The organism is Streptomyces triculaminicus, from assembly GCF_017349075.1.
In the GTDB taxonomy this organism is placed as follows: domain Bacteria; phylum Actinomycetota; class Actinomycetes; order Streptomycetales; family Streptomycetaceae; genus Streptomyces; species Streptomyces triculaminicus.
On sequence record NZ_JAFMOF010000004.1, the window covers coordinates 571,580 to 628,846 of the forward strand.

The 57,267-nt window shown below is 73.9% G+C and carries 49 protein-coding genes, 1 tRNA gene and 1 pseudogene (2 of these 51 only partly in view); 37 read left to right on the forward strand and 14 right to left on the reverse strand.

Translation table 11 applies throughout. The annotated features are described in order from the left end of the window. The 4 genes from J1792_RS26175 to J1792_RS26190 all read right to left on the reverse strand — a co-directional run. Positions 1 to 418: the beginning of an LLM class flavin-dependent oxidoreductase gene (locus tag J1792_RS26175; RefSeq protein WP_207248330.1), read on the reverse strand. 569 nt of this gene lie to the left of the window's left edge; the window shows 418 of its 987 coding nt (coding positions 1–418); the start codon lies at positions 416 to 418; the stop codon falls past the left edge of the window. Positions 419 to 458: 40 nt separating this feature from the next. Beyond that, the gene (locus tag J1792_RS26180) at positions 459 to 2,024 is read right to left on the reverse strand and encodes a long-chain-fatty-acid--CoA ligase (protein WP_207248331.1); all 1,566 of its coding nucleotides are present in this window, start codon (positions 2,022 to 2,024) and stop codon (positions 459 to 461) included. Between the two features lie 125 nt (positions 2,025 to 2,149). Beyond that, positions 2,150 to 7,954: a type I polyketide synthase gene (locus J1792_RS26185; RefSeq protein WP_207248332.1), complete on the reverse strand. Its 5,805-nt coding sequence runs from the start codon at positions 7,952 to 7,954 to the stop codon at positions 2,150 to 2,152. Between the two features lie 75 nt (positions 7,955 to 8,029). Beyond that, complete coding sequence (locus tag J1792_RS26190) at positions 8,030 to 8,338, reverse strand: acyl carrier protein (RefSeq protein WP_086573578.1); 309 nt, start codon at positions 8,336 to 8,338, stop codon at positions 8,030 to 8,032. A 389-nt stretch (positions 8,339 to 8,727) separates the two neighbouring features. Here J1792_RS26190 and J1792_RS26195 point away from each other — a divergent pair, with 389 nt between their 5' ends. The 10 genes from J1792_RS26195 (at position 8,728) to J1792_RS26240 (ending at position 18,140) form a co-directional block, all read left to right on the forward strand. After that, positions 8,728 to 10,398, forward strand: coding sequence for an aldehyde dehydrogenase family protein (locus J1792_RS26195; RefSeq protein WP_086573577.1), 1,671 nt, complete (start codon positions 8,728 to 8,730; stop codon positions 10,396 to 10,398). 33 nt (positions 10,399 to 10,431) lie between these two features. Further along, the gene (locus tag J1792_RS26200; RefSeq protein WP_086573575.1) at positions 10,432 to 11,571 is read left to right on the forward strand and encodes an acyl-CoA dehydrogenase family protein; all 1,140 of its coding nucleotides are present in this window, start codon (positions 10,432 to 10,434) and stop codon (positions 11,569 to 11,571) included. Between the two features lie 55 nt (positions 11,572 to 11,626). After that, entirely contained in the window at positions 11,627 to 12,910 is a 1,284-nt protein-coding gene (locus tag J1792_RS26205; protein ID WP_086573574.1) for an aspartate aminotransferase family protein, read from the forward strand. 2 nt (positions 12,911 to 12,912) lie between these two features. After that, positions 12,913 to 13,401, forward strand: coding sequence for a type II toxin-antitoxin system RatA family toxin (locus J1792_RS26210; RefSeq protein ID WP_086573572.1), 489 nt, complete (start codon positions 12,913 to 12,915; stop codon positions 13,399 to 13,401). Positions 13,402 to 13,427: 26 nt separating this feature from the next. Next, entirely contained in the window at positions 13,428 to 13,985 is a 558-nt protein-coding gene (locus J1792_RS26215; RefSeq protein ID WP_207248333.1) for a hypothetical protein, read from the forward strand. Next, positions 13,982 to 14,542: a flavin reductase family protein gene (locus tag J1792_RS26220; protein ID WP_086573571.1), complete on the forward strand. Its 561-nt coding sequence runs from the start codon at positions 13,982 to 13,984 to the stop codon at positions 14,540 to 14,542. The genes J1792_RS26215 and J1792_RS26220 overlap by 4 nt, the downstream gene beginning before the upstream one ends. 37 nt (positions 14,543 to 14,579) lie before the next feature. Then, a complete protein-coding gene (locus J1792_RS26225) occupies positions 14,580 to 15,566 on the forward strand; it encodes a ferritin family protein (protein ID WP_086573569.1) in 987 nt (328 codons plus the stop codon). Continuing rightward, positions 15,563 to 16,585, forward strand: coding sequence for a beta-ketoacyl-ACP synthase III (locus tag J1792_RS26230; protein ID WP_086573567.1), 1,023 nt, complete (start codon positions 15,563 to 15,565; stop codon positions 16,583 to 16,585). Before J1792_RS26225 ends, J1792_RS26230 begins: the two co-directional genes overlap by 4 nt. Before the next feature lie 104 nt (positions 16,586 to 16,689). Beyond that, positions 16,690 to 16,920 (forward strand): acyl carrier protein, encoded by a 231-nt coding sequence (locus tag J1792_RS26235; RefSeq protein ID WP_207248475.1) that lies wholly within the window; start codon positions 16,690 to 16,692, stop codon positions 16,918 to 16,920. Then, complete coding sequence (locus J1792_RS26240) at positions 16,920 to 18,140, forward strand: beta-ketoacyl-[acyl-carrier-protein] synthase family protein (RefSeq protein WP_207248334.1); 1,221 nt, start codon at positions 16,920 to 16,922, stop codon at positions 18,138 to 18,140. The genes J1792_RS26235 and J1792_RS26240 overlap by 1 nt, the downstream gene beginning before the upstream one ends. A 246-nt stretch (positions 18,141 to 18,386) precedes the next feature. On the opposite strand, the gene J1792_RS26245 is transcribed toward J1792_RS26240, so the two are convergent. The 3 genes from J1792_RS26245 to J1792_RS26255 all read right to left on the reverse strand — a co-directional run bounded on the left by J1792_RS26245 (position 18,387) and on the right by J1792_RS26255 (position 20,317). Beyond that, complete coding sequence (locus J1792_RS26245; RefSeq protein ID WP_086569096.1) at positions 18,387 to 19,187, reverse strand: AfsR/SARP family transcriptional regulator; 801 nt, start codon at positions 19,185 to 19,187, stop codon at positions 18,387 to 18,389. A 293-nt stretch (positions 19,188 to 19,480) separates the two neighbouring features. After that, entirely contained in the window at positions 19,481 to 19,963 is a 483-nt protein-coding gene (locus tag J1792_RS26250) for a hypothetical protein (protein WP_086569094.1), read from the reverse strand. Positions 19,964 to 20,227: 264 nt separating this feature from the next. Further along, a tRNA-Cys gene (locus tag J1792_RS26255) sits at positions 20,228 to 20,317 on the reverse strand. A gap of 174 nt (positions 20,318 to 20,491) precedes the next feature. Here J1792_RS26255 and J1792_RS26260 point away from each other — a divergent pair. From J1792_RS26260 to J1792_RS26295, 8 genes are all read left to right on the forward strand, one after another. Further along, on the forward strand, positions 20,492 to 21,490 hold the full coding sequence (locus tag J1792_RS26260; RefSeq protein ID WP_307843100.1) for a bifunctional lysylphosphatidylglycerol flippase/synthetase MprF: 999 nt from the start codon (positions 20,492 to 20,494) through the stop codon (positions 21,488 to 21,490). Between the two features lie 40 nt (positions 21,491 to 21,530). Then, positions 21,531 to 21,692, forward strand: a complete 162-nt coding sequence (locus tag J1792_RS26265) for a hypothetical protein (RefSeq protein ID WP_179198860.1) — start codon at positions 21,531 to 21,533, stop codon at positions 21,690 to 21,692. A gap of 226 nt (positions 21,693 to 21,918) precedes the next feature. Next, the gene (locus J1792_RS26270; RefSeq protein ID WP_086569090.1) at positions 21,919 to 23,043 is read left to right on the forward strand and encodes a fatty acid desaturase family protein; all 1,125 of its coding nucleotides are present in this window, start codon (positions 21,919 to 21,921) and stop codon (positions 23,041 to 23,043) included. Positions 23,044 to 23,111: 68 nt separating this feature from the next. Next, a complete protein-coding gene (locus J1792_RS26275) occupies positions 23,112 to 24,533 on the forward strand; it encodes an MFS transporter (protein WP_207248336.1) in 1,422 nt (473 codons plus the stop codon). 54 nt (positions 24,534 to 24,587) lie between these two features. Beyond that, the gene (gene fabI, locus J1792_RS26280; RefSeq protein WP_086569086.1) at positions 24,588 to 25,358 is read left to right on the forward strand and encodes an enoyl-ACP reductase FabI; all 771 of its coding nucleotides are present in this window, start codon (positions 24,588 to 24,590) and stop codon (positions 25,356 to 25,358) included. Between the two features lie 206 nt (positions 25,359 to 25,564). Beyond that, positions 25,565 to 26,242 (forward strand): uracil-DNA glycosylase, encoded by a 678-nt coding sequence (locus tag J1792_RS26285; RefSeq protein ID WP_086569084.1) that lies wholly within the window; start codon positions 25,565 to 25,567, stop codon positions 26,240 to 26,242. A gap of 81 nt (positions 26,243 to 26,323) precedes the next feature. Beyond that, complete coding sequence (locus J1792_RS26290; RefSeq protein WP_307843101.1) at positions 26,324 to 27,310, forward strand: N-acetylglucosamine kinase; 987 nt, start codon at positions 26,324 to 26,326, stop codon at positions 27,308 to 27,310. 107 nt (positions 27,311 to 27,417) lie between these two features. After that, positions 27,418 to 28,353, forward strand: coding sequence for a sirohydrochlorin chelatase (locus J1792_RS26295; protein ID WP_086569082.1), 936 nt, complete (start codon positions 27,418 to 27,420; stop codon positions 28,351 to 28,353). A gap of 187 nt (positions 28,354 to 28,540) precedes the next feature. Here the strand turns inward: J1792_RS26295 and J1792_RS26300 are convergent, their stop codons facing one another. The 3 genes from J1792_RS26300 to J1792_RS26310 form a co-directional block, all read right to left on the reverse strand. Further along, entirely contained in the window at positions 28,541 to 29,596 is a 1,056-nt protein-coding gene (locus J1792_RS26300) for a lactonase family protein (protein ID WP_207248337.1), read from the reverse strand. Positions 29,597 to 29,676: 80 nt separating this feature from the next. Further along, entirely contained in the window at positions 29,677 to 31,182 is a 1,506-nt protein-coding gene (locus J1792_RS26305) for an FUSC family protein (protein WP_242705289.1), read from the reverse strand. Between the two features lie 219 nt (positions 31,183 to 31,401). Beyond that, complete coding sequence (locus J1792_RS26310) at positions 31,402 to 32,409, reverse strand: glycosyltransferase family 9 protein (protein WP_242705290.1); 1,008 nt, start codon at positions 32,407 to 32,409, stop codon at positions 31,402 to 31,404. Between the two features lie 391 nt (positions 32,410 to 32,800). Here J1792_RS26310 and J1792_RS26315 point away from each other — a divergent pair, with 391 nt between their 5' ends. The 10 genes and pseudogenes from J1792_RS26315 to J1792_RS26360 all read left to right on the forward strand — a co-directional run bounded on the left by J1792_RS26315 (position 32,801) and on the right by J1792_RS26360 (position 42,686). Next, positions 32,801 to 33,763, forward strand: a complete 963-nt coding sequence (locus tag J1792_RS26315) for a UDP-glucuronic acid decarboxylase family protein (protein ID WP_086570547.1) — start codon at positions 32,801 to 32,803, stop codon at positions 33,761 to 33,763. A gap of 92 nt (positions 33,764 to 33,855) precedes the next feature. After that, positions 33,856 to 35,511, forward strand: a complete 1,656-nt coding sequence (locus J1792_RS26320) for a carbamoyltransferase family protein (RefSeq protein ID WP_086570549.1) — start codon at positions 33,856 to 33,858, stop codon at positions 35,509 to 35,511. After that, on the forward strand, positions 35,508 to 36,578 hold the full coding sequence (locus J1792_RS26325) for a glycosyltransferase family 2 protein (protein WP_179198921.1): 1,071 nt from the start codon (positions 35,508 to 35,510) through the stop codon (positions 36,576 to 36,578). The genes J1792_RS26320 and J1792_RS26325 overlap by 4 nt, the downstream gene beginning before the upstream one ends. Then, positions 36,575 to 37,132, forward strand: a complete 558-nt coding sequence (locus tag J1792_RS26330; RefSeq protein ID WP_179198922.1) for a D-glycero-alpha-D-manno-heptose-1,7-bisphosphate 7-phosphatase — start codon at positions 36,575 to 36,577, stop codon at positions 37,130 to 37,132. The genes J1792_RS26325 and J1792_RS26330 overlap by 4 nt, the downstream gene beginning before the upstream one ends. Next, positions 37,129 to 38,163, forward strand: coding sequence for a glycosyltransferase family 9 protein (locus J1792_RS26335; RefSeq protein WP_086570551.1), 1,035 nt, complete (start codon positions 37,129 to 37,131; stop codon positions 38,161 to 38,163). Before J1792_RS26330 ends, J1792_RS26335 begins: the two co-directional genes overlap by 4 nt. Then, positions 38,164 to 39,126 (forward strand): glycosyltransferase, encoded by a 963-nt coding sequence (locus J1792_RS26340; RefSeq protein ID WP_207248339.1) that lies wholly within the window; start codon positions 38,164 to 38,166, stop codon positions 39,124 to 39,126. Next, on the forward strand, positions 39,123 to 40,337 hold the full coding sequence (locus J1792_RS26345; protein ID WP_207248340.1) for a glycosyltransferase: 1,215 nt from the start codon (positions 39,123 to 39,125) through the stop codon (positions 40,335 to 40,337). Before J1792_RS26340 ends, J1792_RS26345 begins: the two co-directional genes overlap by 4 nt. Beyond that, positions 40,334 to 40,966: a D-sedoheptulose-7-phosphate isomerase gene (locus tag J1792_RS26350; protein ID WP_207248341.1), complete on the forward strand. Its 633-nt coding sequence runs from the start codon at positions 40,334 to 40,336 to the stop codon at positions 40,964 to 40,966. The genes J1792_RS26345 and J1792_RS26350 overlap by 4 nt, the downstream gene beginning before the upstream one ends. Further along, a pseudogene (locus J1792_RS26355) lies at positions 40,963 to 42,397 on the forward strand (PfkB family carbohydrate kinase). The gene J1792_RS26350 and the pseudogene J1792_RS26355 overlap by 4 nt, the downstream one beginning before the upstream one ends. A gap of 61 nt (positions 42,398 to 42,458) precedes the next feature. Beyond that, a complete protein-coding gene (locus J1792_RS26360; protein WP_086570562.1) occupies positions 42,459 to 42,686 on the forward strand; it encodes a DUF6480 family protein in 228 nt (75 codons plus the stop codon). A 40-nt stretch (positions 42,687 to 42,726) separates the two neighbouring features. On the opposite strand, the gene J1792_RS26365 is transcribed toward J1792_RS26360, so the two are convergent. After that, a complete protein-coding gene (locus tag J1792_RS26365) occupies positions 42,727 to 43,959 on the reverse strand; it encodes an MFS transporter (RefSeq protein ID WP_372446192.1) in 1,233 nt (410 codons plus the stop codon). 550 nt (positions 43,960 to 44,509) lie between these two features. Between J1792_RS26365 and J1792_RS26370 the strand changes: the two genes are divergently transcribed. Then, positions 44,510 to 44,995 carry an Lrp/AsnC family transcriptional regulator gene (locus tag J1792_RS26370; protein WP_086566237.1) on the forward strand — a complete coding sequence of 162 codons (486 nt, stop codon included), beginning with the start codon at positions 44,510 to 44,512 and terminating at the stop codon, positions 44,993 to 44,995. Positions 44,996 to 45,125: 130 nt separating this feature from the next. Continuing rightward, on the forward strand, positions 45,126 to 46,052 hold the full coding sequence (locus J1792_RS26375) for a D-alanyl-D-alanine carboxypeptidase family protein (RefSeq protein ID WP_086566238.1): 927 nt from the start codon (positions 45,126 to 45,128) through the stop codon (positions 46,050 to 46,052). 102 nt (positions 46,053 to 46,154) lie between these two features. Here J1792_RS26375 and J1792_RS26380 read toward each other — a convergent pair whose 3' ends face one another. Then, complete coding sequence (locus J1792_RS26380; RefSeq protein ID WP_086566239.1) at positions 46,155 to 46,577, reverse strand: YjbQ family protein; 423 nt, start codon at positions 46,575 to 46,577, stop codon at positions 46,155 to 46,157. Positions 46,578 to 46,662: 85 nt separating this feature from the next. On the opposite strand from J1792_RS26380, the gene J1792_RS26385 reads away from it, so the two are divergent. From J1792_RS26385 to J1792_RS26410, 6 genes are all read left to right on the forward strand, one after another. After that, positions 46,663 to 47,778 carry an NAD(P)-binding domain-containing protein gene (locus J1792_RS26385; protein WP_086566240.1) on the forward strand — a complete coding sequence of 372 codons (1,116 nt, stop codon included), beginning with the start codon at positions 46,663 to 46,665 and terminating at the stop codon, positions 47,776 to 47,778. A 137-nt stretch (positions 47,779 to 47,915) separates the two neighbouring features. Beyond that, the gene (locus tag J1792_RS26390; protein ID WP_086566241.1) at positions 47,916 to 48,680 is read left to right on the forward strand and encodes a (Fe-S)-binding protein; all 765 of its coding nucleotides are present in this window, start codon (positions 47,916 to 47,918) and stop codon (positions 48,678 to 48,680) included. Beyond that, positions 48,677 to 50,146, forward strand: a complete 1,470-nt coding sequence (locus J1792_RS26395) for a lactate utilization protein B (protein WP_086566242.1) — start codon at positions 48,677 to 48,679, stop codon at positions 50,144 to 50,146. Before J1792_RS26390 ends, J1792_RS26395 begins: the two co-directional genes overlap by 4 nt. Further along, the gene (locus tag J1792_RS26400; RefSeq protein ID WP_207248343.1) at positions 50,143 to 50,823 is read left to right on the forward strand and encodes a LutC/YkgG family protein; all 681 of its coding nucleotides are present in this window, start codon (positions 50,143 to 50,145) and stop codon (positions 50,821 to 50,823) included. The genes J1792_RS26395 and J1792_RS26400 overlap by 4 nt, the downstream gene beginning before the upstream one ends. Further along, entirely contained in the window at positions 50,820 to 51,986 is a 1,167-nt protein-coding gene (locus tag J1792_RS26405) for a CaiB/BaiF CoA transferase family protein (RefSeq protein ID WP_207248344.1), read from the forward strand. The genes J1792_RS26400 and J1792_RS26405 overlap by 4 nt, the downstream gene beginning before the upstream one ends. Before the next feature lie 159 nt (positions 51,987 to 52,145). Further along, positions 52,146 to 53,318 (forward strand): SGNH/GDSL hydrolase family protein, encoded by a 1,173-nt coding sequence (locus tag J1792_RS26410; RefSeq protein WP_086566245.1) that lies wholly within the window; start codon positions 52,146 to 52,148, stop codon positions 53,316 to 53,318. A 59-nt stretch (positions 53,319 to 53,377) separates the two neighbouring features. Here the strand turns inward: J1792_RS26410 and J1792_RS26415 are convergent, their stop codons facing one another. Continuing rightward, positions 53,378 to 55,174, reverse strand: a complete 1,797-nt coding sequence (locus J1792_RS26415; RefSeq protein WP_207248345.1) for an ABC transporter ATP-binding protein — start codon at positions 55,172 to 55,174, stop codon at positions 53,378 to 53,380. A 138-nt stretch (positions 55,175 to 55,312) separates the two neighbouring features. Here J1792_RS26415 and J1792_RS26420 point away from each other — a divergent pair, with 138 nt between their 5' ends. Next, positions 55,313 to 55,750, forward strand: a complete 438-nt coding sequence (locus J1792_RS26420; RefSeq protein WP_086566247.1) for a MarR family winged helix-turn-helix transcriptional regulator — start codon at positions 55,313 to 55,315, stop codon at positions 55,748 to 55,750. 100 nt (positions 55,751 to 55,850) lie between these two features. Here J1792_RS26420 and J1792_RS26425 read toward each other — a convergent pair whose 3' ends face one another. Beyond that, a protein-coding gene (locus J1792_RS26425) for a peptide-N4-asparagine amidase (protein ID WP_207248346.1) crosses the window boundary here: on the reverse strand, positions 55,851 to 57,267 show its 3' portion. 197 nt of this gene lie beyond the right edge of the window; the window shows 1,417 of its 1,614 coding nt (coding positions 198–1,614); its start codon lies beyond the right edge, outside the window — the gene reads right to left on this strand; it ends in the stop codon at positions 55,851 to 55,853.

Here is a 57,267-nt window from a genome sequence, read left to right on the forward strand (position 1 = left end):
TGTCGTCCAGTCGCCCCACGCGTCCCTTGAAGGAGGCGCCGACGGAGGCGAACTCCGCCTCGGTCTCCGGCATCGGGAAGCCCGAGCCGAGACCGAGCACCAGCCGCGAGCCGCACACGTGGTCGAGGCTGGAGATCATGTTGGCGCCGACGAGGGGGTGGCGCAGGGCGGGGGTGAGGGCGGCGGTGCCCAGGGTGACGCGGCTGGTCACGGCGCCGGCGGCGGAGAGCACGACCAGCGGGTCGAGCCGGGGGCGGGCGGTCAGGGAGTCGCCCGCCCACAGGGAGTCGAAGCCGAGCTGCTCGGCCTGCCGGGCGAAGTCCAGCAGCGGGTCGGCGGCGAAGCTGTCGGTGATGGCCTGCTCCCGGGTGGGGAGCAGGACGCCGATGCGCAGGGGCGTGGTGGTGGAGTCGGCCATGTCGGTTCCTTCTCGTTCGGGAAGATCGCGTACGTCTGCGTCAAGGCCGGGCGGCGTGCGCCGATTCCCGTTCGGCGAGCAGGTGTTCGCGGACCTCGCGGCGCAGGATCTTGCCGGCGGGGTTGCGCGGCAGCTCGCTCACGAAGTGGTACATGTCGGGAATCTTGTAGTCGGCCAGCCGTCCGCGCAGGAACAGCATCAGCTCCCGCGGCGTCGCCGCCGCGTCCGGCCGGAGCACGACGCAGGCGTGCGCCTCGTCGCCCCAGTAGCGGTCGGGCAGCCCCACCACGGCGGCCTCCGCCACCGCCGGGTGGTCGCTGAGCTCCTTCTCGACCTCGGCGGGGTAGATGTTCTGGCCGCCGACGATGATGGTGTCGTTGATGCGGTCGCACAGGAACAGGTAGCCGTCGGCGTCGAGATACGCGGCGTCGCCCATCAGCAGCCACTCGCCGTCGAGCGTCTTCGCGGTCGCCTCGGGCAGGTTCCAGTAGCCCAGCATGCGGGCGGGGGTGCGGATGCACACCTGCCCGATCTCGCCGGGCGGCAGTTCCCGGCCGTCGGTGTCGACGATCTTCAGTTCGTTGCCGGGGCACACCCTGCCGACCGAGCGCAGCAGCGGGCTGCCGGGCTGGTGGGCCTCGGGCGGCAGGCATACGGCCACGCTGCCCGTCTCCGTGCTGGCGTAGATCTGGGCGAACTCGCAGGTCAGGATGGACAGGCAGCGGCGCAGCAGCCCTTCGGAGATCGGTGCCGCGCCGTAGGCGACCTTGCGCAGCGAGGCGAACGTCTCGGGGCCGGCGCCCCGTTCGTCCAGCATCATCTGGAGCATGGCCGGGGCGACGAAGGTGGTGGTCACCCGGTGCCGGGCGATCAGCCGGACGGCCTCGGCGGGGGTGAACATCTCCATGACCACGTTGGTGGCCCCGGCGTTGAAGTTGTGCATGAACCAGCCGATGCCCGCGATGCCGAAGCCGGGCAGGGAGATCAGGGCGACGTCGTCGGGAAGCCAGTCGATCCAGTCGGTGCCGGCGCGGCGCATGGCGTCGGGGAGGGTGAAGAAGCTGCGGTGCGCCAGCACGGCGCCCTTGGGCAGGCCGGTGGTGCCGCTGGTGTAGACCTGCACCACCGCGTCGTCGGGGCCGGTGCCCGGGTCCAGGTCCTCGTCGGAGTGGCCCGCGTACCAGGCGCGCAGGGAGTCGGGTCCGGCGAGCCGGACCCGGGCGACCTCGGGCAGTCCGTCCAGCGCCCGGTCGGCGCACTCCCCGAACCGCTCGTCCTCGAAGATCAGCTCGGCGTTGGAGTCCCGCAGGATGTGGGCCACTTCCCCCCACGTGAGCCGCCAGTTCACCGGCACCAGGACCGCGCCGATCTTCGCGCAGGCGAGGATGGCCAGGTAGTAGTGCTCCGACTCGCGGCCGAAGTAGGCCACCCGTGCCCCGCGGCCGATGCCCGCCGCGCGCAGGGCGCGCGCCGCGCTGTTGCTGGCCCGGTGCAGCTCGCCGTAGGTGGTGGTCCGGCCCTCGCAGACGATCGCCGGGTGGTCGGCGCGTTCGGCCGCGTGCAGCGCAGACGACCGGGTCAGCGTCCACCGGCTGTTTTCGTTCACGTAAGTCCGCCTCGTTGTCGGGGTCCGGGCCACGCTCGTGGTCCGGACCTGTCGTTGGGGAGGGTGCGTGGGGTGCGTGTCCCGGAAGGGCGCGGTGGCGCGCCCTTCCGGGAGGGGGCCGGCCGTCAGGCGACCGGGTCGGACACCAGCAGGCCGTCGAGGTGCTCGGTGAGCTGCCGGACGCTGGGGTGGTCGAAGGTGAGCGAGGCCGGCAGGGTCAGACCGAAGGTCTTCTCCAGCGCGGACTTCACCGTCTGCGCCATCAGCGAGTCCAGTCCCAGGGAGACGAACTCCGCGGTGGGCTCGAGCTCGTCGGCCCCGTCGAGGTGCAGGACGGCCGCGACCTCCGTGGCCACCACCGAGCCGATCACGGCCCTGCGCTCGGCCGTGGGGCGGGCCAGCAGTTCGCCCAGGTCCAGGCCGCCGGGGGTGGCCGCCGCGTCCCGGCGGGCGAGCCGGGAGTACAGGGCGTCCGTGACGGGCGTGTTGGCGACGTAGGTGTCCCAGTCGAACTCGCCCACCACCCGCTGGGTGACGGGCCGGCCCAGCAGGCCGGCCAGCGTGCGCAGCGCGCGGGCGGGCGAGAAGAAGCGGATGCCGCTGCGCTCGATCTCCTGGCTGAGGTGGTCCTCCAGCCGCGCGGACATCCCGACCCGCGCCCAGGCGCCCCAGTTGACCGACAGTCCGGGCAGTCCCTGCCGGCCCCGCCAGTCGGCCAGGGCGTCGAGGTAGGCGCTCGCCGCGGCGTAGTGCCCCTGGGTGGCGCCGCCCAGGACGGCGGCGATGGAGGAGTAGGAGACGAAGAACTCGAGCTCGGGGAAGTGCCGTCCGGCCTCGTGCAGCAGCCAGCCTCCGTAGACCTTGGCGGTCAGCTGCTCCTCCATGGCCGCCCAGTCCATCTCGGCGATCAACGCCTTGCCGATCTCGCCCGCGGCGTGCACGATGCCGCCGACCGGGGCCGGGCAGTCCAGGAGTTCGGCGGTCATCCGCCGGACGTCCTCGGCGCGTCCCACGTCGACCCGGATGACCTTGATCTCGGCTCGCTCGCCGAGGGAGGCCAGCAGGCTCGCCGCCTCGTCGGTGGGCCTGGCCCGCCGACTGAGCAGGGCGATGTGCCGGGCGCCGAGGTCCACCAGCTTCTGGGCGGTGACCAGGCCGAGCCCACCGAAGCCGCCGGTGACGACGTAGGTGCGGTCCGGCCTGATGGTCAGCCGGGGCGGGGTCTTGGCGCCGTTGTCGGTCCACGCGGGGTCGGCCGTCTCGGCCGCGACGCCGACCAGGGCGGTGGCCGAGGCCGGTCCCTCGTCGACGGCGCGCAGCGCCTCGTCGATCTCGTCGGGGCCGTACATCTCCTGGGCCGCGGGGATGTCCGTGACGGGCCGGGCGTCGTCGGAGGGCACGGTCACCGTGGAGCGCAGGACGCCGTCGCCGTGGACGAGCACGCGGTCGCCCGGGGCGTACGCGGCCGACTCGCCGGCCGCGACGACGGTGCCGTAGCCGGAGGTGCCCAGGACGGGCGCGGCGGCGCCGTCCCGTGCGGGCCCGCCCTCCCGTGCGATCCGGGCGTCGTCGGGCGTGAGGGTGACCGCGTCGACGCGGACCTGGATCTCGTCGCCTTCGGGCGCCCGGTCCACGGCGGGCACCGGCATGAGGTCCGCCAGGTCGCCGCTGTCGGGGACCCGGAACTCGAAGCCGCCGGTGTGGGGCACGGTGGTGTCCCCGGCCAGCAGCCGGCGGACGTGGCGGCGGCCGCCGCGGTAGGCCACCTGGTACTCGTCGCCGGTCTGCGCCCGCCACTCGTCGAGCAGGGACGCGAAGGGGAACAGGTCGCCCTCGGCGGGCAGGTCGAGGAGGGTGGCGCGGTACTGCGGGTACTCGGTGAGCAGGACCCGGCCGAAGCCCCACAGCGTCGCGGCGCCGAGCTGTTCGCCGGTGCCGGGCAGGTCGCCGGGCAGGCCCTGCGCCCGCTCGGTGACGAGCCACAGCCGCGGGGGGCGCCGCAGTCCGGCGCCGTCGAGCACGGCCACCGCCTTGAGCAGGTGCCGGTAGTTGCGCTCGCACTCGGCGCGCAGCCGGTCGGCCGACATGGGTGTCCGCTCCGGGCTCCAGAACCAGCAGACGTCGGTGACCGAGGAGTCCTCGAGCGCCCCGGCGAGGGCGTCGGGGTCCACCACGAACGTCATCCGGATGTCGTTCCGGGCGGCCTGCCGTTCGAGCTGCGCCAGCCGTCCCGGGTCCGCCTGCAGCACCAGCACGTGCCGGGAGCCGGCGGGCGTACGGGCGGGGGCGGACTGCCGCACCCAGCGCAGGCGGTGCTGGAACTGCCGGTCGCGCCCCTCGCCGTCGGGGCGGGCCAGCTCGACGCCGAGCAGTTCGGCGACCGGCGCGTCGCCCTCCAGCAGCAGGACGTCGGCGATCCGCCGCCGGCCCTCGGCGGGGGTGACGACCTTGGCCAGGACCCGCAGCCGGGTGCCGCGCGGCTTCTTGAACAGGCGGACGCTCGCGGCCGCCCGGAAGTCGAACACCGGGCCCTCGGCGTCGAGTGCGACGATCGCGTGCAGGGCGCTCTCCAGCAGCTCGCCCGGCAGGTGTTCGACGGCGGTGGCGTCCCGGCCGGTGAGCTCGCCGACGACCAGGCCGCCGGGGTGGACCGCCACCCGGGTCAGCCGTCGCAGCCCCTCCCCCGTCTCGCGGCCGACCGCGTCGAGGTCGGTGTAGACGTCCTCGGCCCCGGTGGTCTCGACGGCCTCGCCGGCGTCGTCCAGGGCGTCCCGCAGGGCGCTCCCGGCTCCGTCGGCGCCGGGCCCGTCGGCGAGCACGGCCGTGACGTGCCGGCGCTCGCGGCCCTCGTGGACGCTGACCACCTCGGCCTCGGCACGGCCGCCGGCCGCCGGCCGCAGCCGGGTGACCACACGGACGACGCCCTCGTCGGGCAGCGGCAGCGGCTCGTGCACCCGCAGGTCGTCGATGGCTCCGCGGGTGTGCCCGTGGACCGCGTCCTGCAGCGCCAGCAGCAGGTCGACGTGGGCGGATGCGGGCAGCACCGTCTCGCCCGCGGCGCGGTAGCGGCCGAGCGCGCCCAGGTCCTCGCGCGCGAACTCGGCGGTGAACTCCCGCTGTCCCTCCGGGCGGCCCTCGGCCGCCGGGATCTCGGTGCCCAGCAGCACGTGGCGGGCGGGCCCGCCGGGGCCGGAGCCCCGTCGCTTCGTGGCCACCGGGAGCCAGTAGCGCTTGCGCTGGAAGGCGTAGGTGGGCAGGTCCAGCCGGGGCAGGGTGCGGCCGGCGTGGACGCCGGACCAGGAGACCGTGAGGCCGGCGGTGTAGAACTCGGCGAGCGAGCGCCAGATCGTCCCGGCGCCCGGCTCGCGGCGGCGCAGGCTGGACAGCCACAGGTGCTCGTCGGCCTCCAGGCAGCGCCGGCCCAGCGCGGTCAGCGCGGTGGAGGGGCCGATCTCGACGAAGACGTGCCGGCCGCGCTTGGCCACCGCCCGGATGCCCTCCATGAACAGCACCGGCTCGCCGATGTGGCGCACCCAGTACTCGGGGGTGCCGATCTCCGCCAGGCGGGCCACCTTGCCGGTGACGTTGGAGACCAGGGTCAGGGTGGGCTGGTGGAAGGTGATGCCCGCGACGGCCTGCCGGAAGTCGTCGAAGACCTCGGCCATCAGCGGGGAGTGGAAGGCGTGGGAGACGTCGAGGAGGTCCACGCGGGTGCCGTCCTCGCGCAGCCGGGCGACGACCTCCTCCAGCGCCGCCGTGGCGCCCGAGATCACGCACTGGTCGGGGGCGTTGACGGCGGCGAGGGCCAGGTCCGGGTGGTCGGCGAGCAGGGGGGTCACCTGGTCGGCGGGGGCGCTCACGGCGGCCATGCCGCCGGCCGTGGTGACCGACTGCATCAGCCGGCCGCGCGCGGCGACCAGGGTGACCGCGTCGGGGAGCGTGAACAGGCCGGCCACGGTGGCGGCCACGACCTCGCCGATGCTGTGCCCGATCAGGACGTTGGGGCGTACGCCCCACGACATCCACAGGCGGGCCAGCGCGTACTCCACGGTGAACAGCGCGGGCTGGGTGTAGCGGGTGCGGTGGATGAGGTCCGGGTCGGTGGCCGTGCCCAGGACGAGGTCGCGCACGGAGACGTCCAGGTGCGGTGCGAAGAGCTCTTCGCACGCGTCGACGGCGTCCCGGAAGACCTCGTGCCGTTCGTAGAGGTCCGCGCCCATGCCCAGGTACTGCGAGCCCTGGCCGCCGAACATGAAGGCGATCTTCCGGATGCCGGAGGGGCCCTGCAGGTCCTCCCGGGCCAGCGCCGTGTCCAGCAGCTTCACCAGGTCCGCGTGGTCGGCCACGGGGCCGGCGACACGGTGGGAGAAGTGGGCACGGGTCACGTTGGCCGAGTGGCACAGCCGGTCGAGGTCGATGTCCGGCCGCTCGTCGATCAGTCGCCGGTAGTTCTCGAGCTGGCCGCGCAGGGCGGCGGCGCTCTTGGCGGAGACGGTGAACATCCGCACGCCGCCGCTCGGACCGCCGGGCGCCGGGACCGGGGCGGGGGGCTGCTCGAGCACCACGGCGCCGATGGTTCCCGCGAAGCCGAAGCTGTTGACCACGGCTCGGCGGACGGGCGCCTTCCAGGGCTCGCACGCGGTGGGGATCCGCACCGGGTAGACGTCCCACGGGATGCGGCCGGAGGGGTTGGTGAGGTTGAGGTGGGGGTAGATCGTGGCGGAGCGTATCTGCAGCACGGCCTTGATCACGCCGACCAGGCCGGACGCCGGCTCCATGTGGCCCAGGTTGGTCTTCGCCGAACCCACCAGCAGCGGGTCGTCCTTGGTGTGCGAGCGGGCGAAGACGTTGTTGATGCCGCCCAGTTCGATGGGATCGCCGAGCGGGGTGCCCGTGCCGTGCGCCTCCACGTACTGGATGTCCCCGGGCTCGAGCCGGGCCGCGGCCAGGGCGTTGCGGATGACGATCTCCTGCGCGGCGCCGTTGGGCACGGTCAGCCCGACGCTGTCGCCGTCCTGGCCGACGGCGGTGCCCCGGATCGAGGCCAGGACGTTGTCGCCGTCCCGTACCGCGTCCGAGAGCCTCTTGAGCACCAGGACTCCGCAGCCCTCCGCCCGGGCGTAGCCGTCGGCGGCCTCGTCGAAGGTCTTGCACTGCCCGTCGGGGGCGAGCATGTTCGCGTGGCTGAACATCACCGGGATGCGCGGGCTGTGCAGCACGTTGATGCCGCCGCACAGGGCGATGTCGGTCTCCCCGCCGCGCAGCCCCTGCACGGCCGCGTGCAGGGCCACCAGCGAGGACGAGCAGGCGGTGTCGACGCTCATGCTGGGGCCGCGCCAGCCCAGGAAGTACGACAGCCGCCCCGACAGCGGGAACATCGTGATGCCGGACGCCAGGTGACCGTCCAGCTCCTCGTACGGCAGGGAGTCGATCTCGAGGGCGTAGTCGATGGAGCTGGCCCCGATGTACACGCCTCCGTTGCCGCGGCGCAGCGGGGTGGGGTCGATGCCCGCGTGCTCGAGCGCCTGCCAGGCCGTCTCCATCAGCAGCCGCTGCTGGGGGTCCAGGTACTGCGCTTCCTTGGGCGAGATGTTGAAGAAGCCCGCGTCGAAGAGGTCGACGCCGTCCAGGAATCCGCCTCCGGTGGTGCGGATCTTCCCCTTCTCGGTGGGGTCGTGGATGTCCTTGGGGGTGAAGGCCTCGGCATCCCAGCGGTCCTGCGGGAGGGGGCCGATCCCGGAGCGGCCCTCGCGCAGGAAGGCGTCGAACTCGTCGAGGGATTCGCTGCCTCCGGGGAAGCGCAGGCCGACGCCGACGATGGCGATGGGCTCGTACCTGTCCGGGAGCGCCTGGCCGGCGCTGCCCTGGTCCCGGTCCGCCACGGGGACGGTGTGCGGCTGCTGGTCGTTTTCTGAGGACTGGCGCGGCATGTCCGCTTCTCCTTGGTGTCCCTTGGTGGTGGGGGCGGCTGCGTCGGCCCGGCGGGGGCGGACCGGGAAGGGTGACTACCGGGCCTGCTGCCCGGCGGTGAGCCGGCCGGTCAGGTGGTCGACCAACTGCTCGATGGTGGGGCTGTTGAACAGCACGGTGGTGTCGATGTCGAGAACAAGCCGTTCCTCGAGGCCGCGTCTGATGTTCATCAGACGCAGCGAGGTGAGCCCGAGTTCGAAGAAGTTGCTGTCGAGCGGCAGATCCTCGTCACCCATGAGCAGGGCGCGCTTGACCTCCTCGACGACGAGCGCCTCGACGGCCTCGGCGACTTCGGTGGCGGGCAGGTCTGCGAGCGGGGAAAGGGTGCCGGTGGACTGTGTCATCGAAGATCCCTCGTGGCTGTGGTGGAAGGGCGTGGACGGTGGGGCGACGACCGTGCTGCGTACGGCGATTGCCTCGGAAAACGAAAAGCCTGCGACCACCGGACACGGTCCTTCGCCGAGAGCGGTCACACGCTGCCGGTAGCGGCTGACCGCACGCTGACAAGCCACTGATCGGCGCCGGAAGCCGCCCGAAATCAGTCCGGTGTCAGTGACGGGTCAGGCGGACTTGTCACGATCGCATCGCTTCGGACGGAAACCGCTGACCCGGTGAACAGGCGAAGACCGCAAAGCCATGCGACGGATTCCGAAGATTTTTTCGTTCCATGCACACGCACACACGCATCGGACGGGCGACGGGACCGACTGGACCGAATCGGAAAGGCCTGAGAATGTTTCTCGATGAATTGGCGGGGACGGCCGCGGCCACGAACGCCGCCCCTGCCGCCAAGGGCGCCGAAGGCGAACGCGACACCACATTCCGCAGTTATCCGCTCTACATCGGCGGCAAGGACGTCGAGGGCGACGACTGGGTGTACACCGTCAGCGGCCGGTCGCTGCTGGAGGACGTGTTCACCAGCGTCAGCCTCAAGCGGGCCCTGGAGAAGGACCCCGACTCCGAGGCCGCCGGCCACCCGTACGTGGTGGGCCGCTGCGCCATCGCCGGCGACGCCGCCATCGACCAGGCGTCCGAGGCCGCGGCCGCCGCGGCGCCGGTCTGGGCGGCCGTTCCCCTGGACCGCCGGATGACCCTGGGCACCCGCTTCCGCGAGGAACTCCTGCGCCGCGAGGACGAGTTCCTGGAGATGCTGGTGGCCGAGGCCCACCCGGTCAAGCTCGCCCGCTGGGAGCTCAGCTGCCTGCTGCAGATCTACAGCGAGGAGAGCCTCGGCTGGTACCGGCAGCAGATGCACACCGAGTTCCAGCACGGCGGCCGGCGGCTGATCGTACGCCGCCAGCCCGACGGCGTCGTCGGCTTCAACCCCCCGCAGAACGCGCCGCTGCCGAGCGCCGCCCTGGCCGTGCTGGCCCTGATGGCCGGCAACGCCGTCGTCGTCCGCGCCCCGCGCAGCATCGCGCTGAGCACCATGTGGCTGCTGCGCGACGTGGTGGCCCCGCTGCTCGAGGAGCTCGGCGCCCCCGCCGGCACCCTCAACGCGGTGTGCGGCAACCCCAAGCAGACCCTGGACCGCTGGATCACCAGCCCCCTGATCGACGACATCTTCTACATCGGCGGCAGCGAGCAGGGACTGCGCTTCGAGCAGGCCTGCGTCGCCAACGGCAAGAAGCCCATCCTGGAGCTCGCGGGCAACGACGGCATCGTCGTGTGGTCCGACGCCGACGTGAAGAAGACGGCCGAGGCCATCACCGAGGCCTTCTACGGCTCGGGCCAGATCTGCATGGTCCCCAACTACGTCCTGGCCCACCCGGACGTGGCCGAGGCGCTCATCGCCGAGGTCAAGGAGCAGGTCAAGACCGTACGCCCGGGCTACCCGGAGGACGAGGACGTGCTGCTGTCGCCGGTGCGGCGCAGCGAGCGGTTCTTCGCCCTGCTCGAGCAGGCCGTGGGCAACGGCGGGCAGATCATCACCGGCGGCCGGCGCACCGAGCTCGACGGCACCCCGTCGGAGACGGGCGTCTTCCTCGAGCCCACCGTGGTGCGGGTCGACGGGATGGAAGGCGCGCGCACGTACGACATGGTCCGCCAGGAGACCTTCTTCCCGCTGATCCCGATCATCGTGGCCGAGCCGGGCTCCGACGAGGAGCTGCTGGAGCGGTTCCTGCACTTCGTCAACAGCAACGAGTACGGGCTGCGCAACTCGCTGTGGACCACCTCCGACGAGGTCATCGACACCTTCGTGGCGCGGGTGGTCAACGGCGGTCTGCTGAAGGTCAACGACTCGCACATCGGCTTCCTGCCGTACCTGCCGAGCCACGGCGGCACCGGTATGACCGGCGGCGCCTTCGGCGAGGCGAACTACCCCATCCTCAAGACCTCGCATGTGCAGGGCGTCAGCATCGCCCGGGACGTCAGTCCGCGCGAGGCCGTGTTCGGTTCCTGAACCCGTCAGCCCTGCGAAGACCGGAGATCACTCGTGCGTTCCCTCGATGAAGCTCGCGCCGTCTGCGAGCGCCACCACCCCGGCCTGATCAAGGCCCTGCTGGAGATCCCCTACGCGGAGCGGGAGCGGCCCGGCGGCCCCGGGATCGACCTGTTCCGCGAGCACGGCGGCGTGGGCCTGCTGGTCCCCACCGAGTACGGCGGCCTCGGCGCCGACCCGCTGGAGGCCGTGCTGGTGCAGCGCGCGATCGGCGCGGTGTCCCCCTCGCTGGCCGCCGCCGTGACCATGCACCACTTCACCGCGGCCATGCTCTACGCGCTCGCCGCCGACAAGGGCCGGCTCAACGCCGCCCAGCTGGACCTGCTCCAGCGCGTGGTGCCCGAGCAGCTGCTCATGGCGTCCGGCTGGGCCGAGGGCCGCACCCAGCAGAACATCCTCGCGCCGTCGGTGACCGCGCGTCCGGTGGAGGGCGGCTACGTCCTCTCGGGCTCCAAGAAGCCGTGCAGCCTGGCGGCGTCCATGGACCTGCTCACCGCGAGCATCTCGGTCCCCGGCGCCGACGGCGAGCCCGAGCTGGCGCTGGCCCTGGTGCCCTCCACCTCGGCCGGGCTGTCCGTGCACCCCTTCTGGGGCAACGAGCTGCTGGCCGCGGCGGAGAGCGAGGAGGTGCGCCTGGAGGAGGTCTTCGTCCCCGAGGACCTGATCGTGCGCACGTCCGCCGACGACCCGGACCGGCTGGACGACCTGCAGACCGCCGGGTTCATCTGGTTCGAGATGCTGATCTCGTCCGGCTACGCCGGCGCCGCCGCCGGCCTCGTCGAGCGGGTGCTCGAGCGCGAGCGGGGCGCGGTGTCCGAGCGGGCCTCGCTCGCCATCACCTGCGAATCGTCCTTCGCGCTGCTCGAGGGCGCGGCCCGGGCCGTGCGCGACGGGCTGTCCGGCGAGGCCGCCGTCTCCGGTGTCCTGGTCGCGCGGTACGCCCTGCAGGACGCCCTCAGCCGGACCACCGACCAGGCCCTGGAGCTGCTGGGCGGCATGGACTTCATCCGCTCCTCCGACCACGCCCGGCAGGCCGCCTCGGTCCGCCCGCTCGCCTTCCACCCCCCGGGCCGGGGGGCTGCGGCGGAGCCGCTGCTGCGGTACTTCGGCGGCGAACCGCTCGAGCTGGCCTGAACCGGCGTCATCCCTCACCCGCGCGAACTGCGCGTTCCCCTGGAGTGATTCACCCATGACCGTGATGCAACACGCCCGGATCGACACCGAGGAGCAGATCCTCGGCCTCTACCGGGCGCACCTCAGCAAGGGCCGGGCCACCCTGGCCGAACTGTTCGGCAGCCACATGGAGGTCGAGTCCTCCGGCAGCTGGCTGACGACCAGCGACGGCGAGCGCTTCCTCAACACCGGCGGGTACGGCGTCTTCACCATGGGCGCCCGCCACCCGATCGTCATGGACCATGTGCTGCGCCAGCTGACCACCCACCCCACCGCCACCCGCATCCTGCTGGAGCCGACCGCGGCCCGCGCCGCGGAGGCCCTGGTGTCGGTGATGCCGCCCGGCCTGGACCGGGTGCACTTCGCCCTCTCGGGCGCCGAGGCGGTCGAGACCGGCCTGAAGCTGGCGCGGGCGGGCGGCCGCAAGCGGACCGTCTCCATGTACGGCGGCTACCACGGCAAGACGCTGGGCGCCCTGTCGGCCACCGCGAAGGAGGTCTACCAGAAGCCCTTCCGCCCGCTGGTCCCCGACTTCCTGCACATCCCCTTCGGCGACATCGACGCGCTGCGGGCCGAGCTCGCCGCCCACCCGGGCGAGGTGTGCGTCATCCTCGAGCCGGTGCAGGGCGAGGGCGGCGTGATCATCCCGCCCAAGGGCTACCTCAAGCAGGTGGAGGAGGCGGTCCGCGAGTTCGACGGCTTCCTCATCCTCGACGAGATCCAGACCGGCTTCGGCCGGCTGGGCGAGTGGTGGGGCGCCGACATCGAGGGCGTGGTGCCGGACGTCCTGCTGGCGGGCAAGGCCCTCGGCGGCGGCGTGCTCCCCGTCTCGGCGGCGGTCGCCACCCGCAAGGCCTTCCGGCCCTTCGACAAGGACCCCTACGTCCACACGGCCACCTTCTCCGGCCAGCCGCTGCTGATGGCCGCCGTGCAGGGCGCCATCCAGGCGGTCCAGGAGGAGAACCTGATCCCCCGGGGCCGGGACCTCGGCGAGCGGCTGCTGCCGAGGATCGCCAAGATCGCCCAGAAGAACATTCCCGACCTGGTCGTGGACGTCCGCGGCCAGGGCCTGCTCATCGGCGTGGAGCTCGTCGAGGCCGGACTGGCCGGCGAGCTGCTGATCGAGCTGTTCAACCACGGCGTGGTCGCCAACCACTCCATGAACGGCAGCTCGGTGGTGCGGTTCACCCCGCCCGCCATCCTCACCGAGACCGATGTGCAATTCCTGCTCAATGCGTTCGACAAGGCCACCCGCGACCTCGTGCGGCACTCGGCCAAGATGCCGGAAGGCGGTAACTGATCATGCGACACGTGGAACTCGACGCCCGGGTGCCCTCCCAGCGGGCCGAAGCGGTCTTCGACGAGATCATGAAGTGGGAGCGGTTCCCCGAGCTGGCCCCGCACGTGCGGGCCACCACGGTGCACGCCACCCTCCCCGAGAAGGACTGCAGTTCCAGCTGGGAACTGCACTTCCGCAGCGGGCTGCTGAGCTGGACCGAGGAGGACCACTTCCTGCGGGACGAGCTGGAGATCCGCTTCGAGCAGAGCGACGGCGACTTCGACAGCTTCACCGGCGTCTGGGACCTGTCCCAGGACGGCGACGACGTCACGCTGCACTTCACGGCCGACTTCGACTTCGGCATCCCCAGCCTCGAGGGCATCCTCGACCCCATCGCGGAGCGGGTCATCAAGGAGACCGTCGCCTGGTCCGTGGCCGGGCTGTTCCCCGGCACCGAATTCACCGGGGCGGACGACATGGACATCGCCCGACCCGGCGACGTCGCGGCCTGACCACCCTTCTTCGCCGAGGAGCCGTCGTGGACCAGGCAAATCCCTTTGAAACACCGAAGACCTACCAACTGCACCGCGCGGAATACCTCGTCGGTTTCGTCGTGGCGACCGGTCTTCTCATCGCGCACTACGACGAGATCCGCTGGCTTCCCGCGATCGGGTTGTTCCTCTACATCGATCTCATCGGCTACATCCCGGGGGCCATCGCCTTCAAACGCAGCGGCGGCCGGCCGATCGCCAAGACGTATTACGTGCTCTACAACGTGATGCACAGCCTCATCACCCAGGCCGCGGTCGCGGCGCTGTGGTGCTGGCTGATCGGACCGGAATGGGCGCTGATGGTACTGCCCTTCCATCTCTTCGGCGACCGCGCGCTGTTCGGGAACTTCATGAAGTCCTTCGCGCTGCCCTTCGAGCCCGTGCGCCAGAGCGGCTATCTGCGGCTGCTGGACGACCTGGGCCTGCCGCACCCCAAGCCGGTCGGTCACGCGACCGACCCGGTGCCGGTCGGGCACATCCCGGGCGCGAAGGCGTCCGCCGCCGGGGCGGCCACGGCCCGTCCCCGGCAGGAGGCGGCCCGGTGACCGTCACCGCCGCGGCCCGCTCCCAGTCCGGCCCCCGGGCCGGCGGGGCGGGTCCGCGGGCCCGCGGCCGCGACCGCCGGGCGCTGACCCACCTGGCGTCGCCGGTGTCGGTGCTCACCGTCAGCCACCGCGGACGGCCGCACGGCACGACGGTCAGCACCGTCACGGCGGTGTCCCGGGAGCCCCTCCTGCTGGGCGCCTGCCTGCGGGCCGGCTCGTCCTTCGCCGAACTGGCGGCCGCCGAGGGCCGCTTCACCGTGAACGTGCTGGACGCCTCGCAGGAGCGGATCGCCCGCTGGTTCGCCGACAGCGCCCGGCCCGACGGCGACCCGCAGTTCGCGGGCCTGACCCAGGGCACCGACCCCTACACGGGTGCGCCGCTGCTCCACGGCGCGCTGGCGCACTACACCTGCCGGGTCTTCGGCACCCCGCGCGTCGGCGACCACGACGTGCTGCTCGGCCAGGTGACCCACACCGCCGTCCATGACGGCGACCCCCTGCTCAGTTACGCCGGCGGACTGTTCGCCGGCCCGCTCCGCCCGGCCTCCGCGGCCTGACGCGGCGAACCCCACCGGAAAGGAAAGGGAGTGCACGATGACTGATTCCGTGGCACCGGAGGCGGACTGGGACAAGGCTCCCGGCCTGCTCGACGGCGCGAAGGAGCTCACGCTCGGCCCCGAGGAGTGCGACCTCGCGTACTGGATCACCGAGGTGGCCCAGGGCACGCTCAGGGATCGCGGCGTGACCGGGCACCACGAGAAGGCGATCGTCCCGGAGTTCCTCAAGGAGCCCGGCCCGCTGCGCGAAGCGCTCATCCTGGAGTTCGGCTTCCGCGGGCTCTCCGAGGAGATCGCCACCCGGCTGCTGGGCCACTACGTGCCCATCGCCCCGGGCATCCCCGAGATGGAGTTCTACGCGACCCAGATGCTCGACGAGGCGCGGCACGCCCGCGTCTTCCGCAACCACCTGGTCGAGCTCGGCATGCCCGCCAAGTCCCTGCTGCGGGACATCGACGAGATGGCGGCCGACTACCGGCAGCGCGTGCTCCAGCCGGTGGAGGACTTCACCCTGGAGATCGTCCGGGACCAGGGCGACTTCCTCGGCGGCGTGGCGGTCTTCGCCATCGTCATCGAGGGCGTGCTGGCGCCGGCGGCGGAGCTCAGCGAGCGCAAGTGGACCCCGCTGTCCCCGGCCACGGGAGAGATCTCCCGCGGCACGGCCATCGACGAGATCCGGCACCTGACGGTGGCCAGCACCATCCTGCGCGACCACCTGGTCAAGCGCCCCGAGTACCGTCCGCGGCTGCTGGAGATCCTGCGGGCCGGCGTCGAGCTCTGGGACGCGGTCCCGGACCGGGAGTTCGTCATCCACCGCGAGGAGCTCTTCCAGAAGGGCATGCTCGACCACGCCGACAAGATCGGCGACTACGAGCTGTGGCCCGGCGTGCGCATGCTGGACACCACCCCGGAGCAGCGCTACGACATGGCCGAGCAGTGGACCGACGAGATGGCCGAGGCCCGCATGGCCTACATGGGGCTGCCCGTGGAGGCCCTGGCCTCCCCCGCCGGGGACGCGCGATGAACTCGCCCTCCGGCCCGTCCACCGGGCGCGTCGCGGTCGTCTGCGGAGTCGGCGGGTACGTACCGCCCGGCATCGTCACCAACGAGGACCTGACGGCCCGGCTGGACACCTCGGACGAGTGGATCCGCACCCGCACGGGCATCGCCGCCCGGCACGTCATCGACCCGGGCACGGCCACCTCGGACCTGGCCGTGGAGGCCGGCCGGCGGGCGCTGAAGTCCGCCGGCGACTCCCAGGCCGACGCGGTGGTGCTGGCCACCACCACCCCGGACCAGCCGTGCCCCGCCACCGCACCCCATGTGGCGGCCCAGCTGGGACTGACCGGGGCGGCCGCGTTCGACGTCTCGGCCGTGTGCAGCGGCTTCCTCTACGGGCTGGCCGCGGCCTCGGGTTTGATCGCCTCCGGCACCGCCGAGCGGGTGCTGCTCATCGCGGCGGACGCGTTCACCACCATCATCGACCCCGATGAACGCACCACCGCGGTGATCTTCGCGGACGGCGCGGGGGCCGTGGTGCTGCGGGCCGGCACGGCCGACGAGCCCGGCGCGGTCGGCCGGATCGTCCTGGGCAGCGACGGCGAGCACCACGACCTCATCGAGGTGCCTGCGGGCGGCTCCCGGCAGCGCTCCAGCGGAATCCCGCCCGAGCCGGGCGAGGAGTTCTTCCGGATGCGGGGCCGGGACACCTACCGGATGGCGGTCGAGCGCATGACCGCCGTCTCCCAGCAGGCGGTCGAGAGCGCCGGCTGGCACATGGAGGACGTGGACCGCCTCGCGGCCCACCAGGCCAACGCGCGCATCCTCACGGCGGTCGGCGACCGGCTGGGCATCCCGGACGAGCGGCGGCTGTCCAACATCGAGCGGGTCGGCAACACCGGCGCCGCCTCCATCCCCCTGCTGCTGGCCCAGGCCGCGGAGGAGGGACGGCTGACGGCCGGCCACCGGGTGCTGCTCACCGCCTTCGGCGGCGGGCTGGCCTGGGGCTCGACGGCCCTGGTGTGGCCCGACGTGGCCGCCTGACCGGACCCCGCCGGCCCCGTCACCGCTTCACCGCACCACTTCTTCACCGCTTCACCGCACCACCCCTCACCCTTCATTTCCGGAAAGGAAACACCATGTCCACGATGCTCGAGCAGCTGAAGGAAATACTCGTCAGCAAGCTGAAGGTCACCCCCGAGCAGGTCGTCCCCGAGGCCACCCACGAGGAGCTCGAGCTCGACTCGCTGGCCGTGGTCGAGCTCTCGCTCGTGCTGGAGCAGGAGCTGGGCCTCACCATCAGCGACGACGAGCTGCTGGATGCCCCCACCATCGGCGACATGGTCGCCCTGATGGACGAGCGGAGTGCCAAGGTCTGATGGCCGGGATCGATGTCGCTGTCACCGGACTCGGCCTCGTCACCCCTGGCGGCATAGGGGTCGGGCCGAGCTGGGCGGCGGTGTGCGGCGGGCGTTCGCCCGCCGCCGTCGACCCCGCCCTCGAGGAGAACACCGTACGGATCTCGTGCCGGGTTCCCGACTTCCGGCCCGATGACCTGCTCGGTGCGCGTCGCGCGTACCGCCTGGACCGGTTCGTGCAGTTCGCACTGGTGGCCGCCCGGGAGGCCATCGACGACGCCGGGCTCGACCCGAAGACCTGGGACGGCGCCCGGGTCGGGGTCGTGCTCGGCTGCGCCGACGGCGGCCCCGGCACGGTGGAGGAGCAGCATCACGTGCTGCGGCACAGCGGGGCCACCCGGGTGTCGCCGCTCCTCCTGCCCATGCAGTTGCCCAACATGCTGGCCGGTCAGACGGCCATGGAGTTCGGGGCCACCGGCCCCAACCTGGTGGTCGCCACGGCCTGTGCCTCGGGCGCCACCGCCATCGGCACGGCCCGGGACCTGCTGGCGCTCGACCGCTGCGACGTCGTTCTGGCGGGCGGCAGCGAGGCGATGATCACCCCGTTGGTGATGGCCGGCTTCGCGCAGATGGGGGCCCTCTCCAAGCGCGAGGACGACCCCACCCGCGCCTCCCGTCCCTTCGACGCCGACCGCGACGGCTTCGTCGCGGGCGAGGGGGCGGGGGTCCTCGTCCTGGAGCGGGTCGCGGACGCCCGGGCCCGTGGGGCCCGGGTACGCGGCCGGATCGTCGGGTACGGCGCGTCCGCGGACGCCCATCACATGACGAGCCCGCACCCGGAGGGTACGGGTGTCGAGGACGCCCTGCGCTCGGCCCTGGCCGACGCTGGCGCCGGGACGGGCGACGTCGGGCACGTCAACGCCCATGGCACCTCCACGCCCCTGAACGACCTCGCGGAGGCGCGGGTGCTCAAGCGGGTGCTCACCTCGGACCCGCTGGTGACGTCCACGAAGGGGGTGACGGGGCATCTGCTGGGCGCGGCCGGTGCGGTGGAGGCCGCGTTCTCCGTCCTCGCCATGGAGCAGAGTCTGGTGCCGCCCACCGCCAACCTGGGCACGCTCGACTCCCGGATGGAGATCAAGGTCGCCGACTCCCCGACGGTCCTGCGCACGGATCTCACGCTGAGCAACTCCTGTGGATTCGGAGGGCAGAACGTCGTCCTGGCCATCGCGGCGGCCTGACGCCCGTAGCAGAGCCCACCCCACGCCGCCCGTTCCCCCGGCCTCCGCCGAGGGAGCGGGCGGCTTGGCGTATGCGCCCGCTCTGGTGCCCGCCGACCCGGCCCGCGGGCGCTACGGCGGGCGTACGGGCGCGGCACGCACGATGCGGGGGCGCCTCCTGGTGGGAGGCGCCCCCGCATGGGTGTTCGCGCTGTCTGGGACGGTGTGCCGCCGGAACCTGTGCACCGCACGCACGGCGGCGGCCCGTCAGACCGCCTCGAGCAGGGCGGACCGGGCGTCGCCGGTCGTGCTCAGCGCCGGGTGGTGCGAGAGGATGGCGTGCTCCACGCGGCGCAGCGCCGGGGAGGGCTCGACGCCCAGCTCCTCGGAGAGGCGGTGCCACATGCGGCGGTAGGTGTCCAGGGCGTCGGCCTGGCGTCCGGAGCGGTAGAGGGCGATCATCAGCTGCTCGCAGAAGTACTCGCGCAGGGGGTTCCCGGCGTGCACCTCGCGCAGTTCGGCGAGGATGGCGGCGTGATGGCCGGCCTTGAGCTCGGCGTCGAAGAACAGCTCCAGGGCGCGCATGCGGTATTCCTCGTAGCGCGCGGCGGCTGTCTGGCAGACCGGTCCGCCCGTGTGGCCGCCGAAGACCGGTCCGCGCCACATCGCGAGCGCCGTGCGCGTGAGCGCCGCCGCCTCGTCCCGGCCCGTTCCGCTGGCCGCCTCGGCGCGTCTGACCAGGGAGATGAACTCGGCCGCGTCGAGCTCTCCGGCCTCGAGGGAGAGCCGGTAGCCGGAGGGGTGGATGCTCAGGCGCGAGGCCGGCCGTTCGCTCTCGAGGCCCTTCAGGCGCCTGCGCAGCCTGCTGACGTGCGCCTGGAGGGCGTTGGCCTCGTTCTCCGGGACCGACTCCCCCCACATTTCGTTGATCAGGGTGTCCCCCGCGATGGCCTGTCCCTCGCTGACGAGTAACGCCTGCACCAGCGTGCGTTGCAGACCTCCTGGGATCTCCGCCGGACCACTGGGGGTGCGGATCTCCAACGCTCCGAGTATCGAGAAGCTCAGCACGACTGTCTCCCTTGCCGCTCTGTGCAGTGGATGAGGATGTGGCGCTCGTTCCGGACGGTTCGCCCTTGGACGGGCCGTGGCTCCTGGCTCGTCGGCCGGGCCCGAGCGGATGCGTTCGCCGCTCGAACGGCGGGCGTGCATGGCTGTTCGACGCGCACGACGCGATCGGCCCTTCCTCTCCTGGCAGGACCCTTGAAGAAATATTACTTCACGACGGTATTTTTTCCCATCCCACCGCGCCGGCGTGTCGAACACACCGCCGATGTCAGGGTCCGTGGTGAAGAAGCCGCAGGTCAGACGCGGTTGGCGACGAACTGTCGCAGAGCGCGGACATGCCCGGGAAGGTGGTCATGGGTGCGGACGGTGATCACATCCACCCACTTGAGCTCGCCGGCGAAGACCTCGCGGCCCCCGCGGTCGACCAGCCGGACCGCGACGTCGGACAGCGCCATGTCCCAGGGCATCCGGCCGACCAGCTCCAGGAGTTGGGCGGCGCCGTGCCGGAGGGTCGCCACCCGTTCAGCATGCGTAGAGGAGGCGATCGCCGCGGCGATCGCCTCCCGGGACATACAGCCGTCGTTGTCGACGCGCGCCTTCTCACCGGCCATCAGGGCACGGGCGGCGCGGGTGAGCATGCGGTCGGTGAGCGCGATATGCGTGAGGAGCCAGTCGGCCGCCGTGCGGTCGGCGTCCCCGATCACCCTCCCCCTCGCGGTGAAGGCCTCGACGGCGGCCAGCAGTTCCTCATAGGCGCGGGCGAGATCTTTGGTATCCACGGGGACACTCCGGTGCGACGGGAACAGGCGGACGTCATCTGGCGGGACCGCCGCGGCGCGACGGCCACAAAAAGGTCTCGGTGGGCCGTATCTCCGCAATACGGCCCACCGAGACGTTACGCCCGACACCGGCCCGGGGGAAAGCCTGGCGAAGGGCAGACGCAAGGGGTTTCCGGGCGGCACCGTCTCCCGACCGAAAAACCCCGGCACGACGAATTCCTTTCACACACCCCCTGCGGAAATATCTTTGATTCGAATATCCGGCGGAGAGGGCAGGATTCGAACCTGCGTGGGCCGTAGACCCGGCCGGAGCTGCTGCTCCGACCCCCGATAAACCACTCCGGGCACCTCTCCTCGCTCCCGGCCCCGGCCTCCCGGCGCCGTTCACAGGAACTACATTGACATCCCGCTCTGATATCCGGCTGACGCACTGCTGACATGCATTCAATCCGCCATAATCCCTTCCGATTCACGCCCGGAACGTGCTCTACTCTCCCCATCGCAATTCTTCGAGAAGGGGACATCGACGTGTCCGCAATTGTCGACGCGGACAGCCCGATTCTGCGGGCCGTCCGTACGCACACCCAGGCGGAGAACGCCAGCTCGTTCCTGGCACTGAACACCGGCAACAGCGTATTCACGGTCCCGGACCTCGACGGCGTGATCGTCTACCGCCGGACGGGCCGGTACGCGGTCCAACTCGGCGGGCCTTTCGCCGCACCGGACGCGTACGACACCCTGCTCGACCGCTTCCACGAGCACGTCCGGGAACAGGGACTGCGGCCGGTCGGCGTGCAGCTGCAACGCCACGACGCCGAGCGCTATGCCGCCCGCGGATTCACCGTGAACCAGATGGGCGCGTCCTGGGCGGTGCGCCTCCCCGAATTCAGCCTGCGCGGCAGCCGCTTCATGCAGTTGCGCAACAAGATCTCGCGGGCGTTCCGCAACGGCCTGCAGGTCGAGGAGGTGCCCGCCGAGAACTGCCGCGAGGCCCTCGCCGCCATCGACAACGCCTGGCTGGGCTCGAAGGGGGAGCAGGCCCGCCCCCTGGAGTTCCTGGTCGGGCAGGTGGGTGGCGACGCCCAGCGGCACCGGCGGCTGTTCGTGGGAACGATCGACGACGCCCCGGTCGCCTACATCTCCTACTCCCCCGTCTTCGGCACCCGGGCCGGCTGGATGCACGACCTCAGCCGGCGCGTTCCCAGCGGCTCCCCCGGGCTGATGGAGGCCATCAACTCCTTCGCCATCGAGCGGTTCCGCGAGGAGGGGGTGGAGTGGCTGCACTTCGGCTTCACGCCCTTCACCGGCCTCGACGTGAGCAACGAACTTCCCGGTCACAGCCCCGCGTTCCAGTGGCTGATGCACTTCCTGTGGGAGCACGGCGAGGGGCTCTACCCGGCACAGACCCAGCTGACCTACAAGCACAAGTGGGCCCCCGACGCGACCCTCCCCGAGTACGTCGCGTTCGACGGCGGGGCGTCCCTCGCGGCCTTCGCCCACATCTTCCGCGCCTGCAACGCGTTCTGACCCACCGACCCGGCTCCGACCGGCCCGCAAGGAGGCAGTCATGATCCAGGAGAGCAGCACCGACGTCCTGAGGCAGTCGATGGTCGACTACCTGATGCGCATCATCGGGCTTCCCGACGACGAGGCGCTCGCCCAAGAGGCGGACGACGTCGTACGCACCCTGGACGCCCGGCTCGAGGCCGAGCGGCACGCCGTGGCCTGACCGGATCCGCCGCAGCGGAAAGCCGGCGCGGAAGGCCGTCACAAAAAGCCGCCGCGAGCACGGTCTCGCGGAAATGCACCGCAACCCATCCGTCGCGTCGCTGGTCAGCCGATCATCAGCGCCGTATCAGCACAGCGCGGAAAGCTTCGCCGCAACTGTCCTGCCCGGAAATGGTTGCGGCCCCGCCGTTCCAGACCGGGCGCCTCGTCCAAGGGGAGCACACCCAATGCAATCTCCGCACGTCGATCAAACGAAACCCGGGAACGTCACGTCGCTCGACGGGCGCCGTGACACCCCGGCCGCGGCCCAGGCGCCGCGCACCGGGGCCTCGGCCACATTCTCCGAGCTGCTGAAGAGGGTGAAGGCCGAAGGCCTGCTGAATCTCGATCCGCGTTATTACGCCTGGCGGCTGACGCTGAACACCACTTTGATCCTGGCCGGCCTCGGCGCCTTCTTCTTGATAGGCGACTCCTGGTGGCAGCTGCCGGTGGCGGTGTGGATGGGCCTGTGCGGCGGCCAGAGCGCCTTCATGTGGCACGACGCCGGGCACAAGGCCATGTTCCGCAACAAGAAGGCCGCGTCGGCCGTGGGCTACTTCCACGCCAACTTTGTCAACGGCGTCAGCTACGGCTGGTGGGTCAACCACCACAACCGCCACCACAGCAACCCCAACCACCTGGACTTCGACCCCGACATCGGCCGGCGCACCGCCATCTTCGACATCAAGCAGTACGCCACCCGCAAGGGCACCCAGCGGTTCGTGGTGCGCTACCAGAGCGTCCTCTTCTTCGTGCTGCTGGTCCTCGAATCCTTCAAGATGCACAAGACCGCGGTGAAGTCGATCGCGCAGGGGCAGACGAAGAACCCGGTTCTGGAGTCCGTCCTGCTCGCGCTCCGGATCGCCATCTACCTGACGGCCGTCTTCACCCTGCTCTCGCCGGTGCTGGGCGTGGTGTTCATCCTGGTCCAGCAGGCCGCGCTCGGCGTCTACTTCGGCCTGATCTTCGCCCCCAACCACAAGGGCATGGCGGTCCGGGACGGCGAGGAGGAGACGCTGGACTGGCTGGAGCGCCAGGTGCTCACCTCGCGCAACATCCGCCCCTCCTGGTTCATCGACTTCCTCTACGGCGGCCTCAACTACCAGGTGGAGCACCACCTGTTCCCGGCCATGCCGCAGAAGAACCTGGCCCGGGCCCGCGAGCTCACCCGCGAGTACTGCGCCGAGCGCGGCGTCCCGTACCACGAGGTGGGGTTCTGGGCCTCCTACCGCGAGGTCGCCTCGTACCTCCACGAGGTCAGCGCGCCCGTACGCCGGGGTGAAGTGGACCGCGACGGCCGTCTGGCGGCCTGATGCCGGGCGGCCGGCCACCGGGCCGGCCGCCTTTCCTCCCCGCCCCCGCCCAGGAGTCAACGTCCCCCATGTCCGAGATCACCATCACCAAGACCGGAACCCGGCCGGCCGCCGCCGCGTCGGTCGGCGAGCGGCTCGACCGCATGCCGATCACACCGGTCCATCGCAGGCTCACCGCCGTCGTCGGCGTCGGCCTGCTCTTCGACACCTTCGAGAACAACCTCTCGGGGACCGTCTCCAAGGTCCTCCAGAACGACTTCGCCTTCGGGGCCACGACGCTCAAGCTGGTCCTGGCCTCGGCCTTCATCGGGCAGTTCATCGGCTCGCTCGTGCTGGGCCGGGTCGCGGACCGGTACGGCCGCCGCCGGGCGTTCCTGATCAACCTCGCCCTCTACTCGGGCTTCTCCCTGCTGGGCGCGTTCTCGCCGAACGCCACCTGGCTGATCGTCACCCGGTTCCTGGCGGGCATCGGCATCGGCGCCGAGCAGTCGCTGTCGGACATCTACCTGGCGGACGTCCTGCCCGCGTCCAAGCGCGGCAGATACACCGCCTGGGCCTACACGATCGCCTTCTGCGGTGTACCCGCCGTGGGCTTCGCGGCGTTGTGGCTGGTCCCCCTGTCACCGCTGGGGATCGACGGCTGGCGCTGGCTGTTCATCGCCGGGTCGCTCGGCTCCGCGGTGGTGTGGATCCTGCGCCGCCGGCTGATCGAGTCCCCGCGCTGGCTCGCCGCGGTGGGCCGGCGCGAGGAGGCCGAGCGTCTGGTGGCCGCCATGGAGGCCGAGATCCCCGCCGCCGCCCGCACCACCACCGCCACCGCGCCGGCCCCGGCGCCGGTCCCGGCGGCCGAGGGGCCCGTCGCCGACGGCCCGGCCCCGGAGAAGCCACGGCTGAGCTCGGTGTTCCGGGCGCCCTTCCGCCGCCGCACGATCATGCTCTGGCTCGTCTGCGTCCTGTCGGTCGTCGGCTACTACGGCTTCGGCTCGCTCGCCCCGCAGATCCTGGCCGCCAAGGGATACGGCATCGTGGCCGGACTGGGCTACACGGCGCTGTCGTTCCTGGGCTACCCCATCGGCTCCGCCCTCTCCCTCCCGGTCATCGACCGCGTGGAACGCAAGGTGCTGGTCGCGCTCTCCGCCGGCGCGATGGTGCTGACCGGCCTCGGCTTCGCCTACGCCGGATCCCCGCCGCTGCTGGTCCTGTCCGGGTTCGGATACACGCTCGCCAGCAACGTCTTCGCCAACGTCTCCCACGTCTACATGGCCGAGCAGTACCCCACCGCGATCCGCGCGGCCGCCTCCGGCCTCGCGTACTCGCTGTCCAAACTCAGCGCCGCCGCCCTGCCGTTCGCCCTGCTGCCGGTGCTGGATTCCTACGGGGCCGGGCCGCTCTTCGGCGTGATCGCCGCGGCCATGTCGCTGCTGGCCGTGACCGTGCTGGTCCTCGGCGAGCGCACCACGGGCGAGTCCGTGGACCGCCCCTCGTCCTGACACCCCCCTCCGCCCGCCACCCCGCATCCGCACGAGAACAGGGAACCGATCGCCATGAGCAGCACACTCGCCGGGAAGCGCGTCCTCGTCACCGGCGTCCTCACCGAGTCCTCGATCGCCTTCCAGGCCGCGAAGATCGCCCAGAACGAGGGCGCCGAGGTCATCCTGACCGGCTTCGGCCGGCTCGCGCTCGTCGAGCGCATCGCCCAGCGCCTGCCCAAGCCCGCGCCGGTCATCGAGCTGGACGTCACCGATCAGGAGCACCTCGACGGGCTCGCCGACAAGGTCCGTGAGCACCTGGGCGAGGGCGTCGCTCTCGACGGCGTCGTGCACTCCATCGCCTTCGGCCCGCAAGGCGTCTTCACCTTCCTGGACGCCTCCTGGGAGGACGTCTCCACGGCGGTGCAGGTCTCGGCGTACTCCTACAAGTCGCTGTCGATGGCCCTGCTGCCGCTGATGCGCGAGGGCGCCTCGATCGTGGGTCTGACCTTCGACGCGCAGATCGCCTGGCCGAAGTACGACTGGATGGGTGTGGCCAAGGCCGCCCTGGAGTCCACCAACCGCTACCTCGCGCGCGATCTGGGCCCCAAGGGCATCCGCTGCAACCTGGTCTCGGCCGGCCCCATCAAGTCGATGGCCGCCAAGTCCATCCCGGGCTTCGAGGAGCTCGCGGACGTGTGGAACCACCGCGCCCCCATCGGCTGGGACCTCACCGACCCCGAGCCGGCCGGCCGCGGCGTCGTCGGTCTGCTGTCGGACTTCTTCCCCCGCACCACGGGCGAGATCGTCCACGTCGACGGCGGCGTGCACATGATGGGCGCCTAGCACCCACTCGCCGGGCGGAGTCCGGCGCAGCGGTCCGAAGCCTGTGAGGCCCCCCAGGGCCGATCAGTGCGAGGGCGGCGTGCAGAAACGGTCGGCGGCGTACACATGATGGGCGCCTGAGCGTACGTCCGGAACCCGGCCCCCGGCGGCTGCCGCCGAGGGCCGGGTTCGTGCGTGTGCGGGGTGAGCCACTAGAGTGACGCTCCGTGGCTGCACGACCATTGAACGAGATCGTCGAACCGGGCTGGGCCAAGGCGTTGGAGCCGGTGGCCGGGCGCGTCGCCGCGATGGGCGACTTCCTGCGGGCCGAGATCGGCGCGGGCCGGACCTATCTGCCCTCGGGGGCGAACGTGCTGCGGGCCTTCCAGCAGCCGTTCGACGACGTGAGGGTGCTGATCGTGGGGCAGGATCCCTACCCCACCCCCGGCCACGCGGTCGGACTCAGCTTCTCCGTGGCGCCCGAGGTGCGCCCGCTGCCCGGCAGCCTGGAGAACATATTCCGTGAACTGCACACCGACCTCGGCCTGCCCCGGCCGTCCAACGGCGACCTGACGCCGTGGACGCGACAGGGCGTCCTGCTGCTCAACAGGGCGCTGACCACGGCCCCTCGCAAGCCCGCCGCGCACCGCGGCAAGGGGTGGGAAGAGGTCACCGAGCAGGCGATCCGCGCGCTGGTGGCGCGCGGCCGCCCCATGGTGGCGGTGTTGTGGGGGCGCGACGCGCGCAATCTGCGGCCGCTGCTGGAGGGGGTGCCGTGCGTGGAGTCCGCGCACCCCTCGCCCATGTCCGCGGACCGCGGCTTCTTCGGCTCACGGCCCTTCAGCCGGGCCAACGACCTTCTGACGCGCCAGGGTTCGGCCCCGGTGGACTGGCAGCTGCCCTGACCCCGTCCGGAGCGGTAGGGTGCGCGCCATGTCGCTTCGTACGGGCGCGCACCGCGCCCACGGCCACGGGTGACCGGCGCCGTGGCGGCCGTCCCCGGCGTGGCCGGGCATGTCCTGGGAGTCGACTCCGGGGGCTCGGGCCTGCGGGTCGCCCTGGCTCCGGCCGGCGCCGGCGGGCAAACCCTGACCTGGTCCTCGCCGGTGCCGGTGACCATCGGCGGGCGCGGCATCGACGCGCGGTCCCTGCTCGGGAGCGTGCTGCCCGCGGCGGACGGGCTGCTGCGCGAGGCGGGCGCCCGGGGCTGCGTCGCCGTCTGTGTGGGGGCGGCCGGGATGGCCATGCTCGGGGACGATCTGCGGGCCGTGCTGCCCGCCGCCCTGCGCGACGCGCTGGGGACGGACCACCTCGCCCTGGCCTCCGACGCCGTGACCGCCTACGCGGGCGCCCTGGGGCAGCGGCCCGGCGTCGTCGTCGCGGCCGGCACCGGGCTCGTCGCCCTCGGCACGGACCTGTCGGCGGGAAGCGGCTGGCGGCGCGCGGACGGCTGGGGTCATCTGCTCGGCGACTGCGGGGGCGGGGCCTGGATCGGCCGGGCCGGGCTCGAGGCGGCGCTGCGCGCGTACGACGGCCGGGCGGAGGGCTCGCCGGCGCTGCTGGCCCGCGCCGAGGCGGTGTTCGGGCCGGCTCCCGGGCTTCCCGGGCTGCTCTACCCGCGGCCGGACCGGCCCGCGGTGCTCGCCTCCTTCGCCCCGGAGGTGGGGCGCCTCGCCCCCGGCGACCCGGTCGCCGCCGGCATCCTGCGCGCGGCCGCCCGTCACATCGCCGCGGCGGCCGCGGCGGCGTGTCCGGCGCCGGCGGCGGACGTGGCGCTGACCGGTGGCCTGTTCGGCCTGGGCGAGCAGTTGATCACGCCATTGCGGAATGAGTTGCGATTGCAAATTCCTCGGGCCCGGCAGGTCGCCGCCGAGGGTGATCCACTGGTCGGCGCGATGACCTTGGCCACGGCACTCGCGAGGAACGATCTGAGGCTTCCCGTCGACGACACGCTGCTCCGGGTCGTTTGCTGATCACATCTGCGCTTATCGTATGAGCCATCGAATAAAACCGGACAGACGTTGTTCAGTTACCCCCCGCCCGAACGTCCGAGCTCCATGAACGACTAACATGCGGCGCCATGAGTTCCCCCACAGGGCCCGTGTCCGGCCTGCCTGTACGAATGCCACGTCCCCGCCAGCCAGGGCGGCATCGGCGGCCGGAGCCCCTGGCCGCACCGGTCGGGGCGCCCCCGCTGGTGCTCGCCGTGCCCGGCACCCCCGACCTCGCCACGCGCCGCCTCGCCGAGGAGATCCTGAGCATCGCCCGCTCCGAGCTCCCCGGACTCGACGCGCGCGTCGGCTACGTGGACGCTGAGGCGGACAGCGAGGGCTTCCCGCCCCTGGACGCCGTCCTGGCCTACGCGGCCTCCCAGCACGCCGCTCGCGCGAGCGAAGCGCGCGAAGAGGAGTCCGCCGAGGACATCTGGGCCCAGGCGCCGGACGCCGTCGTGGTGCCGCTGCTCGCCGGACCGGACAGCGCCGCCCTGCGGCGGATACGTCAGTCCGTCATGAACAGCGGATCCGCGAGCGAGCTCACGGACACGCTCGGCCCGCACCCGCTGCTCGCCGAGGCGCTGCACGTCCGCCTCTCCGAGGCCGGCCTGGCCCGCGCCGACCGCGCTCGACTGTTCACAGTCGCAACGGCAGCCGATGGAATCGTGCTCGCGACGGTCGGCGGCGACGAGGCCGTGCAGGCCGCCGGCATCACCGGCATGCTGCTCTCCGCCCGCCTCGCCGTGCCGGTGCTGGCCGCCGCGCTCGACGAGGACGGTGCCATCGCCCGCGCCGCCGAGCAGCTGCAGGGCTCCGGTTCGCGGAACCTGGCGCTCGCCCCCTGCCTGATCGGGCCCGAGGTCGACGAGACGCTGACGGCGATGGCCGCCAAGGAGGCGGGCTGTGCGGCGGCCGAGCCGCTCGGCGCGTACCCGGCCGTCGGCAAGCTCGTGCTGGCCAAGTACGCCTCGGTGCTCGGGATCGCCACCCAGCCGTCGCCTCAGGGCGCCTCGGCCCACTGACGCACGCCGCGGCCGGTCCCACCGCGCCGCCCGTGCGCCCGTGAGCCGCGCGTACGCCCAGGAGCCCGGCAGACGCCCGGGAGCCCGTACGTCGCGTGAACGCCCGCCTCTGGAGGGGCCTCCGTCACAGGAGGCCCCTCCAGGCGTTCCGGGCCCGGTAGCTCCCGCCCCGGTGTGCGGGGCGCCGTCAGGCGAAGAGCACGCAGGAGGCCGCCGGCAGCGCGAGCGAACCGGCACGCACCGGTATGCCCGTGTCCGGGTCGACGGTGAACCAGGTGACGTCCCCGGAGCGCTCGTTGGCGGCGTACAGCAGCCGTCCGTCCGGGTGGGCGGTCAGGTCACGGGGCCAGTGCCCGCCGCAGTCGGTGGTGGCCCGCAGCTCGAGGCCGTCCCCCGCCGCGTCCAGGGCGAGGGTGGCGATGGTGTCGTCGCCGCGGTTGGCCGCCCACAGGAACCGGCCGTCGGCGGAGACGACGGGCGCCGACGGATAGCTCGGCGAGACCGCTCCCGGGGGCAGGACGCGGGTCTGCGAGACCGGCTCCAGCGTCCCGGCCGAGGCGTCCCACCGGCAGACGGTGACGGTGGGCTCCAGCTCGCCCAGGACGTACACCCGGTGGCCGTCCGGATGGAAGACGAGGTGCCGGGGGCCGGTGCCGGGGCGCAGCGGCGTCTCGCCGTGCGGGCTCGGGGCGCCGGTGACGGGGTCGAGGGCGTGGATCCCCACCGAGTCCGTGCCGAGGTCGACGGCGAGCAGCCAGCGCCCGGAGGGGTCGGGCACGACCGCGTGGGCGTGCGGGGAGGCCTGGCGGTCCGCCACCGGGCCGCGGCCGCGGTGCGGGAGCACCGCCGAGGGTGCGCCGAGCGAGCCGCCCACGCGGACCGGCAGGGCGCTGACGCTGCCGGAGCCGTAGTTGGCGGTGAACAGCCACGGCCCGGCGACGGCGAGGTGGGTGGGGCCGTCGCCCCGCACCGCGACGGGCGCGCCGAGGAGCTCGGGGCGGGCGGGGTCGGCCAGCGAGAACGCGGCGGCGGCGCCCTCGTCCGTCTCGCTGACGGCGTACAGCACGTCGCCGCCGGGCGAGAGCGCCAGATACGAGGGGTTCACCACCGCGTCGGTGGTGTGCATGGGCTTCAGCGCGCCCGTGGCGTCGTCGGCCTCGGCGACCGTCAGTCCCGGGCCGCCCGCCTCGGTGAACGATCCGATGTACGCCCAGCGGCGTCCGTGCTCCGTCGTGCCTGCCATTGCCCGCCCCTCCCGTCGAACCGGCCCGTCGCACTCGACGCTACAGGGTGCCACTGACAGTCACGGAACGTGGCCGGCGGTCAGGCGTCCGCGAAGACCCCGCGCGGCCTGTCGCGCAGAGGCGTGGCCAGCGAGGCGAGCGCGGCCTCGAGGTCGTGGAGGTGGGCGAGGGCGCGCTCGGCGCCGGGGTGGTGCGGCACGCCGTCCGCCGGGGCGGCCGGCACGGTCTCCTCGGGGGCGGCGAGGGCGAGCAGCGCCGTCTCGACCCGCAGGCAGGCGGCCGTCAGCCGGGCGTCGTGGGAGGCGTCGGGGTCGGCGGCCACCTCCGCCAGGCCGCGGACCTGCCGGACGCAGTCGTCCAGATGCGCCATGACCTCGGCCGCCCGGGCGCGGCGCGCCCGCAGCGGGCTGAGCGGGTGCAGCAGCGGCGCCAGCGAGACGCGCACCTTGGCGAGGAGGGTCTCCAGCTCGGCGACGTGCGGGGCGGGGTCGGCGGCGTCGTCTCCCGCGAGCCGGCGCGCGGACACGGCGGTGCAGTGCCGCACGGCCAGCAGCGCCCGGCGGATCCAGGCGTCGGTGGCGGCGTGGGTGGTGACGGGCAGGACGAGGGCCACGGCGAGGGCGGCGGCGCCCGCCCCCACGAGCGTCTGCTCGAAGCGCAGGGCCAGCAGACCGGGGTGGAGCACGCCGAGCAGCCCGTAGAGCAGGCCGGCCATGACGGTCACGAAGAACATCATCCAGCTGTACGAGGGGGCGGCGGTGTAGAAGATGCCGAAGACGCAGACGGCGAGGAGGACAGCGGTGGGCACGGGGGCGCCGTGCAGCGGGACGGCGACCAGGAGGCCCACGACGATGCCGGCGAGCGTGCCGACGACGCGGCGGAAGCCGCGCACGAGGGTCTCGCCGCGCGACGCGGTGTTGACGAAGATCCACCAGGCGGTGCCGACGGCCCAGTACCAGCGCTCGTCCGAGACGAGCTGGCCCACGCCGAGGGCGATGGCGCAGGCGAAGGTGTTCTGGAACGCCAGCCGGGTGGTCGGCCGGGCGAGGCCGCGTCCCGCGAGCGGCGCGGGCCCCGCGGGCGGCGGGGTGCGGCGCTCCACGCACCACAGGCCGAAGCGGACGAGGGCGGACGCGCCGATGGCCATGGCCACGGCCGCGTACAGCCCGGGCAGCCGGTCCGGGACGGCGTGCAGGAACTGCGCGGCGAAGAACATCATGAAGGCGAAGATCCCCAGCGCCTGCCCGCGGGCGCCCCAGCGCCGGGCGTAGACGCCGGCGAGGACGACGGCGAGGAACGCCGCGTCGCGCACCAGGGGGAGGCCGTGCAGCGCCGCCGCCAGGGCGAGCACGGGGAGGCCGACGGCCGGCAGCAGGGCGGTGGTGACCGCCTGACGCCGTACGGTCGGGTCGCCGACCGTGAACAGGGCGAGGAGCGCGGCGAGGCCGCCGAGGATCACCGCGGGCAGCGGCAGTCCGGCGAGCTGGGCGGCGGCGACGGACAGGCCCACGCCCAGCACGGCGCGCACGCCCGTGCGCAGCCTGAGCCGGCCGGGGTCCGGCGCCACGAACAGCCTCTTGAGCACCTCTTCCGGTCCCCCCTCTGTGAGTACGCCTCTGTGAGTACGCGCAATAAAAGAGGCGCCGCGGGGATCCGCAGCGCCATCGACAGGGACATCAAAACATCCTGTCGCCAGCTGGCTCAACAGACCGCCGTTCGACTGTGCCATTGGCCCAGCAACAGGCCCGCTCGGCCCGCCACCGAGAGGCCAACGGACCAAGGCGCTGACCGGAGAGGCGAAGGCTCACCCTCGTACGGCCCCGCGCCCGTCCAGGGCGTCCAAGGCGTCCAGGGCCTCGAGGACGTCCTGAGGGCCGATGCGCAGCAGGAGGGGGTCGGGCACGGGCGCGTGCGGGTCGCCGGGCGGGCCCGGATGCCACAGCACGCGGTGGCGCGGCGAGGGCGGCGGTCCCCACAGGGCGGGCGCCACGGGGCCGAACAGCGTCACGGTGGGCGTGGCGTGGGCGACCGCGAGGTGGGCGATGCCCGTGTCGCCGCTGACGACCGCGCGCGCGGCGGCCACCAGCGCGGAGAGCGCGGGAAAGGGCAGTCCTCCGGCGAGGGTCCGCGCGCCGGGCACGGCGACGCGGGCCGCCAGCTCCTCCTCGCCGGGTCCGCCGGTGACCACCACGCGGTGCCCGCGCTCCAGCAGGCCGCGCGCCACCGCGGCGTAGCGCTCCGCGGGCCAGCGGCGCGAGGGTGAGCCCGCGCCGGGGTGCAGGACGACCGCGCCGGGCGCCGGGGAGGGGGCGAGGGGCGGGGCCAGGGTCAGGTCGCGGGGGTCGCCGGGGATGCCGTAGAAGCTCAGCAGGCGGCACCATCGCTCGCGCTCGTGCTCGTCCGGCCGCCACCGTGGCCCCTGGAGGCCGGGCGTGCCGGGGTGGGCGAAGGCCAGGAGCCGGCTGGGGGCCAGGGCGGCCAGCAGGCGGTGGCTGGGCGGGCCGTTGCCGTGCAGGTCGACGGCGATGTCCGGTGGTGGCGCGGCCCAGGGCAGCGCGGAGGGTACGGCCCGGCCGGGAGCGGCGGCGGGCAGCAGGGTGTCGACGGCGCCGCAGGCGGCGGCCGGGCCGGCCAGGCCGCCGGGCGCGGCGAGCACGATCTCGTGGCCGGGGCGGGCCGCGCGCAGCGCCCGCAGCGCGGGCACGCCGGCGAGCAGGTCCCCCAGGCCCAGTGCGCGCAGGACCAGCAGGCGGGGGCGGCCGTCGGCGACGGGCCCGGCGAGGGGAATCGCGGAGGGATGACAGAGCGTCACGTCCCGGGCGGATGGAGGGGGTTCGGCACGTGGCGAGCGAGGGGCCGGCACACGGCACCTCCTTCCGCACCGGATCGCGGGGACGCCGCCCGCCTCCCCAGGCTGGCCCGCACGGGCGGCAGGGGCAAGCGGGCGCCTCGAGTGGAGGGATCGACGGCCGTGTGCGACGCTGCTGTGTGAGTCGTTTCGGCTACGGGCGGTATGCGAGCGAAGGCTCCGACCGCCCCTCGGCGCCGCGGACGAAGGCCGCGCGCCGGCCGCCCGGTCACGGACCGGCGGATCCCAATTCCACTCGGTCGACAGGTTTCTCCCCCCACGGACGACGATCCGTGGAAGGGACGACGCCTGCCCGCAGTGCGCGAAGGAACCGGGGCCCGTAAGGAGTGTGACCATGGACGAGCGACGCTGGAACCGTGCGGTGGTCACCGGCGGGGCCGGTTTCATCGGCTCCCACCTGTGCGAGCGGCTGCTGGCCGAGGGCTCCGAGGTGTGGTGCGTGGACAACCTGGTCACGGGCTCCCGGTCCAGCATCGCCCATCTCGAGGGGCGGCCGGGCTTCGTCTTCGTGGAGGCCGACGTCACCGAGCCCGGCGGCCTCGCCTCCATACCCGGGACCGTGGGCCTGGTGGCGCACCTGGCCTGCCCGGCCTCGCCCGCCGACTATCTGCGGCTGCCGATCGAGACGCTCGAGACGGGCAGCAGCGGCACCCGCGCCGCACTGGAGCTTGCCCGCCGCGACGCCGCGCGCTTCCTGCTCGCCTCCACCTCCGAGGTGTACGGAGACCCGCTGGAGCACCCGCAGAGCGAGCGGTACTGGGGCAACGTCAACCCGGTCGGGCCGCGCAGCGTCTACGACGAGTCCAAGCGGTACGCCGAGGCCCTCGTCTCCGCGTACCGGCGCACCCACGGCACCGACACCGCCATCGTCCGCATCTTCAACACCTACGGTCCGCGCATGCGGGCCGGGGACGGCCGTGCCGTACCCACGTTCATCCGGCAGGCGCTCGACGGCGATCCGCTGACCGTGGCGGGGGACGGCGGCCAGACCCGCTCCCTGACGTACGTCGACGACACCGTGGACGGCATCGTCGCCCTCGCCGCCAGCGGCCGCCCGGGCCCGGTGAACATCGGCAGCGGCGAGGAGACCACGATCCTCGAACTGGCCCGTCGCATCGTGGACCTGACGGGGTCGGCCTCCACGATCCGCTTCGTGGAGCGGCCGGCGGACGATCCGGCCAGGCGTCGCCCCGACACGGGGACGGCCCGCCGGCAGCTGGGCTGGGCGCCCCGCGTGGACTGCTCGGTGGGCCTCAAACGGACTGTGGAGTGGTTCATGCGCTCCGCCCTCCCCTAGCGGGTTCCCCACCGTTCCCCGCCGTTCCGACAGCTTCGCGGCCCCGTCCCGGCAGCCCCGGCGCCACCGTCCCGACAGACTCGGAGCACGCCATGCGCATCCTCGGTATCAACGCCCTCTTCCACGATCCGGCCGCCGCGCTGGTCGTCGACGGGCGGATCGTCGCGGCCGCCGAAGAGGAACGGTTCTCCCGGCGCAAGCACGGCAAGCGCCCCGTCCCGTTCGCCGCATGGGAACTGCCCGGACTGTCCGCCCACTGGTGCCTGGAGCACGCGGGACTGCGCCCCGGCGACCTGGACGCCGTCGCGTACTCCTACGACCCCGCGCTGGCCCGGGCCCCGGAGTCGATGGGCCTGCACGACCCCTGGGACGCCATCCGCCAGACCTACGCCCGCGAGGCGCCCGGATTCCTCGCCGAGGCCCTGCCGGGCCTGGACCCCGAGCGGGTCCGGTTCGTCCCGCACCATGTCGCCCACGCGGCGTCGGCGGGCCTGGCCACCCCCTATCCCGACAGCGCGGTGCTGGTGCTCGACGGGCGCGGCGAGTGCGCCTCCCACCTGGCGGGGCGCTACGCCGGCGGCACCCTGGACGTCCTGGCCGCCCAGCAGCTGCCGCACTCCCTGGGCCTGGTCTACGAGGAACTGACCGAGCACCTGGGCTTCCTGCGCAGCAGCGACGAGTACAAGGTGATGGCCCTCGCCGCCTACGGCAAGCCGCGCTTCCTGCCGGTGCTGCGGGAGCACCTGTACGCCACCGGCGACGGCGGCTTCCGGGCGCACGCGGTGCCGTGGGCCGCGCTGACCGAGCCGCGCGTGCCGGGGCAGGAGTGGACGCAGGACCACGCGGACCTCGCGGCGAGCACGCAGGCGTGCCTGGAGGAACTGCTGCTGGACCTCACGCGGTGGCTGTTCAGCCGCACCCGCGCCGAGTCGCTGGCCATGGCCGGCGGGGTGGCCCTCAACTGCGTGGCCAACTCGCGGATCGCCGCCCAGAGCCCCTTCCACAGGGTCTGGGTGCAGCCGGCCGCCGGTGACGCGGGCACCGCCCTGGGCGGGGCCCTGCACCTGGCGGCGGAGGGCGGCGAGGCGGCGGAGCCGATGACGGGCGCCGACCTGGGCCGGGGCTGGTCGGACGAGGAGCTGCGCGGCTGGCTGGAGCGGGCGCGCGTGCCCTACGAGCGGCCGCCGGACATCGCCGAGACGGTGGCCGAGGAGCTGGCGCGCGACGGCATCGTCGCCTGGTTCCAGGGGCGCGGCGAGTACGGGCCCAGGGCGCTGGGCCACCGGTCGCTGATGGCCCACCCCGGCCGCGCGGAGAACCTGGAGCGGCTCAACCACGTCAAGGGGCGCGAGGAGTTCCGGCCGGTGGCCCCGATGGTGCTCGCCGACCGGGCGGCGGAGATCTTCGAGGGGCCGCTGCCGAGCCCGTACATGCTGTTCGTGCACGGCGTGGTGCGGCCGTGGCGGGACCGGATACCGGCCGTGGTGCACGTGGACGGCACGGCCCGGATCCAGACCGTGGATCCCGGGCGGGAGCCTCTCCTGGCCCGGACGCTGGCCGCCTTCGAGCGGCGTACGGGCCTGCCGGTCGTCGTCAACACCAGCTTGAACACGGCGGGCCGGCCGATGGTCGACGACCCCCGCGACGCCCTGGAGTGCTTCGGCTCGGCACCGGTGGACCTGCTGGCGATCGGCCCGTACGCGGTGCGGCGCGGCCGGGCGTACGCGGGCGGGAAGGAGCCGGCATGAGCACCGGCGGCTCCCCGGCGTACGCGGTCGTCGTGCCCACGATCGGCCGTGCGTGCCTCGCCGACTGCCTGGCCTCGCTGGCCGCGTCGGCCGGCCCCGCCCCGTGCGAGGTGGTCGTCGTCGACGACCGGCGCGGGCCCGCCGCCGGGCACGCGCCGCTGCCGCTGGAGGCGCTCGGCCGGCTGCGCGGGCGGGCCACGGTGCTCAGCAGTGGCGGGCGGGGGCCGGCCGCCGCGCGCAACACCGGCTGGCGGGCGGTGGACGCGCCCTGGGTCGTCTTCCTCGACGACGACGTGCGCGTCGGTCCGGTGTGGCGCGCCGAACTGACGGGCGAACTGACCTGCGCCGCCGCGGACGTGGGCGGCGTACAGGGGATCATCGAGGTGCCGTTGCCGGCCGGGCGGCGGCCCACCGACTGGGAGCGCAGTACGGCGGGCCTGGCCGTGGCCCGCTGGGCTACCGCCGACATGGCCTACCGGCGGGCGGTGCTGGCGGCCGTCGGCGGGTTCGACGAGCGTTTCCCGCGGGCCTTCCGCGAGGACGCCGACCTCGCGCTGCGGGTGCTGGCCGCGGGCTGGCGGCTGGAGCCCGGCATCCGCGTGATCCGGCACCCGGTGCGGCCGGCGGACCGCTGGGTGTCGCTGCGCACCCAGGCGGGCAACGCCGACGACGCCCTGATGTTGCGGCTGCACGGCCGCCGGTGGTGGGGGCGGGCGGGCGCCCCGCGCGGCCGGCTGCGCGCCCACGCCGCGGTCACCGCGGCCGGGGCGGTGGCGGCGGGCCTCGTGCTCGCCGGGCACCGCCGCGCGGGCGCGGCGGCGGCCCTGGGGTGGGCGCTGGGCACGGCCGAGTTCGCCTGGGCCCGGATCGCGCCCGGGCCGCGCACGCCCCACGAGGTCGCCACCATGCTGCTGACCAGCGCCGCCATTCCCCCGCTGGCCGTCTGGCACCGGCTGCGCGGGACGTGGCGCCACCGGGACGCCGGGCCGCTGCCCGGCGCGCCGGGGCCGGCCGTCGTGCTGCCGGCCCCCGCGCCGCCCTCGCCGAGGGAAGGACCGGTCTCATGAACGGTGACCGGCCGCCCGCCGCCGTGCTGTTCGACCGGGACGGCACGCTGGTCGAGGACGTCCCCTACAACGGCGACCCCGGCCGGGTGACGCCGATGCCCGGCGCCCGCTCCGCGCTCGCGCTGCTGCGCCGGCACCGGATACCCGTCGGTGTGATCACCAACCAGTCGGGGGTGGCCCGGGGGCTGCTGACCATGGATCAGGTGCGGCGGGTGAACGCGCGCGTGGACCGGCTGCTGGGACCGTTCGACGCCTGGGCGGTGTGCCCGCACGGGCCGGACGACGGCTGCGGCTGCCGCAAGCCCGCGCCGGGCCTGATCGTGGCCGCCGCCCGCGAGCTGGGGGCCGACCCCGGCGACTGCGCCGTCGTCGGCGACATCGGCGGCGACATGGAGGCGGCCGAGGCCGCCGGCGCGACGGGCGTGCTGGTGCCCACGGCGCTCACCCTCCCCGAGGAGGTGCGGCGGGCCGGGCGGCGCGCCCCGGACCTGCTGAGCGCGGTCCGGGGGCTGCTCGGGGACGCGGTGCCCACGGCCGGCGGGAGCCGGCCGTGAGGGCACTCGTGGCACGCCTGGACAGCTTCGGCGACGTGCTGCTCGCCGGGCCGGCGGTGCGCGCCGTGGCCGCGCGCGCGGACCGCACGACGATGCTGTGCGGTCCGCGCGGCGCCCCGGCGGCCCGGATGCTGCCGGGGGTCGACGAGGTGATCGTGTGGGACGCCCCGTGGGCGGGATTCGACCCGCCGCCCGCCGACCGGGCCGGCGTCGACGACGTCGTGCGCCGCGTCGCGCGCCGGGCGCCGGACGTGGCGCTGGTGCTCACCTCGTTCCACCAGAGCCCGCTGCCCACGGCGCTGGTGCTGCGGATGGCCGGGGTGCCGCGGCTGGCGGCGGACTGCGCGGACCACCCGGGCTCGCTGCTGGACGTACGACACCGCCGGGCGCCGCGTCGGCACGAGGTGTGCGCGGCCCTCGACCTCGCCGAGGCGGCGGGCTTCCGGCTGCCGGAGGGCGACGACGGACGCCTCGCCGTGCTGGAACCCCCCGCGCCCGACGGGCTCGTGGGCGAGCCGGGGTACGTGGTCGTGCACCCGGGCGCCGCCGTGCCCGCCCGGCGGTGGGGGCGCGAACGGTGCGCCGCCGCGGTGCGGTCGCTGGTGCGGGCGGGCTACCGGGTGGTGGTCACCGGCGGCCCCGGCGAGCGGGAGCTGACGGCGGCGGTGGCCGGCGGCGGCGCCCTCGACCTGGGCGGGCTGACCGGCCCGGCCGAGTTGGCCCGGGTGCTGCGCGACGCGGCGGCCGTGGTCGTCGGCAACACCGGGCCCGCACACCTGGCGGCGGCCGTGGGCACCCCGGTGGTGTCGCTGTTCGCTCCCGTGGTGCCGGCCGAGCGGTGGGCCCCCTACGGCGTGCCGCACGTGGTGCTGGGCGACGAGCGGGCGCCGTGCGCGGGCAGCCGCGCCCGGGTGTGCCCCGTGCCGGGTCACCCGTGCCTCAGCGGCGTCCTCCCCGAGGACGTGCTGGCCGCCGTGGAGAAGCTCACCGGGCGCGTCCCGGGCCTCGACCCCGCTCCGGAGGCGACGTAGATGAGGATCCTGTTGTGGCATGTGCACGGTTCGTGGACGACGGCGTTCGTCCAGGGCCGTCACACCTATGTGGTGCCGGTGACCGAGGACCGGGGGCCCGACGGGCTCGGCAGGGCGCGCACCTTCGACTGGCCGGACTCCGTGGTCGAACTGCCGCCGGAGCGGCTGCGCGACGCCGGCGCGGACCTGCTGGTGCTCCAGCGGCCGCACGAGTTCGCGCTGGCGCGCCGGTGGCTCGGCCTGCGGCCGGGCGTCGACGTGCCCGCCGTCTACCTCGAGCACAACGCGCCCGGCGGCCCCGTCCCGCACACCCGGCACCCCGCCGCCGGACGGCCCGGCCTGACCGTCGTGCACGTCACCCACTTCAACCGGCTGATGTGGGACTGCGGTTCCACGCCCACCACGGTGATCGAGCACGGCATCGTCGACCCGGGGCCGCTGTGGACCGGCCGCCTGGCGCGGGCCGCCGTCGTCGTCAACGAGCCGCTGCGGCGCGGCCGCACGACCGGCACCGACCTGCTGCCGTACTTCAGCGAGGCCGCGCCCCTGGACGTCTTCGGCATGGGCACCGACGGCCTGGCCGGCCGCCTGGGCGTCGCGGCGGAGCGGTGCCGGGACCACGAGCTGGTGCAGAGCGCCCTGCACCGGGAGATGGCCGAACGCCGCGTCTACCTGCACCCGGTGCGCTGGACGTCGCTGGGGCTGTCCCTGCTGGAGGCCATGCACCTGGGCATGCCCGTGGTGGCCCTGGCCACCACCGAGGTGTGCGGGGCCGTGCCGGCGCGCGCCGGGGTGGTCTCCAACCGGATCGAGCTGCTGCACGACGCCGTCCGCGCGTTCGTCGCCGACCCCGCCCGGGCCCGCGAGACGGGCCGGGCGGCACGGGCGGCGGCACTGGCCCGGTACGGGCTGCCGCGGTTCCTGGACGACTGGGACCGGCTGATCAAGGAGGTGACCCGATGAGGATCGCCATGGTGTCCGAGCACGCGAGTCCGCTCGCCGCGCTCGGCGGCCCCGACGCGGGAGGCCAGAACGTCTACGTCGCCCGCCTGGCGGGGCTGCTGGCCGGGCGCGGCCACGAGGTGACGGTCTACACCCGCAGGGACGGCGCGACGCTGCCCGACCGGGTGCCGCTGCCCTCGGGGGCCGTCGTCGAGCACGTACGGGCCGGCCCCGAGCGGGCGCTGCCCAAGGACGAGCTCCTCGGTCACATGCCGGCCTTCGGCGACCACCTCGCCCGCGCCTGGGCCCGCACCCGCCCGGACGTCGTGCACGCCCACTTCTGGATGTCCGGCATGGCCTCGCTGCCGGGTGCCGGGGACCTCGCGGTGCCCGTCGTACAGACCTTCCACGCGCTGGGCACCGTCAAGCGGCGGCACCAGGGCGCGGCGGACACCAGCCCGCCCGAACGCCTGGACGTCGAGCGGCGCCTCGGCGCCTCCTGCGCCAGGGTCCTGGCCACCTGTTCGGACGAGGTGCGCGAGCTGGAGCGGATGGGCGTCGGGCCGGAGCGCTGTTCGGTGGTGCCCTGCGGGGTGGACACCACGCACTTCACGGCCCGCGGCCGGATCGCCCTCGTCCCGGGGCGGCGGTCCCCGCACCGGCTGCTGTGCATCGGCCGGCTCGTCCCCCGCAAGGGCGTGGACCTGGCGCTGCGGGCGCTGACCCGGCTGCCGGACGCCGAGCTGCTGGTGGCCGGCGGGCCGCCCAGGGACGGTCTCGGCCGCGACCGCGAGGCCATGCGGCTGCTGTCGCTGGCCCGCCGACTGCGGGTGGCCGAGCGGCTGGTCCTGTTGGGCTGCGTGCCGCACGAGGAGATGCCGGCGCTGATCCGCAGCGCGGACGTGGTGCTGTGCACGCCGGTCTACGAACCCTTCGGCATCGTGCCGCTGGAGGCGATGGCCTGCGGTGTGCCGGTCGTGGCCACGGACGTCGGCGGCCACCGCGACACGGTGGCGCACGGCGAGACGGGCCTGCTGATCCCGCCGGGCGAGCCGGACCGCCTCGCGGGCGCGGTGCGCGACCTGCTCGCCGCCCCCGGGCGGCTGGAGTCCTTCGGCCGGGCCGGCCGCGCGCGCGTGGTCGCCCGCTTCACCTGGGACCGGGTGGCGGACGGCGTGGAGCGCGTCTACGACCGGGTCGCCGCCCCCGTACCGTCAGGAGCCCCGCGATGACCGTCACCGGAACGACCGACGCCACCGCCGCCGCCGCCGACGGCGACGGCGACGGCGACCACTGCGGCCGGCTGCTGACGGCACTGCGACGGTTCCGCGAGGACAACGCCGACACCGCCCGGCGGTGGGGCACGCGCCTGGCGGCCGGCCTCGGCGCCGGCGGGCGGCTGCTGGCCGCCGGCAACGGCGGCAGCGCGGCGCAGGCCCAGCACCTGACCGCCGAACTGGTGGGCCGCTACCGCGAGGACAGGGCGCCGTTCTCCGCCCTCGCCCTGCACACCGACACCTCCAGCTGCACCGCCATCGTCAACGACTACGGCCCGGACGAGCTGTTCGCCCGCCAGGTGCGCGCGCACGCCCGCCCCGGCGACGTGCTCATCCTCCTGTCGACGAGCGGCGCCAGCACCAACCTCCTGCGGGCCGCCGAGGCCGGGCACGCCGCGGCCGCCGAGGTGTGGGCCCTCACCGGACCCGCCCCCAACCCGCTCGCCGAGGCGGGCGACGAGTCGCTGTGCGTGGCCGCCGGCCGCGCCGCCACCGTGCAGGAGCTGCACCTGGTGGCCGTGCACCTGATGTGCGACGCCTTCGACGCGGCCCTGGCCGCCGCCCCCGGAGGGACGACGCCATGAGCACCGGCACTCCCCTGCTGGTCGTCGGCGACGCCCTGCTCGACCGGGACCTGGTCGGAACCGCCGAGCGGCTGGCCCCCGACGCGCCCGTGCCCGTACTGGACGACTGCCGGGAGCAGCTGCGCCCGGGCGGCGCGGCGCTGGCGGCGTACCTCGCCGCGCGGTCGGGACGGCCGGTGACCCTCGTCGCCGCGCTGGGCACCGACCCCGCGAGCCTGCAGGTGCGGGCGCTGCTGGAGCCCTCGGTGACGCTGGTGCCGCTGCCGCTGGACGGCCCGCTCGCGGAGAAGACGCGGGTGCTGGCCGGGGGCCGGCCGGTGGTCCGCCTGGACCGGGGGCCGGGCGGGCCGCCGGGGCCACCGGACACGCCCGGCGCCTGATCGCCGAGGCGCCGGCCGTGCTGGTGGCCGACTACGCGCGGGGCACCGCCGAGGTGCTGCGCCAGGCGCTGGCCGCCCGCGCCCCCGGCACGGCGCTGGTGTGGGATCCCCATCCGCGCGGCGGCCCTCCGGTTCCGGGCGCGCGCCTGGTGACGCCCACGAGCGAGGAGGCCTTCCTGTTCGCCGGGGCCGGCGGACAGGAGGGCGAGGCGCTCGGCGCGGTCGCCCACACGGCGGAGGAGCTCGTGCGGCGGTGGCGGGCGGTGTGCGTGGCGGTGACGCTGGGCGCGCGCGGCGCGCTGCTCTCCCAGGGCGAGCGCCCCATGCTCGTCCCCACGGCGGCCCGGCACGGCGGCGACCCGTGCGGCGCGGGCGACTGCTTCAGCGGCACGGCGGCGGGACTGCTGGGGACGGGGCGCTGCCGGTGGAGGCCGTGCAGGGGGCGGTGGCGGCGGCCACCCGGTACGTCGCCGAGGGCGGCGCCCGGGCCGTGGCCCGCGGCCCCTACCCGGGCCGGGAGCGCCGCGGGACCATGGAGGGGGACGCCCTGCAGCTCGCGCGGCACGTCCGGGCGGCGGGCGGGACCGTGGTCGCGGCCGGCGGCTGCTTCGACCTGCTGCACGCCGGGCACGTCGGCCTGCTCCAGCAGGCCAGGGGCATCGGCGACTGCCTGATCGTCTGCCTGAACTCCGACGCCTCCGTCAGCCGTCGCAAGGGCCCCGGGCGGCCGCTGACCCCGCTGGCCGACCGGATCCGGGTGCTGCGGGCCCTGCAGTGCGTCGACGCGGTGGCGGTGTTCGACGAGGACACGCCCCAGCGGCTGCTACCGTGCCTGCGGCCGCACATCTGGGTCAAGGGCGGCGACTACGCGATGGAACAGCTGCCGGAGGCGGCACAGCTCGCGGAGTGGGGCGGCCAGGCCGTCCTGCTGCCGTATCTCGACGGCCGGTCCAGCACCCTGCTGGCCACCCGGGCGGCGGACAGCCTCGCCGTCGCCCGCCGCACCACCGCCCCCGGCGGTGCGGCCGTTTCCCGCACGAGGCGGAGATGACCGCGCCCGGCGGCGGGGCAGCGCCCCGTCCACCGGCCCGGCAGGAAGGTCAGGTGGCACCATGACCGCACCCAATCCCGACCCGGACCCGGACCGCACCGCCGGTCTCGAGCCGGGCGGAGGCGTCCCGCCGGGCGAGACGCCTCCCGGTGAGAGCAGCATGTCCGGCGCCGGCCCCCGCCAGGCGGACTACAACCAGCGGGGCTGGGCCACGGCTCCGGTCCTGGTGATCGGCCTGTGCGTGCTGGTCTTCGCCGTGACCGTCTTCATCTGGGCCGCGATCGTCTGAGTGCCGTGGGCCGCGCTCGTCCGCGTCCCGGCCCACGGACTCACGCGGCGGTCCGGAAGGCCGCCCCGGGGGCCGGCAGCACGGCGCTCGCGCGGCCGGCGGGCCTACGCCGCCGCACGAGCGCGCCGGCTCCGATGACGACCGCGATGACGGCGCCGCCGAGGATCAGCGCGCCGCGCTCGCCCGCGCCCTGCACCAGCAGCCCCAGCAGGGGCGGCCCGGCCAGGCCCCAGCCGGTGCTCACGCTGCGCCAGACGCCGAGGACGCGGCCGCGCATGTGGGCGGGCGGGTCGGTCTGCAGCACGGTGGTGGTCGCGGTGTCGCACACCGACTCCACGATCGCCATCGGCACGACCATGACCAGCAGCAGCGACAGCACCGGGCTGGAGCCCGCCGCGATCTGCAGCACGCCTCCGGCGGCGGCCAGCAGGGCGACCAGGCGGACCGTCGGCCTCTGCATCCGGCCGGCCAGCACGGCGCCCACGATGCCGCCGACCGCGAGGAGGGCGGAGACCAGCCCGTAGGCGCCGGCGCCGCCGTGCAGCGGGCCGGTGACCAGGGTGGCGAGGGTGAGCTGGTAGTTGCGGCCCAGGACGGCGCTCAGCGCGGCGATCAGGGCGAGCGCGACCAGGCCGCGGCGGCTGAGGAAGAAGGACAGGCCCCCGCGCTCCCGGCCGGCCGCGCCGCGCGGGCGGGCGGCGGCCGCCGCGGCCTCCGCGCGGGCGTGCGGCTGCAGGCGCAGGAAGGGGATGACCGCGGTCACGAACAGGAACGACACTCCGTTGACCGCGTACGCGCCGGCGGTGCCGATGGTCGCGATGCCCACCGCCGCGAGGGCGGTGCCGGCGAGCCGGCCGATGCTGTGCACGACCGAGCCCAGGGCGATCGCCGAGGGCACGTCCTTCTCCGGCACCAGGTCGTTGCCGAGCAGGGCCGTGGCCGGGCCGTCGACGGTGGCGATCAGGCCGGTGATCCCGGCGAGGACCATGAGCAGCGGCACGTTGAGCATGCCGAAGGCGACCAGCAACGCGGTGGCGAAGGCCACCAGGGCCAGCAGCGCCTGGCTGACGGCGGCGGTGAGCTTGCGGGGCAGGCGGTCGACCACCGCGCCGCCCAGGAGGCCGAAGAGCAGGCCGGGCGCGGCCTGGACCGACAGCGACAGGCCCGTCGTGGCGGCGGAGCCGGTGAGCTGCAGGACGAGCAGGTTCTGCACGGTGAGCTGCATCCACGTGCCGAGGTTCGACACGAGGTTGGCTGCGGACCACCAGCGCATGCTGCGGCTGCGCAGGCAGCGCCAGGGGGACCGGTCGCCGGCCGCGTCCGCGGCCGCCCCGCGGCGGGCGAGCAGGCCCGCACCGGCCGCACGACGGGCGCGGCGGTGGCGGGCGCTGTGGGGGAGGACGGGGGCGTGGCCGGAGCCGGGGACGAAAGGCGCAAGGGTCCGTTTCCGTGGTCGGGGCGCGTGCCCGGCACCTACGGCGCCCATGGGCGCGCCGCCCGCCAGGGCGGAGGCACGACGGCTGTGGGCGTCGAAAGCCCCGCCGGGTGGAACACCCTCGGGCGGGGGCCGGGGACGCCGCCGGTCCGCGCTTCGCCGCGCCGGTCGCGATGACGTCCCCGCCATCGTCACAAGCGCTTCCCGGCGCTGAGAAGTTCGTACGCTGTGCGGTCGGTCACCATGCGGTGAAATGCGGGTTCGCTCCATGTGGGCTGTCTCACACACCGCCTCGCCCGGCCCGCCGACGGGTGAACCGGGGGCCGGGGCGGTGGGCCATTGGTACAGTGCGAGGCCGCCGATACCGACCACGAGAGAGCCGGTGCCCATGGCCGTGGACGCGCTGGACGCCAGGATCCTGCGGCTGCTGCTGGAGCAGCCGCGGACGAGCGTGCGCGAGTACGCCCGCCTGCTGGGCATCGCGCGGGGCACGCTCCAGGCGCGGCTCGACCGGCTGGAGCGCGACGGCGTGATCACGGGGACGGGCCCCCGGCTGTCCCCCGGGGCCCTCGGTCACCCCGTGCTGGCGTTCGTCCACATCGAGGTCACCCAGGGCCATCTGGACACGGTGGCGGACGGCCTGGGCGGCGTGCCCGAGATCATCGAGGCCTTCTCGATAACGGGCGGCGGGGACCTGATGGCCCGCGTCGTCGCGCGGGACGCGGCCCATCTGGAGGATGTGATCCAGCGGCTGGTCCAGCTGCCCGGGGTGGTGCGCACCCGTACGGAGATGGTGCTGCGCGAGCGGGTGCCGTACCGGATGGTGCCGCTGGTGGACGCGGTGGGCCGGGCGGCGGGCCGGCGGCCCGTCTGACGGGGCGTCCGAAAAGTACGGTCCGGACGACGTCGGTCGTGGCGAGGACGACGGACCCGGCTTCTCGTCAGGGATGAACTGGTGCGATTATCTGCTCGCTCATCCCAACCAGCGAGAAAAAGGTCCTTACATGGAGCGAAGTGGGAGAAGAACCGCGCGCCGCTGGGGCGTCGCCGCGGTCGCCTCGACAGCGGCCGTGGCCGTCGCACTGCCGGCGGCGACGGCCGAGGCCGCCGGCGGCCCGTCGGGCATAGCCGCCAAGGGCGCCTTCCTGCTCGACAGCGGCCCCAACCGCACCCTGTGGGGCAAGGACGCCGACACCAAGCGGCAGATGGCCAGCACGACCAAGATCATGACCGCGGTCACGGTCCTGGGCGTCAAGAACGTCGATCTCAACAAGAAGATCACCGTCAAGCAGTCCTACCGCGACTACGTGGCCCGCACCGGCGCGAGCACGGCGGACCTGCGCACGGGCGACCAGCTGACCGTCCGCCAGATGCTCTACGCCCTGATGCTCCCCTCCGGGTGCGACGCCGCCTACGCGCTCGCCGACACCTTCGGCAGCGGCGGCACGGAGGCCGCCCGGACGAAGTCGTTCATCGACAAGATGAACAAGAAGGCCGCCGAGCTCGGCATGAAGAACACGCGCTACGACTCGTTCGACGGCATATCGCGTGCGGGGAACAACTACACCACCCCGCGCGACACCGCCCAGCTGGCCCGCAAGGCCCTGGCCAGCAAGACGCTGAGCACGGTGGTGCGCACGACCACCACCAAGCAGAAGGCCGCGAACGTCAACCGCACCTACTACTGGGACAACACCAACAAGCTGCTCGGCTCCTACCAGGGCGCGATAGGCATCAAGACCGGGACCGGCACGGCCGCCGGCCCGTGCCTGGTCTTCGCCGCCCAGCGCGGCAAGCGCACGGTGGTGGGCGTCATCCTCAACGACCCCACGAACCGCTACCCGGACGCCGTGAAGATGCTGGACTGGTCCTTCAAGTCCAAGTCGAAGGTGACGCTGCGCCAGCTGCCGCCGTCGGCCCAGAAGGACTGACCAACCGGCACGCCCCAGGGCTGTGACCCGAGCGCTCCGGCCCGATCGCGGCCGGAGCGCTCGCTGTTGCCGGAGCGCTCGCTGTCCTCGTGATGGTCCCGGTCAGCCCAGGAAGGTCAGCCGGACCTGGCGCTCGGGGTTGTCGCGGTTGGTGTCGACCAGGCACACCGACTGCCAGGTGCCCAGCTCCAGCCGTCCGCCGATGACCGGCAGCGTCGCGTGCGGCGGCACGAGGGCGGGCAGCACGTGGTCGCGGCCGTGGCCGCGGCTGCCGTGGCGGTGACGCCAGCGGTCGTCGGCCGGCAGCAGGTCGCGCAGGGCCGCGAGCAGGTCGTCGTCGCTGCCGGAGCCCGTCTCCAGGACCGCGACGCCGGCCGTTGCATGGGGCACGAAAATATTCAGCAGGCCGTCGCGGCCCGCGGCGGCCTCGCGCAGGAAGGCCTCGCAGTCGCGCGTGAGGTCGTACACCGTCTCGGCGGAGCCTGTGGTGACGTCGAGGACGTGGGTGCGGAAGGTGTCGGTCATGGCTCCATCCTCGTACGCGCCCGGCGCCCCGCGCACCCGCCCCCGGGGCGGGAAGTGATCCACGGCCCCCGGCGTTGGCAGAGGCATGAACGACTCAGGGACGCCGGAGACCGAGGTCGAGGTCGTCGTCGCGGGCGCCGGACAGGCGGGCCTGGCCGGCGCGTACCACCTGCGGCGCGCGGGCTACGCACCGGACCGGGACTTCGTCGTGCTGGACGGCTCACCGCGGCCGGGCGGGGCCTGGCAGTTCCGCTGGCCGACGCTGACCTACGGCAAGGTGCACGGCATGCACGCGCTGCCGGGCATGGAGCTGACCGGCGCGGACGACCGGCGCCCCTCCTCCGAGGTGATCGGCGACTATTTCACGGCGTACGAGCGCGCCTTCGACCTGCGCGTCCGGCGGCCCGTGCGGATCCGGGCGGTGCGCGAGGGCGACGGCGGCAGGCTGCGCGTGGAGACGTCCCAGGGCGTGTGGTCGGCCCGGGCGCTGCTCAACGCGACCGGGACCTGGGACCGCCCGTTCTGGCCCCGCTACCCCGGCCAGGAGTCCTTCCGCGGCCGCCGGCTGCACACCGCCGGCTATCCGGGGCCCGCGCCCTTCGCCGGGCGGCGCGTGGTGGTGGTCGGGGGCGGCACCTCGGCCGTGCAGCACCTGCTGGAGGTCGCCGAGGTCGCGGCCGCGACGACCTGGGTGACGCGGCGGCCTCCCGTCTTCCACGAGGGCCCCTTCGACGAGGCCCGCGGCCGTGAGGTGGTCGCGCGGGTCGAGGAGCGGGTGCGGCGGGGGCTGCCGCCGCGGAGCGTGGTGTCGGTGACCGGCCTGCCCATGACCGAGGCGATGCGGCGCGCCCGCGCCGCCGGGATCCTCGACCGGCTGCCGATGTTCGACCGTCTCACCCCCACCGGAGTGGCGTGGGACGACGGCCGGGCCGTCGAGGCGGACGTCGTCCTGTGGGCCACCGGCTTCCGCGCCGCCCTCGGCCATCTCGCGCCGCTCGGGCTGCGGGAGCCCGGCGGCGGCATCCGTGTGGAGGGCACGCGCGCGGTCCGCGACCCGAGGATCCACCTGGTGGGCTACGGGCCGTCGGCGAGCACCATCGGCGCCAACCGGGCCGGCCGGAGCGCCGTGCGGGAGATCCGCGCCCTGCTCGCCGACGCGCCGGCGCGACCTTCCCAACCGGCCCTCGCTGCGGCAGTATGAGGCGCCGGACGATCAACCGGCGCCCCGTCGGCGGGTCGTCCGCAACGATCCGCAGGTCCGTCCGCAGATCCGTGGTCCGGTCGATCCGCCGGTGACCGGCCGGGCGGCCGACGGCCGCCGGGAGGTGCCGAGGTGTCATGCGCGTAGGGCTGTTCGTCACCTGCGTCAACGACACGCTCCACCCGGGCACGGGCCGCGCGGTCGTCACCCTCCTCGAACGGCTCGGCGTACGGGTCGGCTTCCCCGCCGAGCAGAGCTGCTGCGGCCAGCCGCTGTTCAACACCGGCTACCGCCGCCGCACCGAGCCGCTGCTGCTGCGGCACGCCGCCGCCTTCCGCGACTACGACCACATCGTGACCCCCTCGGCCTCCTGCGCCGCCATGGTCCGCGAGCACTACCCCCGCATCGCCGCGCGGGCCGCCGCCGAGGGGCGCGGCGGGCGGGACGGCGCGGCGCTGGCCGAGGCGGCCGCGAGCGTGGTGCCCAGGACGTACGAACTCACCGAGTTCCTTCTCGACGTGCTGGGCGTGACCGACGTCGGCGCGTACTTCCCGCACACCGTCACCTACCACCCCACCTGCCACGGACTGCGCGCGCTGCGGCTGGGGGACCGGCCGCGCCGGCTGCTGGAGCACGTGAGAGGGCTCGAACTGCGCGAGCTCGCCGGCGCCGAGGAGTGCTGCGGCTTCGGCGGCACCTTCGCCGTCAAGAACGCCGCGGTATCGGCCGCGATGGGAGCCGACAAGGCCCGCGCCATCGGGGACACGGGAGCCCGCGCCGTGTGCGCGGTCGACAACTCCTGTCTCCTGCACATCGGCGGCACCCTCGCCCGCGCCGGCTCGCGCGTACGGCCGCTGCACATCGCCCAGATCCTGGCGAGCACCGACGGGAGCGTTCCATGAGCCGTACGTACGTCGGCATGCCCGCGTTCCCGCGCGCCGCCGCGCGGGCGACCGAGGACGCCACGCTGCGCTCCAACCTGCGGCGCGCCACCCACACCATCCGCGCCCGGCGCGCCCAGGCCGTCGCCGAGCTCGCGGACTGGGAGGAGCTGCGCGCCGCCGCGGCCGCGATCAAGGACCGGACGCTGCGTCATCTCGACCACTATCTGACGCTGCTGGAGGAGAACGTCACCCGGGCGGGCGGCACGGTCCACTGGGCCGCCGACGCCGACGAGGCCAACCGCATCGTCACCGAACTCGTCCGGGCCACCGGAGAGCGCGAGGTCGTCAAGGTCAAGTCCATGACCACCCAGGAGACCGGCCTGAACGACGCCCTCGAGCGGGCCGGCATCCGGGCGTACGAGACCGACCTGGCCGAGCTCATCGTGCAGCTCGCCGACGACCTGCCGTCCCACATCCTGGTCCCGGCCATCCACCGCGGGCGCGGCGAGATCCGCGACATCTTCCGCGACCGCATGGCGGACTGGGGCCGCCCCGCCCCCGAGGGACTCACCGACCGGCCGGCCGACCTGGCGGAGGCGGCCCGCCTGCACCTGCGCGAGAAGTTCCTCACCGCGAAGGTCGCCGTCTCGGGCGCCAACTTCCTCGTCGCCGAGACCGGCACGGCGGTGGTCGTCGAGTCCGAGGGCAACGGCCGGATGTGCCTCACGCTGCCCGAGACCCTGATCTCGGTCGTCGGCATCGAGAAGGTCGTCCCCGCCTGGCGGGACCTGGAGGTCTTCCTCCAGCTGCTGCCCCGCTCCTCCACCGCCGAGCGCATGAACCCCTACACGTCCATGTGGACGGGCACCTCCGACGCCGACGGACCGCGCGCCTTCCACCTGGTCCTGCTCGACAACGGCCGCACCGACGCCCTCGCCGACCGGGTCGGCCGCCAGGCCCTGCGGTGCATCCGCTGTTCCGCCTGCCTGAACGTCTGCCCCGTCTACGAGCGCGCCGGCGGCCACGCGTACGGCTCGCCCTACCCGGGCCCGATCGGCGCGATCCTCACCCCCCAGCTGCGCGGCCCGGCCTCCGCCCTGGAGGAGTCGCTGCCGTTCGCCTCCACCCTGTGCGGCGCCTGCTACGAGGTGTGCCCGGTGGCCATCGACATCCCGGAGGTCCTGCTGCACCTGCGCGAGCGGGTCGCGGAGGGCGGCGAGGTGACGGTCCGTGGAGTGCGCACCCGCGTCCGGCCGGCGAAGCGGCACGCGGTGGAACGGACGGCGATGCGGGCGGCCGGGTGGACCTTCGACCACCCGGGGGCCCTGCGCCGGGCGCAGCGCCTTGCGGGGCGCGCCCGCCGGCTGCGGCCCCGGCGGCTGCCCGGCCCGCTGGGTGCCTGGACGGACAGCCGGGAACTGCCCGAGCTGCCGGCCGAATCGTTTCGGGACTGGTGGTCGCGGACCCGGGGGGATGCCCCATGAGCGGCGGTACGAGCAGGGAGCGCGTCCTGGGGCGCGTACGGCGTGCGCTGGCCGACGTCCCTCGCCACGAGCGCCCGCGCGACCACCCCGTACCGCGCGACTACCGGCTCACGCACGGCACCCGCACCCCGGCCGACGCCGCCGCGCTCCTCGCCGCGAACCTCACCGACTACCGGGCCGTCGTGCACCGCACGGACGAGGGAGGGCTGCCGGCGCTGGTCGCCGGGCTGCTCGGCCGGCGCGGCGCGCGCCGCGTGGTCGTACCGCCCGGGCTGCCGGACGCCTGGCTGGCCCCCGAGCTGCTGGCGGCCGCCGGAGTGGAGCAGGTGGCCGACTCCCCCGCCCTGACGACGCGTGCCCTGGACGGCGTGGACAGTGTCGTCACCGGCTGCGCGCTGGCCATCGCCGAGACCGGCACGATCGTGCTGGACGCGGGCCCGGGGCAGGGGCGCCGCGCGCTGACGCTCGTGCCCGACCACCACGTGTGCGTGGTGCGCGTCGCCGATCAGGTGGTGGACTCGGTGCCGCGGGCCCTGGCCCGGCTGGCCCCGGACCGGCCCCTGACCTGGATCTCCGGCCCGTCGGCCACCAGCGACATCGAACTGGACCGCGTCGAGGGCGTGCACGGGCCGCGCACCCTGGAGGTGGTCCTCCTCGACGGGACCGGACCCCGGTGAGCTCCTCCCCTGGCGAGGCCGCCTCGGGCCCGCCCCTGCGCGGCGTCACGGTCGTCGCGCTCGAACAGGCCGTCGCGGCGCCCTTCGCCACCCGGCAGCTCGCCGATCTCGGGGCCCGGGTCATCAAGATCGAACGGCCGGGGGGCGGCGACTTCGCCCGGCACTACGACCGCCGGGCCAAGGGCCTGTCGGCCTACTTCGTGTGGATCAACCGTGGCAAGGAGAGCGTGGTCCTGGACCTCAAGGACGACGCCGACCGCTCGCTGCTCGACCGGCTCCTCGCCCGCGCGGACGTGTTCGTGCAGAACCTCGGCCCCGGCGCGGCCGCCCGCCTGGGCCTCGCCCCCGCCGCCCTGCGCGCCACGCACCCGCGCCTGATCACCTGCGACGTCACCGGCTACGGCGCGGACGGCCCGTACCGCGACAAGAAGGCCTACGACCTGCTGGTGCAGTGCGAGGCCGGTCTGGTCTCCCTCACCGGCGACCCCGGCGCCCCGGCCCGGCCCGGCATCTCCGTCGCCGACATCGCCGGCGGAATGTACGTCTACACGGGCATACTGACCGCTCTGTACGAGCGCGAGCGCACCGGCAAGGGCTCGCGGCTGTCGGTCTCCCTCTTCGACGCCCTGGCCGAGTGGATGGGCCACCCGTACTTCGCCGAGGCCTACGGCGGCCCGCCCCTCGCCCGCAGCGGCGCCCGCCACCCGTCCATCTCGCCCTACGGACCCTACGGTTGCGGCGACGGCGCCCGGGTGTTCCTGAGCGTGCAGAACGACCGCGAGTGGGTGGCCCTGTGCGAACGGGTGCTGCGCCGGCCCGGGCTCTCCCGCGACCCCCGCTTCGCCGACAACGCCGCCCGCCACGCACATGACGCGGAGCTGACGGACGTCATCGAGGAGTGCTTCGCCGCGCACACGGCGGACGGCGTCGTCGCCCTGCTGGACGGCGCCGGCATCGCCAACGCCCGGCTGCGGACCGTCGCCGAGTTCGCCGACCACCCCCAGCTGACGGCCCGCGACCGCTGGCGCGAGTTCCCCTCGCCGGCGGGCATGCTGCGCGGCCTGCTGCCTCCGGTGGAGGTGGCGGGCCGGGAGGCGGTGATGGGTGCGGTGCCGGGGCTGGGGGAGCACACGGCGGCGATACGGGCGGAGTTCGGGGCGTAGCCCCAGGGTGACCCCGGCAGGGGTAGGCACGGCGTGCGTAGGCGGCGCACGGGGCTGGGTGACTCCCCCGCCGCGCGGCAGGCTCTTTCCCGACAGCGAGAACCGTCACGAGACGGCTCGCGGAGCACCTCGCAACGTCTTCGGGAAAGGCCCGCTCACATGACGAACCCGGCAGTCTTCTGGTCCACCGGCTGGTCCGCCCCGGTCCAGCGACCCAGCGAAGGCTTCGAGGAGAACTGGTCCGAGACCGGATTCGACGACCAGTCCGTGCGTCAGGTCGTACGGGTCGACGGAAGCGGTGACGCGGCACGGATCCGCCTGTCGAATCGTTTCGGCACCGGACCGCTGACCGTCGGCGCCGCCACCGTCGCCCTGGCCGCCGGGGGCGCCGCCGTGCGGCCGGGCACGGTCCGGCCCCTCACCTTCGGCGGGGCGGCGTCCGTGGTGATACCGGCCGGTGGTGAGGCCGTCAGCGACGCGGCGCCGCTGCGGGCCGAGCGCTTCGACGCCGTCACGGTGACCCTGTACTTCCCCTGCCCGACCGGGCCCGCGACGTTCCACGCCCAGGCCTACACCGACAGCTACCGCGCGCCCGGCGACCGTACGACCGCCGCCGACGGCTCGGGGTTCGGCGAGCGGACCCGCTCCTGGTACCACCTCGCCGGCATCGAGCTGGCGGGGGACGGCGCTTCGCCCCGCGGGACGGTGGTGGCCTTCGGTGACTCCCTCACCGACGGCTTCGGCTCCACCGCCGGCGCCGACCGCCGCTACCCGGACGCCCTGGCCGAGCGACTCGCGGCGGCGGGGCGGGAATGGGCCGTGGTCAACGCGGGCATCGGCGGCAACCTCGTGCTCAACGACTCGCCCTGGTACGGCGAGGCGGCCCTGGCGCGCTTCGAGCGCGACGTGCTCGACACTCCGGGCGTCCGGTCGGTGATCGTCCTCGCGGGTCTGAACGACATCGGCTTCAGCGAGGTCGACCTGCCGACCTACAAGCCCGCCCCGGATGTCTCCGTGGAGGAACTGACGGAGGGCTACCGGCAGTTGATCAAGCGGGCGCACGACCGGGGCGTCAGGGTGATCGGGGCGACGCTCCTGCCCTTCAAGGGAGCGGAGTACCACACCCCGCGCTCCGAGGAGAAGCGCGCCGCGCTCAACGCGTGGATCCGCACCTGCGGGGAGTTCGACGCGGTGGCCGACTTCGCCATCGCGCTGGCCTCGCCGGACGACCCCGAGACGCTCCACCCCGCCTACGACTGCGGCGACCACAAGCACCCCAACGACGCCGGCTACCGCGTCATGGCCGGGGCCGTCGACCTCGGCTCCCTCTGAGCGCTTCGTGCGCATGCGAGGGGGGCGGCGAGGCCGCTCCGGGACGTGGTGCCTCCTCCTCAGACCTTCGCCGTCAGGTGCGTGTCCCGGCGCACCAGCGCGGCGTAGTGCCCGTCGTCGGCGAGGAGTTCCTGGTGGGTGCCGCGTTCGGTGATGCGGCCACGGTCGAGGACGACGATCTGGTCGGCGTGGCGGATCGTGGAGAGCCGGTGCGCGATGGTGATCGTGGTGCGCCCGGCGGACAGCGCGTCGATCGCCTGCTGCACGGCGTGCTCGGTGTGGGTGTCGAGCGCGCTCGTCGCCTCGTCGAGGATGAGCACGGGCGGGTCGCGCAGGATCGTCCGCGCGATGGCCAGGCGTTGCTTCTCCCCTCCGGAGAAGCGGTAGCCGCGCTCGCCGACCAGGGTGTCGTAGCCCTCGGGGAGGCCGGCTATGTAGTCATGGATCTGGGCCGCCTCGGCGGCCGCCTGGATCTCCTTGTCGGTGGCGTCGGGCTTGGCGAAGCGGAGGTTGTCGGCGACGGAGGCGTGGAAGAGGTAGGTCTCCTGGGAGACCACGCCCACCGCCCGGGAGAGGGTGTCGAAGTCGAGGTCGCGGACGTCGACGCCGTCCAGCAGGACCCGCCCGCCGGTGACGTCGTAGAGCCGGGGCACGAGATAGCTCAGGGTGCTCTTGCCGGAACCCGTCGGGCCGACGACCGCCAGGCTGCCGCCGGGCGGGACGTAGAGGTCGATGCCGGAGAGGGCGGCGGCGGGGGGATCGTAGGAGAAGGAGACGTTCTCGAAGCGCACCTCGCCGCGGACGGTCTCCAACCGCACGGGCTTCTCGGGCTCGGTGATGTCCACCGGCAGGTCGAGGTATTCGAAGATCCGCTGGAAGAGCGCGAGGGAGGTCTGCATCTGCACGCCGGTGGAGAGCAGGCTGACGGTGGGCCGGAACAGGCCCTGCTGAAGGGAGACGAAAGCCACCAGCGTGCCGAGGGAGATGCCGGGGCCGCCCGTCCGCAGCGCGATGCCGGCGGCCCAGTAGATAAGAGCCGGCATGGCGGCCATGACGATGCCGATGGTGGACATCCGCCACCTCCCGGCCATGTTGGTGCGCACCTCGAGGGCGACGAGCCGCTCGGACTCCGCGGCGAAGGCCTGGGTCATGGACACGGACCGGCCCATGGTGCGGCCGAGGAGGATGCCGCTGACGGACAGCGATTCGGTGACCATGGCGGCCATGGCCGCCATCTGGTGCTGCCGCTCGGAGGTGATCCTCTTGCGCTCGTCGCCGACGCGGCGGCTGATCCAGACGAAGACGGGCAGCAGGAGGAGGGAGACGACCGTCAGCCGCCAGTCGAGGGCCACCATGGCGACGACGGTGGCGATGACGCTGGTGAGGTTGGAGACCAGGGACGTGGCGGTGGAGGTCACGGTGGCCTGCATGCCGCCGATGTCATTGGCGATGCGGGACTGCACCTCGCCGGTGCGCGTGCGGGTGAAGAAGGCGAGAGGCATGCTCTGCAGGCGGCCGTAGACCGCGGTGCGCAGGTCGTGCATGACGCGCTGGCCGACGGTGGTGGAGATCAGGGTCTGCAGCACGCCGAAGACACTGTTGACGACCGCGGCGGCGATCATGCCGAGGGCGAGCAGGCTGAGCAGGCCGGTGCGGCCGTGGGGGATGGCGTCGTCGAGGACCTCGCGCAGCATGAACGGCGAGGCGACCGTGACGAGGGAGGACGCGGCCACGAGCAGCCCGACGAGGGCGAGCCGGCCGCGGTACGGGTGGAAGAGGCGGAGGATGCGCCGCACCTGGGCGGGCTGGTCCGGGTCCGCGGGAGGTGGTGTCCAGTTCGGTTCGTCGTGAGGCATGGGCTCCTTCAACGAGGTCGGTCCGGTGGGCGAAAGACGTGCGGACGCGCTGAGCGCCCCGAGATGCCGGCGCCGTATCAGAGCATAGCTCACTGTTACCTATGCTCACAATGAACAGAGTCCTGATACCCTGTGATCATGACGGCCCCCGACACGTCCGGCCAGCTCGCCGAGCAACTGCTGAGGCTGACCCGCAGGCTCCACCGCGCCCAGAAGCGCTACCTGGACCCGGTCGGCATCACCCCCGCCCAGTCACGGCTGCTGCGCACCGTCGCGCACTACGACACGCCCCCGCGCATGGCGGACCTGGCGGAGCGCCTCGAGGTCGTGCCCCGGGCGGTCACCACGCTCGTCGACGCCCTGGAGGCCAACGGCGCCGTGCGCCGGGTGCCGGACCAGTCCAACCGCCGCGTGACGCGGATAGAGCTCACCGACGAGGGCCGTTCGACCCTGCACGCGCTGCGCAACGCCCGGCGTGCGGCCGTCGAGGAGATCCTCGCCCCCCTGGACGCCGGACAGCGCGACGTGCTCGAAGGCCTGCTGGCCACGCTCCTGTCCGGTCGCGGCCTGGCCTGAGGCGAGGCCCCTCCCCCGCGTTCCCCCGCGTCCCCCGTGAAAGACCGGGCGGGCCCGGGGAGCCGCTCCCGGCCCCCGGACCCGCCCGGCGTCGGCGCACTCAGCAGCGGTGCCGGTCCTCCGTCAGCTCGCCCTGAGCGGTGGCCAGCGTGTGGTCGTAGCAGGCGCCCGGGCCCTGGAGGCGGTAGCGCTCGCGCGAGACCCCGGTGGCGTGGCGCTGCTCGCGCGGCACGTTCTGGTTGTACGCGGCGTCACCCGTGTAGGTGTCGTCCATACGGGACCAGCCGACGCGCTCGCCGGCGCGCAGCGTGAGGCTGTCGGCGCGGTCGCCCATCGTCATGACCGTCCGTAGACGGTCCCCCGCGCCGACCGACGTCTCGCCGTCCATGGTGTAGACGCGATGGCCGGCGGTCGTGGTGGCCGGGCCGCGCCCGGCGACGGTGACCTTCTCGTCGTCGGTCCAGCGGGCTTTGAGCGCGTCCACGGACTCGCCGTCGGTCCAGCGGTGCGTGGACGTGCCCGTGACCTCACGGGAGACCGTCGTGGTCACCCGCCCGTGCGAGGTGTTCACATGGCCGGCGACGGTCAGCGCGTGTCCGCCGTCGGACGTCAGCCGGTGCCGGTCGCCGGCCTCGTACGTGGTGGCGTTGGCCGGAGTGCCCTCCCGGTGGGTGGTCAGCGCGCCCGTGACGCGGTCGGACCCGGCGTCCTGCCACACCAGGACGTTGACGGGGGTGCTCCAGCCGCTCTGGCCCTCGGGCACCCCCGCGACGGACACCGCCACGGTGTGCGGCTTGCCGTCGTTGAGCTGTCCGGCGAACGGGGTGAGGTCGTACTCCAGCGGCCGGACGTCGAAGGCGCGCGGGCCCGGGATCACGTACCAGAGGAAGGGGTTCGACCAGCCTCCGGTCCACACGGTCGGGAACGGCGCCGCGATGCCGGCGAGCCGCCCGTCCACCGAGACCCGCACCTCGCGGTAGGGGCCGTCCTTCGCCTTGCACGAGTAGGGCGCCGCGTCCGGCACGGTGAGGTACCAGAACTCCTCGCAGCCGCCGCCCGAACCGGTGGCGTAGACCTCCGCCACGATCCGCTCGCTGTTGGCGGGGGTGGTCAGCTTCCCCTCGTACGCCGCGCCCTCGTGGTGCGCGCCGTCCAGGGTGAGGACCTTGTCCGGGGTCCGCGCGGGCTCGGTGCGGCCCTCGGCCTTGTAGAACGTCAGCGTCACCTTGACCTTGATGACGCCGGTGTAGGTCTCGTTGACGAGGTTGCCGATGAGCATCTCGACGGGCTGCCGTTCCCGCAGGGTGGGGGCGTAGCGGGTGACGTCCTTCTCCACCTTCCAGGTGATGCCCTCGGGCGACGGTTCCGGAGTCGAGGTGCGCAGCACTTCGACCCCGCCTATCCGCAGATAGCCCAGGCGGTCGTACTGCCGTCCGGCCACCGCGCCCTCCAGCCGCAGGACCACCTTGTTCCAGCGATCGCCGCAGCCCTTGGGCGGCAGATACGTGCCCTTGTAG

Coding starts and splice junctions, on each gene's coding strand:
- J1792_RS26185 (WP_207248332.1), bottom strand. CDS start 7,954: ATGCCGCGCCAGTCCTCAGAAAACGACCAGCAGCCGCACACCGTCCCC.
- J1792_RS26190 (WP_086573578.1), bottom strand. CDS start 8,338: ATGACACAGTCCACCGGCACCCTTTCCCCGCTCGCAGACCTGCCCGCC.
- J1792_RS26195 (WP_086573577.1), top strand. CDS start 8,728: ATGTTTCTCGATGAATTGGCGGGGACGGCCGCGGCCACGAACGCCGCC.
- J1792_RS26205 (WP_086573574.1), top strand. CDS start 11,627: ATGACCGTGATGCAACACGCCCGGATCGACACCGAGGAGCAGATCCTC.
- J1792_RS26210 (WP_086573572.1), top strand. CDS start 12,913: ATGCGACACGTGGAACTCGACGCCCGGGTGCCCTCCCAGCGGGCCGAA.
- J1792_RS26225 (WP_086573569.1), top strand. CDS start 14,580: ATGACTGATTCCGTGGCACCGGAGGCGGACTGGGACAAGGCTCCCGGC.
- J1792_RS26230 (WP_086573567.1), top strand. CDS start 15,563: ATGAACTCGCCCTCCGGCCCGTCCACCGGGCGCGTCGCGGTCGTCTGC.
- J1792_RS26235 (WP_207248475.1), top strand. CDS start 16,690: ATGCTCGAGCAGCTGAAGGAAATACTCGTCAGCAAGCTGAAGGTCACC.
- J1792_RS26240 (WP_207248334.1), top strand. CDS start 16,920: ATGGCCGGGATCGATGTCGCTGTCACCGGACTCGGCCTCGTCACCCCT.
- J1792_RS26265 (WP_179198860.1), top strand. CDS start 21,531: ATGATCCAGGAGAGCAGCACCGACGTCCTGAGGCAGTCGATGGTCGAC.
- J1792_RS26270 (WP_086569090.1), top strand. CDS start 21,919: ATGCAATCTCCGCACGTCGATCAAACGAAACCCGGGAACGTCACGTCG.
- J1792_RS26275 (WP_207248336.1), top strand. CDS start 23,112: ATGTCCGAGATCACCATCACCAAGACCGGAACCCGGCCGGCCGCCGCC.
- fabI (WP_086569086.1), top strand. CDS start 24,588: ATGAGCAGCACACTCGCCGGGAAGCGCGTCCTCGTCACCGGCGTCCTC.
- J1792_RS26295 (WP_086569082.1), top strand. CDS start 27,418: ATGAGTTCCCCCACAGGGCCCGTGTCCGGCCTGCCTGTACGAATGCCA.
- J1792_RS26300 (WP_207248337.1), bottom strand. CDS start 29,596: ATGGCAGGCACGACGGAGCACGGACGCCGCTGGGCGTACATCGGATCG.
- J1792_RS26315 (WP_086570547.1), top strand. CDS start 32,801: ATGGACGAGCGACGCTGGAACCGTGCGGTGGTCACCGGCGGGGCCGGT.
- J1792_RS26320 (WP_086570549.1), top strand. CDS start 33,856: ATGCGCATCCTCGGTATCAACGCCCTCTTCCACGATCCGGCCGCCGCG.
- J1792_RS26325 (WP_179198921.1), top strand. CDS start 35,508: ATGAGCACCGGCGGCTCCCCGGCGTACGCGGTCGTCGTGCCCACGATC.
- J1792_RS26330 (WP_179198922.1), top strand. CDS start 36,575: ATGAACGGTGACCGGCCGCCCGCCGCCGTGCTGTTCGACCGGGACGGC.
- J1792_RS26340 (WP_207248339.1), top strand. CDS start 38,164: ATGAGGATCCTGTTGTGGCATGTGCACGGTTCGTGGACGACGGCGTTC.
- J1792_RS26345 (WP_207248340.1), top strand. CDS start 39,123: ATGAGGATCGCCATGGTGTCCGAGCACGCGAGTCCGCTCGCCGCGCTC.
- J1792_RS26350 (WP_207248341.1), top strand. CDS start 40,334: ATGACCGTCACCGGAACGACCGACGCCACCGCCGCCGCCGCCGACGGC.
- J1792_RS26360 (WP_086570562.1), top strand. CDS start 42,459: ATGACCGCACCCAATCCCGACCCGGACCCGGACCGCACCGCCGGTCTC.
- J1792_RS26365 (WP_372446192.1), bottom strand. CDS start 43,959: ATGCGCTGGTGGTCCGCAGCCAACCTCGTGTCGAACCTCGGCACGTGG.
- J1792_RS26370 (WP_086566237.1), top strand. CDS start 44,510: ATGGCCGTGGACGCGCTGGACGCCAGGATCCTGCGGCTGCTGCTGGAG.
- J1792_RS26375 (WP_086566238.1), top strand. CDS start 45,126: ATGGAGCGAAGTGGGAGAAGAACCGCGCGCCGCTGGGGCGTCGCCGCG.
- J1792_RS26380 (WP_086566239.1), bottom strand. CDS start 46,577: ATGACCGACACCTTCCGCACCCACGTCCTCGACGTCACCACAGGCTCC.
- J1792_RS26385 (WP_086566240.1), top strand. CDS start 46,663: ATGAACGACTCAGGGACGCCGGAGACCGAGGTCGAGGTCGTCGTCGCG.
- J1792_RS26390 (WP_086566241.1), top strand. CDS start 47,916: ATGCGCGTAGGGCTGTTCGTCACCTGCGTCAACGACACGCTCCACCCG.
- J1792_RS26395 (WP_086566242.1), top strand. CDS start 48,677: ATGAGCCGTACGTACGTCGGCATGCCCGCGTTCCCGCGCGCCGCCGCG.
- J1792_RS26400 (WP_207248343.1), top strand. CDS start 50,143: ATGAGCGGCGGTACGAGCAGGGAGCGCGTCCTGGGGCGCGTACGGCGT.
- J1792_RS26410 (WP_086566245.1), top strand. CDS start 52,146: ATGACGAACCCGGCAGTCTTCTGGTCCACCGGCTGGTCCGCCCCGGTC.
- J1792_RS26415 (WP_207248345.1), bottom strand. CDS start 55,174: ATGCCTCACGACGAACCGAACTGGACACCACCTCCCGCGGACCCGGAC.
- J1792_RS26420 (WP_086566247.1), top strand. CDS start 55,313: ATGACGGCCCCCGACACGTCCGGCCAGCTCGCCGAGCAACTGCTGAGG.